The following is a 56775-nucleotide window of genomic DNA, read 5'->3' as shown; positions in this document are numbered from 1 at the left end:
AAAAGTGGAAGAATGGAATTTGTATTCCGGGTTGTCCCCCACCCGGGCCGAGCCACCTGAAAAGAAAGGGACTAATCACACATGTCTGATAACACGTCTTATATCCCCGACCGCAACCTAGCCATGGAGCTGGTGCGTGTCACCGAGGCGGCAGCGCTCGCCTCGGGTCGCTGGGTTGGCCGTGGACAGAAGAATGAGGGTGACGGCGCCGCGGTGGATGCTATGCGCAAGCTCATCAACTCCGTCGAGATGAACGGCGTCGTCGTCATCGGCGAGGGCGAGAAGGATGAAGCCCCCATGCTGTTCAACGGCGAGAAGGTCGGCACCGGCCAGGGCGCCGAGATGGACATCGCCGTCGACCCGGTTGACGGCACCCGTCTGATGGCTGAAGGCCGCCCGAACGCTATTTCTGTCATCGCTGCTGCCGAGCGCGGCACGATGTACGACCCGTCCGCTGTCTTCTACATGAAGAAGATTGCTGTCGGCCCCGAGGCAGTCGGTGCCATCGACCTCAACGAGTCGGTCGAATGGAACGTGAAGTCGGTGGCTAAGGCCAAGGGCATCAAGCCAGCTGACCTGACCGTCGTCGTTCTCGACCGTCCGCGCCACGATGACCTCATCCGTCAGATCCGCGAGGCCGGTGCCAAGGTTCGCCTCATCATGGACGGTGACGTCGCAGGCGCCATCGCCACCTGTCAGGACAGCAACTCCATCGACATCATGATGGGCATCGGCGGCACCCCAGAGGGCATCATCACCGCCTGCGCCATGAAGTGCATGGGCGGAGAAATTCAGGGCAAGCTGTGGCCCAAAGATGAGGAGGAAGCCGAGAAGGCTCGCAAGGCTGGCCACGACCTCGACCGCGTCCTCACCACCAACGACTTGGTCTCCTCTGAGAACTGCTACTTCGCCGCTACCGGCGTGACCAATGGCGATATGCTCCGCGGTGTCTCTTATCGCCCGAACGGTGCCACCACCCGCTCTCTGGTCATGCGCTCCAAGTCCGGCACCATCCGCTACGTCGACTCCATCCATAAGCTGGCTAAGCTGCAGGAATACTCCGTGGTGGACTACACCAACCCCCACGATAAGGAAAGCTAGTCCGCTTTCCTACGAAGAGTGCTACGGTAGCGGTCAATGCCGTGCCACGGCACACATAGCGAACCCCTCAAATCTCATCTCACAGAAAAGGTGACTTCATGACTGAATACCGCATCGAACACGACACCATGGGCGAAGTTAAGGTTCCGGTCGACGCCCTGTGGCGTGCCCAGACCCAGCGCGCTGTGGAGAACTTCCCGATCTCCGGCCGCGGTCTCGAAGATGCTCAGATTCGCGCTCTCGGCCTACTCAAGGCTGCCTGCGCTCAGGTGAACAAGGACTCCGGCAAGCTGGATGCAGAGAAGGCTGACGCCATCATCGCTGCCGCCACCGAGATTGCGGAGGGCAAGCACAACGATGCTTTCCCGATTGACGTCTTCCAGACCGGCTCCGGTACCTCCTCCAACATGAACACCAACGAGGTCATCGCTTCCATCGCCCACAAGAACGGCGTGGAGATTCACCCGAATGACCACGTGAACATGGGCCAGTCCTCCAACGACACCTTCCCCACTGCAACCCACGTTGCGGCAACCGAAGCTGCCGTTAATGACCTCATTCCGGGCCTCAAGGTCCTGCACGATTCCCTGCTGGCCAAGGCCAAGGAATTCGCTGATGTGGTCAAGTCCGGCCGTACCCACCTGATGGACGCCACCCCGGTCACCCTGGGCCAGGAGTTTGGCGGCTACGCTCGCCAAATCGAGCTTGGTATTGAGCGCGTCGAAGCTACCCTGCCGCGCTTGGGTGAACTGGCTATCGGCGGCACCGCTACCGGTACCGGCCTGAACACCGACGCTGAATTTGGCGGCAAGGTCACCGAGGAGCTCAAGAAGCTCACCGGCATCGATCAGCTCTCCGAGGCCAAGAACCACTTCGAGGCTCAGGCTGCACGCGATGCTCTCGTTGAGTTCTCCGGCGCCATGCGCACCGTGGCTATCTCCCTCAACAAGATTGCCAACGACATTCGCATGATGGGCTCCGGCCCGCTGACCGGCCTTGCGGAGATCCACCTCCCGGATCTGCAGCCGGGCTCCTCCATCATGCCGGGTAAGGTCAACCCGGTTCTGAGCGAGGCCGCCACCATGGTGGTCAGCCAGGTCATCGGCAACGACGCTGCTGTTGCTTTCGGCGGCTCCAACGGCCACTTCGAGCTCAACGTTTACATCCCGATGATGGCCCGCAATGTTCTCGAGTCCTCCCGCCTGCTGGCCAATGTTTCCCGCGTCTTCGCTGAGAAGTGCGTTGACGGCATCGAGGCCAACGAGGAGCGCATGAAGAAGTTTGCGGAGTCCTCCACCTCCATCGTGACCCCGCTGAACTCCAAGATTGGCTACGAGAACGCCGCCAAGGCAGCTAAGCACGCTCTGCACGAGAAGATTACTGTCCGCGAGGCAGTCATCGACCTCGGCTTCGTCGACGGCGAGAACCTCACCGAGGAGGAGCTCGATGAGCGCCTCAACGTTCTCACCATGACCAACCGCGACCGCGACAACTTCTAAGCTCGCTTTCGTCCACGCCGCCGCTCTCCTTCGGGAGGGCGGCTTCGCCGTTTTCCCATCCACCCCGCTGGGCCAACAACAGGGCGGGGTAGCCAAACTGCCCGATCTGCCAAAGTTATAGCCTCAAGATCTGGCAATAACTTCGTCAACTAGGGCAGTTTTGGGCTTGAGAGTTTCTTTCCTAGCCATCACTTCACGCCCTCCGCGCTCACGGCGAGCCTTAACCAGCCACAGCCCACGCTGCCGGTGGGCGCGAAGGTCGGATTGCTGTTCTTATCTCCTTTCCTGTGCGCCGCGCCATAAAAATCGTCCCACCATCATGAGAATCACCAGCTTTGCACTTGGTGCAAACTTGCACTGGGTGTAGCATTGCACTCCGTGCAAGAAGAACTGTCATTACGCGAGCAAAAACGCCTGAAAACTCGCCTACGCATAGAGGATGCTGCCACCCTCTTGGTAGACGAGCACGGCTTTGCTGCAGTTACGGTGGAGGAGATTTGTGAGAAGGCCGGGATTTCTCGGCGCACCTTCTTTAACTATTTCGATTCCAAGGACTCAGCCGTCTTGGGCAACCCCAGCCAAGAGTTCTCCCAGGAGCAGAAGAGCTACCTGCTCGAAACTCCCACGGAGAACCTCTTCAAGCTGGCCGTAGACCTCATCAAGGAACACCTCATTGGGCAGCACGCCAATAGGGACATTGCTGAGCGACGCCGCCGTATCTCCCGCGATGCGGACGCAGCGGCGGCGTCCTTAAGCAGAAAGCGTGCCAAATCCAACGAAGTCCTTGAGCTTCTCACCCAGCGGCTGGAGAAGGAACCAACGCTAAAGACCATGCCGGATGTCTCCCCGCACACGGAGGCACTCCTCATTGCTGCCACCATCCGTGAGGCTTTTTGGTTGGCCACCTCCTCGCCAGACTTCAGCTGCGCTATCCCCTTTGAGCAGCGCTTTGATTCCGCACTCACACTCATCAACAACTATTCGAAAGGACTTTCATGGTAGCTACCGCGAAACCGTCAGTGGCCCACACTGACAACGGCAAGCCGGAAAACAACCTTGCCCTCGTCTTCTCTGCCCTTGTGCTCACCATGTTGATGAGCTCTTTGGGGCAAATGATTTTCGCCTCCGCCCTCCCCACCATCGTCGGCGAGCTCGGTGGTGTCGACCACATGAGCTGGGTTATCTCCGCCTTCCTGGTCACCATGACCATTGCTATGCCTATCTCCGGCAAGCTCGGTGACATGATGGGCCGCAAGTGGCTCTACATCGGAGGTATTGCCACCTTCGTCATCGGCTCCACCGTGGGCGGCTTCGCCAATTCTATGAACCTGCTCATCATCGGCCGTGCCATTCAAGGCTTCGGCGCCGGATTCATGATGATCTCCTCCCAGTCCATCATCGCGGAGGTCACCACGGCACGTGAGCGCGGCAAGTTCATGGGCATCATGGGCGGCGTTTTCGGCCTGTCCTCCGTCCTCGGCCCAGTCCTTGGCGGCTGGTTCACTGATGGTCCAGGCTGGCGCTGGGGCCTGTGGATGAATATTCCCATTGGTCTGCTCGCCATGACTGTGTGCGTGCTCGTTCTGCACCTGCGCGTCGGCGATACTGATCTGCGCAAGTTTGATGCCTTGGGAGCCACCTTCATCGCTATCACTACCGCCTCGCTCATCCTCATGACCACCTGGGGCGGCACCCAGTATGAGTGGTCGGATCCCATCATTCTGACCTTGGCCGTGATCGTTGTGATTGGTGCTGTCATCACGGTCTTCGTCGAGAAGCGGGCCAAGGAACCCCTGATCCCAGTGCTGCTGTTTAAGAACCGCAACATGGTTCTCACGACGGCAGCTGGCATGGTGCTGGGCTTGGCTATGTTCGGCGTGCTGGGCTACATGCCGACTTACCTGCAGATGGTGCACACCCTAACGCCGACCAAGGCGGGTCTCATGATGATCCCGATGATGCTCGGCATGATCGGTACTTCCACCACCGTTGGGTTCGTCATCGCCCGCACCGGCCACTACAAGCGCTACCCCATCATTGGCCTCGCAATTACGGCAGGCGCTCTGTTCTGGATGTCGAAGCTGACTGTGGACACCTCCCTGACTCAGCTTGGAGCCGAGTTCCTCGTCTTCGGCATCGGCCTCGGCTTCGTCATGCAGGTGCTCGTTCTCATCGTTCAGAACTCTTTCCCCGTGGCGCTGGTGGGTACCGCAACGGCGGCTAACAGCTTTTTCCGCCAGATTGGTTCCGCCATGGGTGCGTCCTTGGTGGGCTCGCTGTTCATCCACAACATGAAGGATGAGTTGGCTGCCAATATGCCGGCTGCTATTGCCTCCATGGGCAATGCCGGTGCACCCTTTGCGGAAAAGTTCAGCGCCGAGGGCGGCGGTTCCTCTAGCCTGACCCCGTCGATGGTGGCACAGCTTCCTGACCCAATCCGCGACGTTATCCTCAATGCCTACAACGACGGACTCACCCCAGTCATCCTGCTTATGGTCCCGATGGCCATCATCGCTCTCCTGCTCATCCTGCCGATACGGGAGGAGCACCTCAAGGAGACCATCGATTAGAGCACTCCCCCAAGGTCTCAGCAACAAGAAATCCTCGCTACGAATACTCACGTAGCGAGGATTTTCTCGTAACACAGTGCCTAGCGCAGGATTCCTAGCTGGCGCGCCACCTGCGCGGCCACACCGATAAGTGGCCAGCAGGCCGGCAATGATGCCCACACTGGTCGCAGTGCCTCCGGACCACTCATAACGCGGGATAATTACTTTCTCTTCTGGTTGGCTTCTGCCTTCTTCTCTTCCGGCTTCGGAAGGAGCAGCTCATAGACATCGGTATCGCGCCACTGGCCGGCTAGCTCACCATAAGTCATCTTTGCCATGTGCGAGTAGGTACCCACCTTGACGAAGCCGCGGGACTTGTGGAGACCAGCGGAACCTTCGTTCTCCGGGAAAATCCACGAATGGATGGCCCACTTGTGCAGGTCACGGCAGACCTCGATGAGCTGATCCAGCAAAGCACCACCGATACCCCTGCCCTGGGCTTCCTTGCTCAGGTAGATGGAATCCTCCACCACTCCGTGGAACACGGTCCGAGTGGACGCCTGCGCAGCGCAGACCCAACCGAGAACCTTCGAGTCATCGTCTTCCTCAACAGCGACGAAGACGGACGACATAATCTTGACGTTCTTAAATTCCTCGAAGGTCAACGAGCGGGTCTCGTAGGTGGCGTGACCAGTGTTAAGGCCCTGCTCATAGATTTCCCGCATTTGCGGATAGTCCGCAGCGTTGAAGGGCCGGATGCGGAAATCCTTCTTCTTGTCTTTCGCGTTGTCGCTCATGGAACAATTATTACTGAGCGCACTGCGTTAATGCCAAGCTGAGAGCAGGCAGATCGCCATTCGCGAACGCGTTAATTCTCACCCTCCAACAAATCGGTGACGAGCTCTGCAATGGCAGAGCGCTCAGAGCGCTGCAGGGTCACATGCGCAAAGAGCTCATGCCCCTTGAGTTTCTCAATGACTGCCTGCACACCATCGTGGCGACCAACGCGCAAGTTATCGCGCTGGGCAACATCATGCGTGAGCACCACACGGGAGCCGCGGCCCAACCGCGACAGGACAGTCAGCAGCACATTGCGCTCGAGCGACTGGGCCTCGTCGACGATGACAAAGGAATCATGCAAGCTGCGGCCGCGGATATGGGTCAGCGGGAGAACTTCCAAGAGGCCGCGGTCTTGGACTTCCTCCATGACGTTGTCGGATACCAAGCCTTCCAGGGTGTCATACACGGCCTGCGCCCATGGGTTCATCTTCTCGCTCTCAGAGCCTGGCAGGTACCCCAAGGACTGCCCGCCCACCGCATACATCGGGCGGAACACCACGATGCGGCGGTGCTCGCCACGTTCCAGCACTGCTTCCAAGCCAGCACACAACGCCAGCGCGGACTTACCCGTGCCCGCTCGGCCGCCGATGGACATGATGCCCACGGAAGGATCTACTAAGAGATCCAACGCAACGCGCTGCTCGGCGGAACGGCCTTGCAGGCCGAAGACGTTGGTATCCCCGCGCACCAACCGCACGGTGCCCTCAGGCGTCATGCGTCCCAGTGCTGACTGCCCGCCTGCCTGCAGCGTCACGCCACAGTGCACCGGCAGGTCTTCGACGCGGGTGCCGGCGGTGGTCACGGAGCCGTCGATAAGCACCTCGCCCTCCCCGTAGAGTTTATCGATGACCTCGGAACTGGTGGGCACGGTGGCCATGCCGGTGTAGCCGGTGAGCACAACGTCCTGTGCATGGTACTCATCGGCCTGCAGGCCCACAGCGCCAGCCTTGACACGTAGCGGAACGTCCTTGGTCACCAGAACGGTGTCCTTCCCCTCGTGCTGGAGGTTGAGCGCGCACGCGAGGATTCGGTGGTCCCCCTCCGGCCCACGGAAGGCTACCGGCAGCAGGGATTGGTCCTGGTGGTTAAGCTCCACGCGCAGTGTTCCGCCCGCGGCATTGACGGGCAGCGGTTGGTCTAGAGCTTCATAAGTGGCGCGGAGGTCCTCCAAAAAGCGAAGAGCTTGGCGGGCGAACCAGCCAAGCTCCGGGTGATGACGTTTTCCTTCCAACTCAGAGATAACGACGATGGGCAGCACCACATCGTGCTCTGCGAATTTACGCAACGCCCAGGGGTCGGAGAGAAGGACGGAGGTATCGATGACATAGGTCTTGGTTGCCACAGCGGCCTCGTGCGGCTGCTCGGTCAGGACGGAAGGATTGGTCATAGCGGCAGGGTTCTCCCTTGTTATGCCCGCCCCAACTCATCGACCTGGGAGGGCATGGTGAAGCTGGTGATTGTCGGACTGCCCGGAGACTGCACTTAACCTCCGGACACCGTCCACGCTAGAGAGTGAAGGTTGAAATTACATGGGTGCAAGATGAACAGTATTAAAACGGCATTCACCGCAGTCACACCATTCCCACGAGTTGGGAGCCGTTTTTAGCGAAGCCGTGACCATGGAAAACAGAAACAGGCTCCGCACCGTTCTATCAGTGCGGAGCCTGTCTTAAAAGCTCAACGGGTGACTATTCCCGCTTTATAGCTCTGAGTCTTTAGTTGATCGTGGCCTCGTACTCGCCGGACTCACCCTGCAGCCAGGAGATAGTGCCGTTGGTGAACTCCTGTACCCAACCGTTGCCCTCGGCCTGCTCCGGGGCAGTCGGCAGGCCAACCTTGCTCTCAAGGCCGCCTTCCTCGGTCCAGGTCTCGGCGATCTTGCCAATAATCGGCTGGGTGCCTTCACCCTCAGCGAATGCCAGCAGCTTGTCCTTGGCAAAGGTCGCAACGCTGCCCTTGTCGGTGGTCTCGATGGACTCCGGGTCGCCCCACTCAGCAGCCTTCTCCTTGATGGCCTGAGCGAAGTCAGCAGGGACCTCTACATCACCATTGGCGGTGGATACGCTCTCCTTGTCACCCTCGGCGCCAGCCTCAGAGTCAGCGGAGTCTGATTCAGAGGAGTCAGCACCCTCAGCATCGGAAGGATCCGCGGACTCGGAGTCCTTCATGGAATCCTTGGCGTCCTGAGCGGCAGAGCCGGCAGCATCGGTAGCGTCGGACGCGGCGGACTGTGCGGCGTCGCCAGCCTCCTTAGCGGCATCCTCAGCATCCGAGCAAGCAACGACGCCTAGGGACAGGGTGGCGGCGGCGATACCAGCAGCGAAACGACGAGTCATCTTCTTCATTCTTAGGCCTTTCTCTTCTAGTTGAGCACTGTTCTAAGTACTTTTGTTGAGAACGAAGCCCACCGTAGGCATAGCCAGCACGTCTTGCCACCATCCAGCCTATGATTTGACAACAAAGAGGTTTCTTTATCTACGTTTCCGCTGTTGAGAACCCTTATATCTTTTCGGTAACGGTTTGAAAATCGAGCCCTTTTGAGACTTTCCTTGGGCCCTTCTGCGTTCTTGCTTAGCCTTTGCTTTATCGCGCGCACTGCGCTTCTCAGCAGTGTTGCGGGAGGAATTCCGCGTCCTTCCCTTGGCCACCCCGACGAAGTCCTGAATCTCGTCGCCATCGTCAGCCCGGCGCCACACCAAAGCGATCTCCGTGCGCGCAACGGAAGGGTCCTCCAGCCCAAGTGCGACTACCTGCTTCTTGCTCAGCACCTTCAGCAGGGGGCGAGGTGCGATGGCCACGCCCACGTTGGCTGCCACAATCTGGAGGGCGGTGCGCAGCGCGGGAACGTCGACGCTGCCGTCCTGCGCAATCCGGTAGTTCACGATCTCTTCGGCGACGTCCTCTGGTGAAATGTCCTCCCCCACCTCCGCGTAGACCGAGTCTTTCGGCACCGCAATACCAGGCGCCTCCTCATAAAGACGGACCACATGGAAGCTGTCATCAACCCGCGAATCTGGCAGGCGGGTCAGCGCGAGGTCTGCCTCATGCGCGAGAAGAACCGCCATCGCATCATCGGCGTCGACGGTCACCAGGGACTCGGGAGAATGCGAGTCACGGTAGCGGCGAAACCACTTACCGGGTTCTGTACCAGTGGAAAAGACAAGGCGGAGCATGCACCTCATACTACGGTGCTGCTAGCGTGGTGAGCGTGACTGATACCCCAAATAATGAAACCCCGACCACCGAAACCCAGCAGCCTTCCGGTACCGCCATGCGCGCGCAAACCGCGGCCAAGAAGCTGGGCATCTACCTGCCGGCCACCCCGGAGGAGTTTCAAGCCAACGCAGTAACCCACGCGCAACTGCGCGACTTGCAGGAGAATCCGCCGGAATGGCTCGCTAACCTGCGCCGAGAAGGCCCGCATCCGCGCCCAGTGGTGGCACAGAAGCTGGGGATCTCCGTGACCGCGCTGAAGAAGAACGAGATGGACCGCCCTCTCACCACCGCGGAAATTAAAGAACTCCTCAGCGCAATGCCCGAGTGGCTCGAGGCCGCCCGGAAAGCTCACGCTGAGGAGCGTTCGGAAGCTTAGACCAACTTCCAGTCTTCGAGGCCGTCGTAGAGCGGGAAGTCCGCGGCGACCTTCTCCACGCGGGCGCGCAGCTTGGCGACGTCCGCGTTCTTGCCGTTTGCCAGTGCGGTACCGATGACATCGGCTACCTCGGTGAAGGCCGCCGCGTCGAGGCCGCGGGTAGCCAAGGCCGGGGTACCGATGCGCAGGCCGGAGGTGACCATCGGCGGGCGCGGATCATTCGGAACCGCATTGCGGTTCACGGTGATGCCGACCTCGTGGAGAAGGTCCTCCGCCTGCTGGCCATCGAGCTCGGAGTTGCGCAGGTCCGCCAGGACGAGGTGCACGTCGGTGCCGCCGGTGAGGACTTCGACACCTGCCTTGGTGCAATCCTCAGCGGTCAGGCGCTCAGCCAGAATGCGAGCACCTTCCAGGGTGCGTTCCTGGCGCTCCTTGAACTCCTCGGTGGCCGCAATCTTGAGGGCGATAGCCTTTGCCGCGATGACGTGCATGAGCGGACCACCCTGCTGCCCCGGGAAGACGTTGGAGTTGATCTTCTTGGCAAAGTCCTGCTTGGCCAAGATAATTCCGGAGCGCGGGCCACCAAGCGTCTTGTGCACGGTGGAGGACACAACATCGGAGTGCGGCACCGGTGAAGGGTGCAGACCGGCTGCCACGAGGCCTGCGAAGTGCGCCATATCCGTCCACAGGTAGGCGCCGACCTCATCAGCGATGGAGCGGAAGGCCTCAAAGTCAATGGTGCGCGGGTAGGCGGACCAACCTGCAATGATTACCTGCGGCTTCTCAGCCAGAGCCTGCTCGCGCACCTTATCCATGTCGAGGCGCATGGTTTCCGGGTCAACCTCGTACGCGGCAACGTCGTAAAGCTTGCCGGAGAAGTTCAGCTTCATACCGTGGGTCAGGTGACCGCCATGCGCCAAGGACAGGCCCATGATCTTGTCACCTGGCTGGATCAGCGAGGCCAGCACAGCAGCGTTGGCCTGCGCACCGGAGTGCGGCTGGACGTTAGCAAAATCGGCGCCAAACAGCGCCTTGGCGCGATCGCGTGCCAGGTCCTCCACGACGTCGACGTGCTCGCAGCCGCCGTAGTAGCGGCGTCCCGGGTAGCCCTCTGCGTACTTGTTGGTGAGAACAGAGCCCTGTGCCTGCAGAACCGCGCGGGGGACGAAGTTCTCCGAAGCAATCATCTCGAGGGTATCGCGCTGACGAGCAATCTCACCGGAAATAGCATCGAAGACCTCGGGGTCAAGATCGCGCATCTCCTGGTAGCGCACGTCTGAATTGTTCGTAGTCGTCATGAAAGCGTGGTGTCCCTTCCTAAAGATGGTCAAGATCGCCAGCAGTGCCCGCTCGCAGCACAACACCACCGGCTTTAGAAATCGCCGAAGCTAGTTCTACATCCTAACGCCCGCATCCCCCGCGCGGGGGCCTCTAGGAATCTTTTCATTCGGGGCAATTGCACTAGGCGCCTGATGCAGTGCGACAATAGTCGACATGGCGCGAATGACCGATGCGAGCCCGTACCTCGATTTTGACCGTGATACGTGGCGTGCCCTGCGTAAATCCATGCCACAGGTGCTCACGGCAAACGAGGTGGAAAAACTCCGCGGCATCGGTGACCGCATCGACCTCACCGAGGTAGCAGAGGTTTACCTCCCTCTTTCGCGTCTCATTCATATGCAGGTGGAGGCCCGGCAAAAACTCACCGCGGCCACCGAAGCCTTCTTAGGTAATCCGCCGACGCACGTGCCCTTCGTCATCGGCGTCGCCGGCTCTGTTGCCGTGGGCAAATCCACGACAGCACGCCTGCTCCAAGTGCTCCTTGAGCGCTGGGAATCCCACCCGAAGGTCGACTTGGTGACCACGGACGGCTTCCTCTACCCCACCGCCTACCTCAAAGAACACGGTCTAATGCAGCGCAAGGGCTACCCGGAGTCCTATGACCGCCGCGCGCTGATGCGTTTTGTTACCGACGTTAAGTCTGGCAAACCTCTAGTCACGGCCCCGCTCTATTCGCACGTGTCCTATGACATCGTCCCCGGGGAATTCCAGGAAGTCCGGCAGCCGGACATCCTCATCTTGGAGGGCCTCAACGTGCTGCAAACCGGCCCGACCCTCATGGTCTCCGACCTGTTCGACTTCTCTGTTTATGTGGACGCCCGAGTCGACGACATTGAGAAGTGGTACATTGACCGCTTCCTCAAGCTCCGGCACACGGCTTTCCGCGAGCCAGGTGCGCACTTCGCCTCCTTCGCGGACATGACGGATGAGGAAGCCTACGTGCAGGCCCGTGAAATCTGGCAGTCCATCAACCTGCCCAACCTCATCGAGAATATTTTGCCCACCCGGGTGCGCGCTTCCTTGGTTCTGCGCAAAGGCTCACACCACTTGGTAGATCGGGTGCGGATGCGCAAGCTGTAGCCAGCGAACTGAAATTAGCGTCCGAAGCGGCGCGAACGCTGAGAATAATCGCGCAAGGCGCGTAGGAAATCTACCCGGCGGAAAGCAGGCCAATAGGTATCGGTAAACCAAATCTCTGAATAAGCAGCTTGCCACAGAAGGAAGCCGGAAAGGCGCTGTTCGCCGGAGGTGCGGATCACAAGATCGGGATCCGGCAAACCTTTGGTGTAGAGGTTGCCCGTGATGGCCTCCACCGTCACGTTCTCCGCTATTTCCTCCGCGCTCAATCCCTTTTCGGCTTCGCTGCGAATGAGGCTCTGCACGGCGTCGACGATTTCTTGACGCCCACCGTAGCCCACCGCGATGTTAACGATGACGCCCTGATGATCCTCCGTGGCTTCAGCAGCGCACTGCATTTTGGCGGTAACTTGTTCAGGAAGCAGATCCAGGTGCCCCACGAGACGAATTTGGCAATCCAGGTTCCCTTGGGAGAGGTGCGTGACAACATCGGAAATGATGTCAAAGAGCAGCTGCACTTCCTGCTCGCTGCGCTTCAAATTTTCCGTCGACAACAGGTAAATAGTGACGACCTCAATGTCGGTGCCTTGGCACCAAGAGATCATCTCACTAATTTTCCGCGCCCCCTGGCGGTGACCGTGGCTAATATCCGTAAAGCCCGCCTCGCGCGCCCAGCGGCGATTGCCATCCGCCATGATTGCCACGTGGCGCGGCTGCGGTTTGTTCTTAATCTCACGCGTTAGACGCGCCTCATACAGGGGGTATAGGAGCTGGCTTAGGAACTTCACGGTGGGGAAACGTCCTCTGCGTTAAAAGATGGACTTCTTACTGTTATCGAGGATGCCGGCTTCCTTCATTGCCGCATCGACCGCCTCATCGTCGAAAGGATCAATGCCGTGATCCTGAGCGAACATGGTGCGGCGACGGAAACGCGAGTAACGGCGGTGAAAATTCCAGCCTGCGAAGAGGACGGCAACGCCCATCAGGGCAAGGATGAGCAAACCGATAGGCGAGGCCTTACCGAACTCTGGTCCTACCGGCCCGCTTTGGCTCCCCTGGGCGAGCAGGGCGACGTCATGCGCCGCGAAGTACAAAGCGTTCATGTTTTAAGACTCCCCTACTTCCGGGATTCCCGCAAATAAATCATCCTCCGGCAGCGCCGTCGAAACGCGGGTCTTAGCCAACTCAAATTCCTCCGTGGGCCAATGCTCCTGTTGCACGGACACCGGCGTCGCAAGAAAGGCACCGGCCGGATCAATTTGGGTGGCGTGAGCGCGGAGAGCGTCCTCACGGTTTTGGAAGTAGTCCGCGCACTCTACCTGCGTGGTCACTCGCGCCATGATGTCACCGAAGGCGGTATCCCACCGCGCGAGCATTGGCTCATACGGGCTCACCTTTCCCTCTTCCACAAGGAGGTCGTGGAAAATCTTCATCCTTTGATACACAAAGCCGTGCGTGTAATAAAGCTTCAGCGGCTCCCACGGCTCCCCCAATTCTGGGTGGTACGCGGCATCGCCCGCTTTTTCCCACGCCAACATAGACGCCCGGTAGACCATGAGATGATCCGGGTGCGGGTAGCCGCCGTTCTCGTCATAAGTAATGATGACGTGAGGGCGGAACTCACGGATAATCTCCACCAGCTCTTGGGCTACCTCATCATCTTCCTTGAGAGCAAAGCAGCCCTCAGGAAGCAGGTCCTTAATATTAGGTGCGAGTGGGTTTCCGGGAAGGCCCGAGTCCACGTGCCCAAGCCAGCGGTGTTGCACGCCCAAAGCCGCGGCCGCTTCCGCCATTTCCTCTCGACGAATACTGCCCATGTTCTCAAGGACACCAGGGCGGTCCATGGCTGGGTTGATAATATCCCCACGCTCACCACCGGTGCAGGTGACGACGAGGACCTCCGCCCCTTCCGCAGCATACTTCGCGGTTGTCGCCGCACCCTTCGAGGATTCGTCGTCAGGGTGCGCGTGAATAGCCAAAAGGCGCTTCGTACTCACTGGGTGCTACATCTCCCTACATTGCTTCTTTAAACAGACGCCCAGTCTAGTGGATACTAACTTCGCGGCGACCGTTGGATAGAATCAAACTCATGTCTGACGCCCAACCTGCTTCTCGCTCCTCACGTTCACAGTCTCGCTACGGCTCCACGAACAGCTCTCCGCTCAAGGGAGGCTCGTGGACCAACCGGGCACTGGTATTGGCGTTTTTGGGGATGCTCGTCGCGGCCATCATCTTTGGCGTCCAGTACTTCCGCGGCCAGCAGAAGGTCAACGCAGATATATCCTATGTCACCCACGAGATTCTCTCCGATGACTCCATGCGCATTTGGGTAGACATCACGCGCAACCGCGTTGAAGAACCTGCTTATTGCATCGTGCAGGCTTTTGACTACTCCAAAGCGGAGGTCGGCCGCCGCGAATTTGCTGTGCCGGCCGGCGGCGAGTCTGCCCAGCGCGTCGCAGTGGACATCCCCACCAATCACCCGGCTGTCGCCGGTGGCGTCTACGGCTGTTCTGGAAATATTCCTTCTTATCTCGATACCAACACTATGGATACAGCGGGTGAGGCAACCGACAACTAAAAGCCCAGCTGTGCTAGTATGTTGAGCGTTCTGAATGGGCTGCGCCACCTGCACTTTTACGCCCGTTCTTTGAGAAATAAAAGTGATCATTAGAAACCGTATACGGAAGGTTGCACTATGGCTGAGCAGCAGAAGCAATACATCACCCCGGAAACCAAGGCCAAGCTCGAGGCCGAGCTGCAGGCCCTGATCGACCACCGCCCGGTCGTCGCCGCGGAAATTAATGAGCGCCGCGAGGAGGGTGACCTTAAGGAGAACGCGGGTTACGACGCCGCCCGCGAGATGCAGGACCAGGAAGAGGCCCGCATCAAGCAGATCTCCGAGGTTCTGGCTAACTCCACCACCGAGCGCACCGCCGTCCAGGAGGGCGTTGCCCACATCGGTTCGGTTGTCCACGTTTACTACAACGGTGACGAGGAGGACCGCGAGACCTTCCTCATTGGTACCCGTGCTGCTGCTTCCGACAATAAGGATCTCGAAACCTACTCTGAGCAGTCCCCGCTGGGCGCTGCCCTTCTGGGCGCCGCCGAAGGCGAGACCCGCGAGTACACCGCGCCGAACGGCAAGACCTTGTCGGTGACCGTAGTCTCCGCTGCGCCTTATGATTCCGCAAAGGCCGCAACTCCGCGCAAGTCCTAATTTATACTGCTCTTAGGTCACCGTTTTTCTGAGAAAGAGTTTTATCCCCATGAAGAAGTTCACTCGTTTCGCCGCCGCTGGTTTGGTTTTCTCCGCTGGCCTCACCCTCGCTGCCTGCCACCCTCCGAACCAACAGGATTCCACTGAGAAGGTAGACACCGGCGCCACCTTCACTGGTGAGGCCCCCGGCTCTGGTGCCGCCGCATCCTCCGAAGCAGCGGCTGAGACCGAGGTTGCTGAGACTGGAGTTGCTGGCACCGAGGTTGCTCCGGCCGGATACACCACTGCCCCGGTTCAGCAGTAGGCTCTGCGGAAACTTGAAGCGAAAGCGGCAACCCGAATATTCGGGTGCCGCTTTCAGCGTTTTGAGGGCAATCACCCTCAACCACATACCCCTAGTTTTCTTCGCGGGCCCAATCCCCAATGACTCCCGGCAGCACCGCAGGCGCTTCGCCGAGCAGGTCACGGCGGTTGGGGTCGCGCTCCACCTGCGTCGTGACGGATTTGATCCGACGCTCACCATCGCTCCCGCGTGCCATTCCGCCCATCAGGGGCATCATGCGCATCCCTGCACCACGGGCATTGCTAACACCCGACTTCGCGCCGTGCGCTCCGCCGGCAGCGCCCACGACACCACCGGCGCTGCCACCGGCACCAGCGCCACCAGGACCGGCCACGCCGCCCATGCCACCCACACCAACCGCACCACTGCCTGCACTACCGCCTAGGAGGCCACTGCCGCTTAGCGACGCCCGCCCCTCCCTCTGCTGACCAGCCCCTGTTACGGCCCCTGGAAGGCCACCGAGTACCGGATGCGTTCCGGTCTGCGGCCCGCCGAAGGAAGAATTCAAGCCGCCCAAGCCCGCTGCAGATGTGGTTGGATTCGCTGATGCCTCCGGCAAACGACCATTGAGTCCCGCAATTCCTCCGGGAAGCTGGTTGCCACGTCCATCAGCGAGACCGACTGATCCCAATCCGTTGAGACCACCTGCCGCATAGGGCGCACCGCCCGGGGCAGTCGTGGCTCCTGTCATCGTGCCGTGAACCGGGTTAAGAGCCCCGACTCCCGCACTAGCGGCCGACGTGTTTACCCCGGCTGCATCGATGGGCGCCAGCGCCTCACCAAAGCCAAGGTCGCTAAGAATATCGCGCCCACGGTTCTGCAATTCTCCATGAAACTTCGCGATGTCCTCAGCGCCCATCCCGACGCCACCAAGCCCTTGGATCTGGCCGTTTGCGACGTCAAAAGACCCAGGCCCCACAGCGCCACTCTGTATTGCTTCAGCAATCTTTTGGGGCCAGGCAACCCCATCTGTGTTGTACCGGTTTCCGTCGCCCGCGACGGCCCCAAAATGAGTGCTTGTATCCCCACCGCCACTGGGTGGTGCCGCATCCATGAGTGCATGCTGATACGGCATAGCCGAAATCACTTGCTGCTGCAGAACACCCTGCATATAGGTCAATGCTGCTTTTTCAGCGGCTGCGCGTGCAACAGGATCTGGAATCGCGGCCACCTCGAATGCCAGGGCAATGGCTTCGGGTTGAACGTTCACTAGCTGCGCTTGGAAGCCAAATAGCTTCTGCTGCATAACATTTGCATTAGCGATGAAGTGTGTTCCTGCCTGCGCGACCTCACGAATCTTGTGGGCCGCACGAGTAGTAGCTTCGCTGTCATTCTCCGATTCCAAGGATGCGGCTGAGTGCTCAAGTCCAGCGACGATATCGGCGACTTCCCCACTCAGTGCTCCCCACCGTGCGTTGGCTTCCGAAACGTCCCAGAAGCGAGTGCTGAACAAATTCGATGCCAGGCCCATAATGGATGCGCCGGGATCCACGATTGGAACAGTAAACCCAAACGGACTGTAGCCCGGGTCTGGTTGTGACACTATCGGCATCGACGACGCCCCGCCTCCCCCGCCAGCATCAGCGACATCCAGCCCCCGGCTGGTGAGTTCGTCTTGCGATTCGAAGCTTGCTAATTCAGTTTGAAGTGCCTCCCCGAGCCAAGATACCTGTCCCCTAAACCCCTCCAAAGAATTACGCGCCGACCCCGGATCCGTAGCCAGCACGCGCTGGTGAATTGCACCAACTTCACTTAGGCCGGTAACCGTGGAGAAGCCTCCATCTAGAGGACTATGCACGCCACTTGAAGCATGCCGAAGTCTCTTTCCCAGTTCCGATATGCGAGATACTTCTAATGCCAATGCGTTCTGATTGATGATCATTTCCCGAGCCCCTTTATTCAAACCAGTTCCAATAGTAGTTTTCTTGACTGTTCACATTTTTCCGCCATAGAAACCCCTGATGTCAGTTCCGTCCATGCAACCGAAACGACACCACGAGTGGTTTCAACATAAGAAGTGCAAGTAGTGCCCTTCATGAATGTGTCCTCTACGGTGTAGATTTCTTCCCCCGCTTTATCCATCGGCAAAAAAGGCGTGGGATATAGTGCGCGAATGCTCTCCATTTCCTCATGCTGAGCCCCAAGAGCTATGGCAGCTTCTCTGCCGTTGCCTAGGTCTTTGGAGAAGAAACAACTTCTGTACCCTGTCTCTCTTTCCGGTTCCGAAGTCATTTGCAGCCTCAGGTCAGATAGAGATTCATCGGGTATCTCAGTACATGGATCAAACACTTGAAATCCAGGCGCCGTACGATCAAATTCACCAAATGGCGGCAGAACCCCACCTCCCGCACGAGGCTCGTCGCGTGAAGCCTGAGCCTCTCGCGACCTCGTGGCGGTGGCATCAGCGACCCCCGAGTCCCCTGAGCCACCGCCGGTGCTATCGCCAGGAAAATTGTGAAAGTCCCCCGGATTATCACCATGGTCGCGAGCACCTAGACCTAGCGGAGATGCGCAGTTTGACAGCACCCCGATACAAACCGCCACCAGCACTAGGCCCCCGATTCGCTTCATGGTTTCCCTTCAACCAACTTTCCTGACTGTCAGAAGCCCCTCACTGAAGCTGATAGCTTCGAGCGGCTTCTGCGACCAGAATGCACGAGAACTATCAAGATGTCGCGTCAGACCCAAATAAGCTTCACGCAATATTTCCAGACAGGTCAATTATTAGACGCCATTAATAGCACTTTTATAAATAATCGCTGGTCGTAGCCTGCAAGAAACTTGGATGCCGGCAGGGAGCTACATGTGACCGAGCTGCCGATTATAACCAAATGGGGGTCCCCTAATTACAACACTGTTAACTTCCGGGTGTCGTTTTCCAGTAGAAAAGCAGAAAGCCAACCACCTCACATGATCCCACTCGACAACACCTCAAGCTCCACTTAAAAGCCCAGCTAGTTCAGCCGACCTGCAAGAGAATGACAACGGCATAGCAACGCATTACTGCGGCTTAGCAGCAGTCACATCAATACCGAAGGACTAGCAGTGACCCACTCGTCCCCCCGACTTCCGGCTTTCAACCTTCCATAAATCGAACATTTTGCCCATAACCATCAAGAGAACCTTTGGCTTCACAAGCATAACTAAGTGTGTGCTCATCCACGTCGTGCGGGGAAGATGACTATCTCACCGACCGGAATTGATACACAATCACGCGTGGGACTCCAGGAACATTCGTGCTAACTACTGGCTAGCTCCGACGGTTTAGCCCTGAGGTGACAGAAGTACGCTCCGCCTATAGCCTGCGCTGTGTCCAATAGGAGGTTCTCCGCTCACAAAAGAAACCGACGGCCGACATCACCAAAGTTTGTGATGTCGGCCGCCGGTTCGCAACAGCGCTATGAGACCAATTAGTCCCTGAAGTAGCTCAGCAGACGAAGAATCTCGGTGTAGAGCCAGACCAAGGTCACAGCCAGACCAAGAGCGATACCCCAGGCGTACTGAGCCGGAGCGCCCTGACGGATAAGTCGATCAGCTTGGTCGAAGTCCGTCATGAAGGACAGCGAGGCCAAGACGATGCAGACAAGGGAGAAGATGATGGCGAGCATGCCGCCGTCACGCAGCGGATTGAAACCGAAGAAAATAGCACCCAGCATGTTACCCAGCGCCAACACTGCCACACCAGCAATAAGGCCAAACATGATCTTGTTGAACTTCGGGGTGACCTTGACCGCACCGGTCTTGTAGACCATCAGCATGCCGATAAACACACCTACAGTGCCCATGATGGCCTGCCCAATGAGCGCCATGCCATCGGAGTTACCGAAGGAAACGCCGGCGAACATGAGCGAGAATCCGCCCACGAAAAGGCCCTCAAACACGGCGTAGATCAACGTCACCGCAGCAGAGCCAAACTTCTTTCCAAACGTTGAGACGAGGACAGTAATAAAACCGCCTAGCGCACCAACCAGGGTCAGGATCATCGCAATGCCCGGGTTAACCAACTCGCCGATGGCAAAGTTGAGCACAGCCATAACAATAATGACGCCAAGAGTAATACCAGTCTTGGTCACGACATCATCAACCGTCAGCGGACGATCGGCGCTACGGCTTCCCTGGTTGAACGGATTGTCGCTCTGACCGTAGGGGTTGACCTGGGTCTGGCTTTGGCTGGACGAGAGGGAACTCATGACGGGGTTGCTAGAACGCACGCGAATCCCGATTCCTTTCACAGTCGTTCTCTAAAATGCGGCCACTCGGGGCCGCCTTGTCTTTCACTTCACTAGGATCAACGCTCCCCATTGCTAGGAAGTTCCCAAAAATCTCAAAATTCGCAAAATTATCCCCGTTTAATAGGGACTCGTCGTCAAGCAGTGCCCCTCACCCGCAACGACTGGTTGATTAAACCAGCGTTTCCGCTGGTCATGGCACCCCAGTGGTGCCCCCAGTGGGACTCGAACCCACACTGAATCGATTTTAAGTCGACTGCCTCTGCCGATTGGGCTATGGGGGCCAAACCGTGCCCACTTATCTTAGGGCACGGATAGTCATGAGCTGAAAATAGGGTCGGCTTCTGCGCAACCTCCAGGCCTTAGCCCGCTAGTTTTGCTGCAAGGCCAGTAATGATGCCATCGAGGATGTCCTTCTCACTGATGAAGAAGGAACGCGCCTCACTATTGCGTTCAATCATCGTCATGATGCCCTCGACTGCCACGCATCCACCGCCGATGACATCCGCGCGTCCCGGGTGGATAACGGGATTGAGAGCGCGAACATCCGAAGGCAGACCGATCATCTGTCGGGTGAGCACCCGTAGAGCGTCGAAACGCAGCTCGGAGCCATGAATGGAATCGGCATCGTAGCGTTCCATCCCTTGGGCCAGTGCCGACAGAGTCGTAAACGTACCGGCGCAGCCAACGAAGGTCAGGGCTTTATCGATAGGAACGATCTTCTCAACTTCAGCCATGCGCTCAGCCACGTAATCCGTAGCGATCTCAATTTCCGCTTCGGTGGGCGGGTCATTGCGCATGATGCGCTCAGTAAGGCGCACACAGCCCATTTGTGCCGAGTGGGAGCCGAGAATCTCACCATCGATGGTGCCAACGACAAACTCCGTCGAACCACCGCCCAAATCGATAACGCAGTACGGGCCTTCCTCAGAATGCAGGTCCCCCACCGCGCCAGTAAAGGACAGCAGTGCTTCCTCTTCGCCGGAGATAACCTCCGCGCGAGCACCAGGCTGGACTTGACCGAGCAGTTCCTCAGTCATGTCAAAGAACTCGCGGTGATTCTTTGCATCGCGGGTGGCTGAGGTGGCCACCATGCGCACGCGCTCGACCTTCTCAAACTTCATCTGCTTGACATAGTTTTCGAGCGCCGCGCGGGTCCGCGCAAGGGCCTCTGGTTCAAACTCGCCGGCGGCGTCGACGCCCTGTCCGAGACGAACAATCTCCATGGTGCGGGAGATATCGCGGATCTTTCCATCTTCCTGAATCTCACTAATAAGCAGGCGGATGGAGTTGGTTCCGCAGTCGACAGCAGCGACGCGAGTCATAAGGCTAGCCTTTCTCTTAACCGGCGTTAGAAAAATCGAACTGGGCCATATCAATGCCCAAGTCCCCCACGGTGGGCCAATCCTCTGGGATGGCGCTTCCTCGAAGTTTACCGTGTTCTGCGGCCATCGCTACGGCTTCGGTGCCGAACCGTACGCGGCCTGGCCCCTCCGCCAGAGCATAAGCGATAAGAACGTGAAGGCACTTCACGCGCTCAGGCATGCCACCACCGGAAAAGTCAGTACCTAGGTCTTCCATGGCGTTGCGGGTTGCCAGGTAGTGTTCATGCGCGGCTTGGTAATCCTTCTGCAGGTCCTCATCCTCTGCCAGGCGCTGCTCCATCCATTTCATGACATGGGCAACCTCAAGGCGCGATGCTTCGGCGGTCAAGCGCGGGTCGGTGAGGTAATAAAGAGTGGGAAACGGGGTGCCGTCGGGAAGCTTAGGCGCGGTCTTAATCACCGCCGGGGCTCCGTCCGGAGTGCGGTAAGCAATGTCCACGACGCCGCGCGGGTTGCGGCCCAACTGTTCGCGGACGACTTCAAGGTCAGCATCGGTCACGGTCATAGGAACCATTGTGACATGGAGATATGGATGAGTCCTATTCAGCAGGTGTTTCCGGTAGGTTTTCGGCTTCTTCCGATACCGAATCCCACAAAACCGTGTACCACTCGCGGTCATCGGCTTCTTCACGACGCTCTGAGGTCACCGTGTCACCAGAGTCCATGCGCGGATCCATGATGCGAAAGGCCATCTCGCCTTCATCCATGACACCGAAGCGGCGACGTGCCTCTTGCTTGACGTACTCCTCCGAGTTGTATTTATCAATCTCGGTGAGGAGATCATCCTTGTGGGCCTGCTTGGCAGCAATAGAGCTTTCTAGGCGAGCAATTTCTGATTGGCCGTGGTAATAGTTGCGCAGCGGAACAGCAATGGATAGCAAAACTACGAGAACAACGGCAATAATCACGCCGACGCCCAGAATGTCCAGGCCCTTAGGCTGGACCGGGGTCTTCTTCCGCTTGGTGCGCTGCGCGTCGCGGGCACGCGTGTGTACCGGAACGGTGTTCCGGCGCTTCGTGCGGGGAGAAATAGTGCGTGCCATCGGGAAGCCATTGTATCCCGGACCGGCCCCAGTGCCGTGCGGCGCGCGTCGTGTCTCAGAAATAACACCTGTCACAGAAGTTCAGAGTCCGTTCCGGCACGTGCGCTGCGTCAGGTTGACCTCTACGGCTGCCCTCCCAACGCAAAAGGTGCCACAGCTTCCTGTGACACCTTCTGGATTAACACTAGCTCAGCGAGCAGTCCGAGAAGACTGCCACTAGAAGCTAGCGGGCGAACTTAACCCTGGAAGCGCGGGAATGCGGAGCGGCCGGCGTAAACAGCGGCATCGCCCAGCTCCTGCTCAATACGCAGCAGCTGATTGTACTTGGCCACGCGCTCAGAGCGGGCCGGAGCACCGGTCTTGATCTGGCCACAATTCAGGGCGACTGCGAGGTCAGCAATGGTGGTGTCCTCGGTCTCACCGGAGCGGTGGGACATCATGGTGCGGTAACCGTTGCGGTGAGCCAGCTCGACGGCGTCAAAGGTCTCGGTCAGGGTACCAATCTGGTTGACCTTGACCAGCAGAGCGTTGGCAGCCTTCTTGTCGATGCCCTCCTGGAGGCGGGCCGGGTTGGTGACGAAGAAGTCATCGCCGACGATCTGAACCTTGTCACCGATAGCCGCGGTGAGCTTGGTGTAGCCCTCCCAATCATCCTCCTGCAGCGGGTCCTCAATGGACACGATCGGGTACTTAGCAACGAGCTCCTCGTAGACCTTGGCCATCTCCTCAGCAGTGTGCTCGCCGCCCTCGAAGTGGTACTTGCCGTCCTTGAAGAACTCGGAGGAAGCAACGTCGAGCGCCAGAGCGACGTCCTTGCCCGGCTCGAAGCCTGCCTTCTTGATGGCCTCAATGATGAGATCCAGAGCAGCCTTGGTGGACTCAGCCTCCGGAGCGAAGCCGCCCTCGTCACCGAGGCCGGTGGACAGGCCCTTGGACTTAATAACGGACTTCAGTGCGTGGTAGACCTCTGCGCCGATACGCAGCGCCTCGGAGAAGGACTCCGCACCGATCGGCGCAATCATGAACTCTTGAACGTCAACGCCAGAGTCAGCGTGGGCACCACCGTTAACAATGTTCATCATCGGAACGGGCAGGACATGAGCGTTCGGGCCACCGACGTAACGGTAGAGCGGCAGGCCAGCGGACTCGGCAGCGGCCTTAGCGGCTGCGATGGAAACGCCCAGGATGGCGTTGGCGCCAAGGCGGGACTTGTTCTCAGTGCCGTCCAGCTTGATCAGGGCCTGGTCAATGAGGCGCTGGTCATCGGCCTCGAAGCCGGCAAGTTCATCAGCGATCTCTTCGTTGACGTTCTCAACGGCCTTAAGAACGCCCTTGCCCAAGTAGCGGTCACCACCGTCGCGCAACTCGTGAGCCTCGTGAACACCGGTGGAAGCGCCAGACGGAACGCCGGCGACACCGCGTGCGCCATCGTCGAGGAAGACTTCAGCCTCAACGGTGGGGTTGCCGCGGGAATCAAGAATTTCGCGTGCCATTACGTGGATGATGTCAGCCATGCTGCTTTCACTCCTATAGAGCCAAATTGATCTTGGTTTGTGTTCTGGGAGGTGCTCCCAAACCACCTGCAGCCAATTGTTCCAGAAAACTTCGGAACGTGTCGGGCTTAAACGGACAACGTGACAAAGATCTAGGAAGGGACTAGGACGTCGCAGGCTGTTCAATGGCGTAGGAGTTCGCCGCTGCCGCCACTTTACGCAGGTAGTCCTCTGATTGGTTGTAGTTGAGAACGGCTGAGCGCCAGCCTTCCGGCGTGGAAAGGTCCCTATCTCCAAAACACAACAATGCGGCGGCACCTAGCGCAGCATCGTCGATCTGGTTGGGATCAGCCACACCATCGCCACTGGCATCCCGACCTAAATGCTCCCAAGAAGAAGCGATAAACTGCATCGGCCCGACGGCGCGATCAAACTCGGTATCGCCGTCAATCACGCCTCCGTCACTATCCGGAACCATGGTGGTGTTATTCGTACCATCGAGAGGTATACCCACGATGGGTGGGTCGGGGTAGCCGTTCTCATCGAGTGAAGAACGGTGAAAGAGATTGCCGTTATAGGTCCCGTGACGGCTTTCAACCCAGCCGATCCCCGCAAGGGTATTCCAGCGCAAATTACAGTTCGGCCAGGACTCCCGCGCAATCAACTCCGCATTGCCATAGGCCCGCAAGGCCTGATCGGGGATGCTGGTGGCATCAGCAAGCTGGTCGGACCACCACGTCAATTTATCCGCCGTGCGCCCCGGACCTTCGACATCAATATTGGGCACTTCTGCCCCACCCACGGGAGGTAGATCCTCTGGGACGGGGGAAAGCTGCCGGAACGGGGATGGCCTATCTAGGAAGGAAAGGCTCCAGGCCACCAGGGAAATGATCAGAATGATAGCCAAGACAATGCCAAGGCCACAGCCCCCGATCCTCCTAAGCCCCTGCGTCATAAAGGTGAATACTACAGCCCGTTGCAGGAAGGGGGTCGAGCGACACAGAGGGCGCAACGAGGCGACTGCATAGACCAATCCTAGGAAGGTGCGAAGCAGAAGTTATGTCACAATGTTCCCATGCGTAACATTCTGCGCTACACTCCAGCCTTGAACAGAGAGCCGAGGCCCCGCTGGTGCTCCACGTTCTACCACCGTCCGTTCCAGAAACGTGCTTTCCCTTATTTAAGGAGTTCCATGCCCATCCGTCGTATCCTCGCCACTACTTCTACCGTCGTCGCCCTAGGTGCCATCGCACCCGCCACCGCCTCTGCCGCTTCCCTCACTGAACTGGGCGGCTTCCTTTCCCAGGGCATCCAGTCGGCTGACTGCAACACCCTGCGCAGCACCCTCACGCTTATCGATCGCAGCACCGAAGGCGAGCTCCTAACTCCGGACAGCACCCGCAACCAGCTTTCGAAGAACCTCACTGCACTGGGCAACTCCAAGGAGCTCGGCCCGCTGGCTTTCGCCGCTGTGAAGTACGCCGGCCAGACCGCTGACCGCGCCCTCGAGTGCAAGATTGTCAAGGAAGACACCATCGCCACCGGCGGCACGGGTCTATCCTCCAAGATCGCTGACTATGCTCCCCTGCTGTCCTCCATGATCCAGAAGGGCTAGTCCTTCTTTTCTCGGGCCTTACCTTCGGCCCACAGGCGCTCCTGCTCCTCTACCCCCACGATGTCCTCTGAGCCATCAAAAAGGTAGGGCGCGCGGGAGCGCATTTTGTTGACGAAAGACATCGCAACATCATCAAGGTTGAAGGCTCCACGGCGTGCCGCGATTTCGGCGTGGAAGAGGATCTGCAGGAAGACATCGCCCAATTCCTTCAGCAGCTCAGCATCTGAAGCGTGCTCCCGCACAGCCTCGGCAAACTCCGCGGACTCTTCCTCCAAATACGGCAGCAGAGTCTCGTGGGTTTGATCGCGCTCCCACTCCCCAATGCGCCGAGCACGCGTCATCACCTCGCGAGCCTGCCACATCGGCTCCTCCAAGGAGGGGGCAAGGATGAGCTCCGCGTGGGCGTCGATAAGCGCACGCACCTGCGGATGGGAAGGATCTGTGCTCACCACAACACCGTGGCCTGCAGGATCCTCACCGCACAATAACTGATCAAAGTCCCAGCGAACGTTCACAGGTACTTCATCAGTGAAAACAACAGGTCCCTGCAGCTTTCCAACGGCCTCCATGGGTATTAGGGTGGGCCAGCGCGGATCTAACAACAGGACAGTCATAAGCAACGAGTATAGGTCCCAGCCTCCATGAACTTTCGCTGCAGTTGCACAAAAGCCCGCCTAAAGGGGTATTTTTAACCAATGACCACTTCCAATCTCACCGAATCGCCGCGCACGCACTCCGTGACGCTGTGGACGCTCGTCGCGCTCATCATCGGTTCCACGGTGGGCGCCGGAATCTTCTCTCTACCGCAGAACATCGCCTCCGTGGCCGGCCCCGGCGCCATGCTCATCGGCTGGCTCATTGCTGGCGTGGGCATGCTCTCTGTCGCCTTCGTTTTCCAGATCCTGGCTCACCGCAAGCCACACCTCGACTCCGGCGTGTACTCCTATGTCCGTGCCGGCTTGGGTGATTTCATCGGCTTTACCTCTGGTTGGGGCTACTGGCTCGGCTCCGTGATGGCGCAGGTGGGCTACGCCACCCTGTTTTTCAACACCATCGGCCACTACGTCCCTTTCTTTGACGCCGACCACCGCTGGGTTTCCGCCATTGCGGTGTCGTTGCTGTCCTGGGGTATTTTTGCCGTGCTTGCCCGCGGTATTAAGCAAGCAGCCATCATGAACATGGTGACGTCCGTCGCCAAGATTGTGCCCATCCTGGCCTTCATCGTCATCCTCGCTTTCGTAGGCTTTAGCTGGGATAAGTTCACCCTGGATATCTGGGGCAAGGCTTCCGACAAGTCCCTCTTCGAACAGGTCCAGGGCATCATGCTCTTTACCGTGTGGGTCTTCATCGGCGTGGAGGGCGCATCCGTGTATTCGAAGCAGGCGCGCACCCGTTCCGACGTCGGTCGCGCCACCGTCATCGGCTTCATCAGCGTTTTGGCACTGCTGGTCTCCGTGTCCACGCTGAGCTTCGGCGTACTCACACAGGAAGAGCTTGCAGCACTGCCGGATAACTCGATGGCCTCCGTGCTCACCGCCGCCGTGGGTGAATGGGGTGGCGCGCTCATCTCCCTCGGCCTGTGCCTTTCCGTGCTCGGCGCCTACGTGTCCTGGCAGATGCTGTGCGCGGAGCCGATCGTCATGATGGCCGTCGATGGTCTTCTCCCCCGCAAGATCGGCACCGTGAACATCGCCGGCGCGCCGTGGGTAGCGCAGCTGATTTCCACGCTGACGATTCAGCTCTTCGTCATCGTCTTTTTCCTCAACGAGACCTCTTACAACGCCATGGTGCAGCTGGCCACCATCATGTACCTGCTGCCCTACATCTTCTCCTCGCTGTACCTGGTTCTTTTGGCCGTGCGCGGCAAGGGACTAACGCACCCGCATGCCGGGGTGCGTTTCGACATCTCGGGCCCAGAGGTGAGCCGTCGCGAGAACCGGCGCCATCTCTTCATCGGGCTCGTCGCCTTCATTTATTCCCTCTGGCTCATTTACGCCGCCGACCCAGTCTACGTGCTGCTTGGCGCACTGGCCGTGGTCCCCAGCATGATTCCTTACGTGGCCACCCGCCTGTACAAGAAGGAACGCGTGTTCAACACTTTTGAGTGGTTCGTGGTTGCTCTGGTGATTATCGGCGCGGTGGCCGCGGTGTGGGGCTTGGGCACCGGCCGGTTGGTGCTCTAGAAGGCCTCGGGCGCCGAGCGGTGCGATAACACCGCATACGCGATGCAGCTCACTAGCCACAGCACATGACCAATGGCGCTGACGACGAGGAAGATGCCACCAGTAATAGAGGCCGCTTCCTCGTTGCCAAACCACCACGTCGGCACGGTGGCTGGTCCGATGTCCCCAAAGTCCGGCAGGTTGGCGTTGCCCACGATAAAGCCGATGAACGCTAGGGCCATCGATGCCCATGCCCACTCCAAGCGGCTTGCGTAATCACTGCGGATGAACAGCGGGAGCAACCCGAGAAACACCCAAAAGCCAACCAGGAAGATCCCAAACATCACCAAAATGAAGGTGAGCCAGCCACCGTTCTCACCGCTGAACTTGATAACCAGGGAGACGGGGATACTGAACAACGCCGCGAACATCCACACCACCATCATGATGATTCGGGGATTAGCTCTACTAGGCCCAATGTGGTTGTTCGAGGCGTCCATTATTTTTCTCCTACGCTAATGACGTTCTTTTTAGTCTTAGCACCGCTGACGTCGACGCGCTCGAGTTCGAACATCGACGCCAAGAAATCCGCCATCCACTGCAGGAGTTCAATGTCTCGCAGCTTGGGGTCAGTGACATTGCGGCCAGCCTTGGGGAAGTTGAGCTGGATGGCCTTGGCCGCCGCGCGGTAATTCGAGCCCGGGAAGAGGCGCTTGAGGCGTACCTGTTTCGAATCCGCCAATTCCACCGGGTGGACCTTAATGCGCGTGCCCTGCACCGTAATATCGCTGACCCCGGCCCGGCGGGCCTGGTGGCGCAGGCGGGCCACTGCGAGAAGACGCTCCACCGGCTCCGGAACAGGGCCATAGCGGTCCTGCATTTCCTCCACCACGTGTGCCAGATCCGCATTCTCCTTGGAAGCTGCGAGCTTGCGGTAAACCTCCAGGCGGAGGCGTTCGGAGTTGATGTAGGACTCCGGGATATGAGCATCCACCGGCAGGTCGATGCGGATTTCCTTTGGCCCTTCGTCCGTGACCACGGGGGTCTCACCACGCGCGAGCGCCTTGAAGGTCTCCACTGCCTCACCGACAAGACGCACGTAGAGGTCAAAGCCCACACCGGCGATGTGGCCCGATTGCTCAGCACCCAGCACGTTGCCAGCACCGCGCATCTCAAGGTCCTTCATGGCCACGGCCATACCCGCACCCAGATCGTTGTTCTGGGCGATGGTGGCCAGGCGGTCATAGGAGGTTTCCGTCAGCGTGGCGCCCTTCGGGTACAGGAAGTAGGCATAGCCGCGCTCGCGGGAGCGGCCCACGCGCCCACGCAGCTGGTGCAGCTGGGACAGGCCCATGTGGTGGGCGTTCTCCACGATGAGGGTATTCGCATTAGCAATATCCAGGCCGGTTTCCACGATGGTGGTACACACCAGGACGTCGAATTCGCGGTCCCAGAAACCCTGGACGGTGCGCTCAAGCACGTCCTCGTTCATCTGGCCGTGCGCGACGACAATGCGCGCCTCCGGCACTAGGTCCCGCAGTTCGCGGGCCTTCTTCTCGATGTCAGCGACTTTGTTGTGAATGAAGAAGACCTGGCCGTCGCGCAGCAGCTCACGGCGGATGGCCGCGGCCACTTGCTTATCCTCATACGCACCCACATAGGTCAGGACCGGGTGACGGTCTTCCGGCGGGGTCAGGATGGTGGACATCTCGCGGATGCCCGCCATGGACATCTCCAAGGTGCGCGGAATCGGCGTCGCGGACATGGTGAGCACGTCCACGCTGGCCTTCAGTGCCTTGATGTGCTCCTTGTGCTCCACACCGAAACGCTGCTCCTCATCCACCACGATGAGGCCCAGGTTCTTCCACTGCACGCCAGTCTGCAACAAACGGTGGGTACCGATGACGATGTCCACGGAACCATCCGCCAAACCAGCCAGAATCTCCTTGGATTCCTTGGTCGAGGTAAAGCGCGAAAGCACCTCGATATCCACCGGGAATCCCTGCATGCGTTCGCGGAAAGTATCGGTGTGCTGCTGGGCCAGCAAAGTGGTGGGCACGAGGACCGCGACCTGCTTGCCGTCCTGTACGGCCTTGAAGGCTGCGCGCACCGCAACCTCGGTCTTGCCATAGCCCACATCGCCGACGACCACGCGGTCCATCGGCACCGTGGATTCCATATCCTGTTTGACGGCGTCGATGGCCAGCATTTGGTCCTCGGTCTCGACGAAGGGGAAATTATCCTCCATCTCGGCCTGCCACGGGGTGTCGGGGCCAAACTGGTGACCGGGTGCGGCCTGGCGCTTGGCATAGAGTTCCACCAGCTCACCGGCGATCTCGCGCACCGCGGCGCGAGCCTTCTTCTTGGTGTTCTTCCAGTCCGAGCCGCCCATCTTGGACAGCGTCGGCGCCTCACCGCCGGTGTACTTGCTCAGCAAATCTAGCGAGTCCATGGGCACCCACAGCTGGTCGGCCGGTTGGCCGCGCTTGGACGCCGCATACTCCAGCACGATGTACTCGCGGCGCGAAGTCTCGTCACCGGATTGAACGGTGCGCTCGGCCATCTTGAGGAACTTGCCGATGCCATGAGTCTCATGCACCACGTAGTCACCCTGCTTGAGTGCGAGAGGATCCACGCGGTTACGGCGCTTTGCTGGGCGACGCTTCGCCCCCGCAGTATCGCCCACACGGTTACCCGTCAGGTCAGTTTCCGTGATGACGACCAGCGGCAGCGCTTCAGCGTCCTTGAGCTTGCGTACCTTCGGGAACACCAGACCAGCATGGGACAAGGCCTGGTAAAGAGTGACTTCGCCGGGGCTCGGCTCCCAGCCAGGTGTGGCCACCTTCGTGGGAATCCCCTTTTCCGCGAAGCGCTCCACCATGCGCTTAATCGCGCCCTGTGCAGGGGCAATAAAGGCGGCACGCCCGCCGGCCGTGGTGTGCGCCAGAAGCTGCGCCATCATGGCATCGATCTCTGGAATATCACCGCGCGGGGTAGGTCCGGGCTCAAAGTCCAGCGGCAGAGTCTCCGATTCAGCCGCCGCAAACATCCCCGGCGGCGCAAAAGTCCACAGCGGGGCCTCGATATTCCGGCACGTCGCCTCCAAGGACTCATAGGAGCGATAACTCGACGCCGAGGTATCCAGGCCCTCGGCCGCCAACGGACCATCCGCGCCCATCGCGGCGGCCTCCCAGCCAGCAGCCAAGAACTCCGCATCGGTGGATTCCAGATCCGCAATGCGGGTGCGGATCTTCTCCGGCGCCACAAGCAGCACGTGCGTACCCGGGGCAAGGAGTTCGGGGAGGGTGACGAAGGGCTCGGCGGCAAGCACGGCCAGCACAGCTTCCATACCTTCAGCCGGGATGTGCTCCCCTACCTTGGTCAGAAGCTCTGCCAGCGCTGCGTTGCCCCCAAACTTCTGCGCCAGCTCGCGGGCGCGTGCGGCTACCTCATTGGTGATCGGCAGCTCGCGGGCGGGATAGATAGCGACCTCGCCGACCTCGATCTCCGGGATTGCGCGCTGGTCCGCCACAGAAAACTGACGGATATCCGTAATCTCATCACCCCAAAACTCGACGCGCACCGGGTAATCAGAGGTGGTGGGGAAAACATCGAGAATGCCGCCGCGCGTGGCATACTCACCGCGCTTAGCCACCATATCCACGTGCTTATAAGCGCGAAACTCCAGCTCCGACAGGATATGAGAAAGCTCGTGCTCATCTTCTTCCTTCAGGAAGATGGGCGCGCGACCCTCCACCTTGCTCAGGATGGGCTGGCAGTACCCGCGGGCAGAGGTCACCACGACCTGGGCTTTGCCCGCCCCCACCAGGTCAAGCACACGCGCGCGCTTGCCGACGATATCCGCCGCCGGCGACAGCCTCTCATGCGGAAGCGTCTCCCATGCCGGGAAATAAGCGACCTTATCCCCCAGCATGGCCGTCAGCTCCGCAGTGAGATCCTCCGCCTCACGCCCGGAGGCAGTCACCACCAGCACCGGCGCATGGTGCGCCAGCGTGCCGATGGCCCACGGGCGCGCCTGGTCAATGCCAGTAATGTGCAATGAGGCTTCCCCCACTTGGGAGGCGAGGCCTTTAAGTTTTGGATCTGAGGCGGCTACCTTGAGCAGCCCGCCCAGCATCGGCGTTGCCACCTACTTAGCTCCCTTCAACTTCGGTGCTGCTTCCATGCCGGAAAGACCATTCCAGCACAAGTTGACGATGTGCGCTGCGACGGTCTCCCGCGAGGGCTCGCGCACGTCCAACCACCACTGCGCAGTGGTGGCCACCATGCCGACGAGCGCTTGGCCGTAGAGCACCGACAGCTCGGGGTCGAGACCACGGTGTTCGAAGGCCTCACCGAGGATATGCGCAATCTGATTTACCGCCGTATTCAACAACGTGGAGAAGCTACGCTCCGCCCCTGGCTTGGAGTCACGCACGAGGATTAGGAAACCATCGGTCTCCTCCTCCACATAGGTCAGCAGGGCGACGACCCCCTGCTCGATGCGCTCGCGCCAAGAACCCGTCTGCAGCGATTCCGTCACGACCTTTTCCAAAGCCACGAGCTCGCGGTCAATGACGACGGCATAGAGGCCTTCCTTGCCGCCGAAGTGCTCATAGACCACCGGCTTGGACACACCAGCGCGTGCTGCAATGTCCTCCACGCTGGCGCCATCGAAGCCGCGTTCTGCGAAGGCTGCACGTCCTATGGAGATCAACTGCTCACGGCGCTCACGCCCGGTCATCCTTTGTCGAACCATGTCTTCTACTGTATCTCCCCCACTGGACATGGCCCGCACCAGCTAAAAGTCGGCCGTTAACCACGCGCCCGAAAGTCTCGGGCACCTGTTTAGGTTTGGCCCACACCTGTCATGTAATATGTCCTCCAGCGCTCATAATATGTGCGCAGTTTCCCCATGGTGTAATCGGCAACACTACGGTTTTTGGTACCGTCATTCTAGGTTCGAGTCCTGGTGGGGAAGCAAGCACAAACACCGCCTGGACTGCAATTATTCAGCGCTTGGCGGTGTTTGTTTTCTTTTCTTACGACCGCGCCTAAATCCCCTAATTTCAGCTTTCCGCGCAATCGACGCCACCTGCGCCGCGGTGTAGTTCAAGGGAGCAATACCAGCGCGCGGAAGCCCCCACCCGCGCCAATACGCCATAACCGCTAGGCCAAAGCCCACGAAGGGCGAGATGACCATGCCAAGGGCAAACTTGTCGAAGTGCGCGAAGGATGCCATCACGATTCCTGTAAGCACCGCCGGCACGGCGTAGAGCGGGCTTCCCCCAAAGACCGAGGGAATCTGGCCGGAAGCAACATCGCGCACCATTCCGCCACCCACTGCGGTCAAGACTCCCAAGAATACGCAGGCGATAAACGGCATTCCATGGGTCAGCGCCTTCACACATCCAGTCGTGCACCACACACCCAAGATGACAGCATCCGCGTGCTCGAGGAAGATTTCCCAGGCCTTGCCCTTCAGGTCCGTCAAAAAAGCAATGAGCGCGCCCACACACGCCAGCGTGAGATACAGCGGATCAGAGATAGCCGCTGCCGGACCGCTGGCGATCAGCATGTCACGAATCATGCCGCCCGCCAGCGCTGAAAAGAGCGCCAGAAAGACGAAACCGATAATGTCGAATTCCCTACGGCGTGCAATCGTGCCACCAATGATGCCGTTGAGCACCACACCGATGAGGTCAAAGACCTGGTACAGGGAATGGATGAGCGGGTCGACGTCCTGAATCACAGATACCGACCATAGCGCACTGCTCACATCATGATGGTGAATTTGCTTCAGTTCACACCATCGCTAGCCTCGCGTCGTCCCACAGCGTCTTACTCAAGCGCCTCCAACGGCCAACGCTTCCATAAGTACAGACCTGGAAGTGCAGACACGCAGGTGGGCGTCGTGAAGCGCAACGCACTGCTTGGCGACGCAGGAGGTCTGCACTTTCAGGTCTGCACTTTTGCAGATATCAAGCGCCTCCGCATCGGCACCCCGCTGGCACAGCTCGGCGCTAGCGGGCCGTGCCTACGAGAGCATCGTGAAGGGTTAGCCCTGCGCCTCCGGCGTCGCATAGGGGCTGCGGGAGGAGTCCACCACCTGGCCCGCGTGTGCGGAGTGCGTGGCGGCGGTTTGGTCGAAGACGAGTGCGGCGGGTTTGACGCGCACGTCGGGCTTCTCGCCCTTGTTGACCATGACGTACTGCCCCATCATTCCCTCGTCCTCATGCAGCAGCATGTGGCAGTGGTACATGTACGGAATGGTCTTATCCGGGAAGTGACCGAACTCCACGAGCAGGCGCGCGGTGGCCTTCGGCGGAAGGTTCACAATGTCCTTCCACCCAGAATTGAACACATTCATCTTCTCATCGCCGTCCCACTCCAGAACCTTGAAGCGGGCATTGTGGATGTGGAAGTTGTGCGGCCAATCAGAGTTCTCATTGGTCACGGTCCAGATCTCCGGGGCATCGTGGTCAATGACGGTATCCACCCGGGCCATGTCCATCTGCTCACCGTTGATCATGAAGGTGTTGAGCACGAACTCACGCTCTTCAAGGCCCTCCGTGGACGGGGTCTTCGCCGCGGCGGGGTCAAGCGTTGCAGGCAGAGCCGGTGGCTCCGGTGCGGACTCTTCCGGCCCGGAGATGGTGAGCAGGCCGAAGGAATCTTGGAAGCCGAAGTCGGCCGCATCCTTGTCCTTGGGCACCCCAAAGTTGTCTTTGCGCGGCACCGAGCGCAGCTGCACTTCCTTACCTGGCTCCAAATCCACGATGATTTCGGCGCGCTCGCCGGGGCCGAGGAAGAGGGAATCGACTTCCACGGGGGCGTCGAGAAGCCCCGTGTCCGTGGCGATGACGTGGAAGGGGCCGTTGCTGAGCTCCAGGGTGTAGAAGCGCATGGAGGCGCCGTTGAGCAGGCGCAGGCGGACCCGGCGCGTGGTGGCGTCGAAGCGCGCATTCGTGATGCCGTTGACCAGAGGCGTGGTGCCCAGAAGCCCCAGTGTGTTATCGCTCTTTTCGTCAATCTGACCGTCTTCGGTGAACTTGGCATCCATGATGACTACCGGGATATCATCCACACCGTAGTCCTGCGGCAGGTCCAGCCCATCGGCCACGTCATCGTCGATGAGGAACATGCCCGCCAGCCCGCGGTAGGCATGCGTGGCCGTGGCCATGTGCGGGTGCGGGTGGTACCACAGCGTGGCCGCGGGCTGAATGATCTCCCACTCGGGTTTCCAGGTCTTGCCCACCTCAATCGGCGAGTGCGGGCCGCCATCCGAATAGGCCGGCAGTTTCATGCCATGCCAGTGCACCGTAGTCATCTCGATGAGGTCGTTGGTGATCTCCGCGCGGACTTTCTCACCGCGCCGAGCACGCAGTGTGGGGCCTAAGAAGGCGCCGTTGAAGCCCCACGTCCGCGTGCGGTCGTTGCCGGGGAGGATCTCCGAGTAGCCGTCTTGAGCGGTGAGTTTGAATACGCGTGTGCCGTCGACGACCTCTCCTTCCTCCACGGGCGGGATAGGCAGGGCTCGCGGCTCGCTGTCGTAGCCCAGTGGCTCCGGCTGATTCTTCGACCCCGAGGTGGAGCAGGCGCTCAATCCCATCACGGCGGCACCGGCAAGAGTCAGCACGGAACCTTGGACGAACATACGGCGAGACACTATAGGGCGAGCGGAGATAGACATGCCTCCCAGGATAGAGATCAGGTGAACCTTAAGGCCCGGATAAGGCCGAGCCGGGCTTAAGATCACAGTCATGGCTTCGCGTTCTGCATCTTCCCAAGACTCCTCACCCTCCAACGAGTCCGCCAATGCCCGCCGCTTCGTGTGGTCGAATGGCCTGCAGGGCGTGGGCGATCAATTGCTCTCCGGTAAGACGGTTCTACCCTGGCTGTTTAGCGTAGCCGGGGTCCCAAGTTTCTTCACTGGCCTGCTGGTCCCCTTGCGTGAGTCCGGCTCCATGCTCCCGCAGGCGGCACTCACCCCATGGGTGGTGTCCCATCCAGCACGCAAACGCCTGTGGGTGCTGGGCTCGGTGGGACAGGGTCTGTGCGCAGCGATTATCGCAGCAGCCGCCGTGCTTGTTGACGGCCCCCTTCTCGGCCTCATCATCTGCCTCGCGCTTGCCGCGCTTGCCGTGCTGCGCGCGCTGTGTTCGCTGACCGGAAAGGACGTGCAAGGCCGCACCATCTCCAAGGGCCACCGCGGAGTGGTGACTGGTCGTGCTACACAGCTCGGCGGCGCGGTCACCTTGATTACCGGTGGCATCCTCGCCCTTCTCGGTGAGCTCCCGCGCTGGAGTTTAGCAGTGATGCTCGCTATCGGCGCAGCCACGTGGTTCCTGGCGGCAGCGGTCTTCCGCACAATCGAGGAGCCGGTACCAGAGCACTCCGGGCAGAAGGGCATGAACCGCAGCTGGTGGACAGATACCTGGCAGCTGTATACCCAGGATGCCCGCTTCCGTGGCTTCGTCAACGTCCGTGCCCTGCTGTTGGTGTCTGCCCTGTCCACTTCTTTCATCGTGGTGCTTTCGCAGAGTATCGGCTCGCAGGCACTCAGTGGGCTCGGCGGCTTCGTCCTGGCATCGGGTTTGGCCAGTCTCGTCGGCGGCCGGGTTTCCGGTGTGTTGTCGGATAAGTCCTCCCGCTTGGTTATGTCCTGGGCTGCGGGTGCCGCGGCGATCATCTTGCTGGCCATCGTGGCCTGTGCCGCGTGGGCGCCGACAGCGGTGAGCATGTGGGCCCTTCCCCTCGGCTTCTTCTTGGTCAACCTGGCGCACGCCGCAATTCGCGTGGCGCGCAAGACTTATGTGGTGGACATGGCTGGTGAGGATAAGCGCACCCGCTACGTCGGGGCCGCAAACACCATGATGGGCGTCATCCTCCTCGTCGTCGGCGGCATCTCCGCCGTCATTGCACTCGCGGGCCCCTCGGCAGCCATTCTGTTCTTAGCGTGCATCGGTCTGATTGGCGCATGGCGTGCCCGAGCGCTCCCGGAAGTGTCACACGGGAAGTAGGCAGCACGCGTTATGATGAAACACAGTAAGTCCTGACCCCCAATCACAGGAGAAGCACACACTCGTGGCTGAAGTAACTGACTGCGCCGCCATTGTCCTGGCAGCAGGCGCAGGTACCCGCATGAAATCCTCAACCCAAAAGACGTTGCATGAGATTGGCGGGAGGTCACTTCTCGGCCACGCCCTCCACGCAGCCGCTGGTCTAAACCCGGAGCACCTCGTGGTCGTCGTGGGCCACCAGCGTGATCAGGTCTCCCCTGCTGTCGATGCTATCGCCGAAGAACTGGATTGCGCAGTATCCCAGGCCGTTCAGGAGGAGCAGAACGGTACCGGCCACGCCGTGCAGTGTGGCTTGAGCGCTCTGCCGGACTTTAACGGCACCGTCATCGTGACTAACGGTGACGTTCCACTTCTACGCCCGGAGACTTTGCGCCAGCTGCAGGAGGCTCACACCGGGGAGGGCAACGCTGTGACCGTGCTATCCATGACGCTGGAGGATCCCACCGGTTACGGCCGCGTGCTGCGCGCCGAGGATGGATCCGTCACCGCCATCGTGGAGCAGAAGGACGCCTCCGAGGAGCAGCGCACGGTGCACGAGGTCAACTCCGGTGTCTTTGCATTCGACGGTGCCGTGCTTCGCGACGCCCTGACGAAGCTCAACTCCGATAACGCCCAGGGTGAGCTCTACATCACCGATGTTTTGGAGATTGCCCGCGAGGCTGGACACCGCGTCGGCGCGCACGTCGCTGCCGATCCGGATGAGCTCTCCGGTGTCAACGACCGCGTGCAATTGGCCGCAGCCGGCCGCCTTCTCAACCGCCGCATGGTCGAGGAAGCCATGCGCGGCGGCGCCACCATCGTTGATCCCGATACCACCTGGATCGGCGTCAACGTGACAATTGGCCAGGACGTCACCATTCACCCCAACACCCAGCTGTGGGGTGCCACGACCATCGCCGATGGCGCCGAGGTTGGCCCCGACACCACCCTGACCAACATGCAGGTTGGTGAAGGTGCACATGTGGTGCGCACGCACGGCTTCGACTCCGTCATTGGCAGCAACGCGCAGATTGGCCCGTTTACCTACATCCGCCCCGGCGTCATCGTGGGTGAAGAAGGCAAGCTGGGCGGCTTCGTCGAGGCAAAGAAGGCACAGATCGGCCGCGGCACCAAGGTGCCTCACCTGACGTATATCGGTGATGCCACCGTGGGTGATTACTCCAACATTGGTGCTTCCTCCGTCTTCGTCAACTACGACGGCGTCAACAAGCACCACACCACCATCGGCAGCCACGTGCGCACCGGCTCGGACACCATGTTTATCGCTCCCGTCACCGTCGGTGATGGCGCATACTCTGGTGCGGGTACAGTAATTAAGGACGACGTTCCCGCGGGAGCGCTCGCGGTCTCCGGCGGCAAGCAGCGCAACATCGAAGGTTGGGTGCAAAAGAAGCGTCCGGGCACGCCGGCAGCGGAAGCCGCCGGCAAGGCACAGGACACCGAGGCTGACGACCAGACCACTAACTAACGACAAGTAAAGGGATATCTACTGATGACTGGCAAGGTTACCGGCAGCAGCAAGAACATGATGCTCTTCACCGGGCGTGCTCACCCGGCGTTGGCTGAGGCTGTGGCCAAGGAGCTCAAGACTGATCTGGTTCCGACCACCGCCCGCGATTTCGCCAACGGTGAGATCTTCATTCGCTTCGAGGAGTCCGTCCGTGGTGCCGACTGCTTCGTGATGCAGTCCCACACCCAGCCGCTCAACAAGTGGCTGGTGGAGCAGCTCATCATGATTGATGCGCTCAAGCGCGGCTCCGCCAAGCGCATCACCGCCATCCTGCCCTTCTACCCATACGCACGCCAGGACAAGAAGCACCTCGGCCGCGAGCCTATTTCTGCCCGCCTGGTGGCAGACCTGCTGGCCGCTGCCGGCGCCGACCGCATCGTATCCGTAGATCTGCACACCGACCAGATTCAGGGCTTCTTCGATGGCCCGGTCGACCACATGCACGCCATGCCGATCCTGACGGACTACATCAAGTCCAAGTACCCGATGGACAATTTGGCTGTGGTCTCCCCCGATGCTGGCCGCGTGAAGGTGGCTGAGAAGTGGGCACACGAGCTTGGTGACGCCCCACTCTCCTTCGTCCACAAGACCCGCTCAACCACCGAGGCCAACAAGACGGTGTCCAACCGCGTCGTCGGTGACGTCGAGGGCAAGGACTGCATCCTGCTCGATGACATGATTGATACCGGCGGCACCATCGCAGGCGCAGTCCGAGTGCTCAAGGAAGCCGGCGCCAAGTCCGTGGTTATTGCGTGTACCCACGGTGTCTTCTCCGACCCAGCCCGCGAGCGCCTGTCCGAATGCGGTGCTGTCGAGGTCATCACCACCGATACCCTGCCGCAGTCCACCGAGGGCTGGGACAACCTCACGGTCCTGTCCATCGCCCCGCTGCTGGCTCGCACCATCCACGAGATTTTCGAGAACGGTTCTGTGACCACGCTATTTGAGACTCACTAGATTTGATTCTGCGACAACGCTGCTGCTAAAATTTTGTGCGTCTCGGCGAGGGAGAAATCCGTTATCGACGCGATAGCACAAGTTAAGCAGTGAATCTTGTATTAAGCCTGCGATGACTCGTCCAAGACGTCCATCGGCAGGCTTTTGTCGTATCTACATGGTCCTACAACAGCCCTTGCCGCACAACGATACTTTAAGGAGATTTACTTATGGCTTCTGAGCGCCCCGTATTGAAGGCTGAAGTCCGTTCCGAGTTCGGCAAGGGCTTCGCTCGCCGTCTGCGCGCTGCAGGCAAGATCCCGGGCGTCGTCTACGGCCACGCCGTCGACGTCCTGCACTTCGCCGTTGACCGCCTGGAGATGACCGCACTGGTCCGTAACCACGGCGTCAACGCCGTGTTCGAGCTGGAGCTCGAGGGCGAGCAGCACCTGGTCATGGTCAAGCACATTGACCAGAACGTCCTGACCTTCAACATCGACCACATCGACCTGCTCTCCATTAAGCGCGGCGAGAAGGTTGAGGTCGAGGTTCCGGTTGTCCTCGAGGGCGAGCCGGCTCCGGGCCTCATGTCCATCCAGGATGCCGACGTCCTCCTCGTCGAGGCAGACGTGCTCAACATTCCGGAAGAGATCGTCGTGTCCATCGAGGGCCTCGAGGACGGCACCGTGGTCACCGCCGGCGAGGTTTCCCTGCCGGAGGGCACCACCCTTGCTGCCGAGGAAGACACCGTCATCGTCTCCATCTCCGAGCCGGAGGTTGATGAGGACGTCGAGGCTGCCGCTGAGGCTGCTGAGGAAGGTGGCGCTGAGGCTGGCGCCGAGTCTGCTTCCGAGGAGAAGAAGGACGAGGAGTAAACTTCCCCTCACCTATCTAACGAACCGCGCCTGCCCCCAGCTTTCTGGGGACGGGCGCGGTTCGCCGTTTTTCGCCCCTACGCTGTTTAGAATGGGCAGCGTGACTTCTTCTCCCTTTCTCGTCGTTGGTCTAGGAAACCCCGGCCCGAAGTACGCTGGTACCCGCCACAACATCGGCTTTGACGTGGCTGATGAGCTAGCCCGCGAGCTGTTTGCTTCCTTCTCAGTTCACAAGAAGACGAACACCGATATCGCCGAAGCGCGGCGCGGGGACACCAAGATGATCGTCGCCAAGCCGCGCAGCTTCATGAACCTATCCGGCGGCCCCATCAAAGCCCTCGCCCAATACTTCAACATTCCGCATGACCACATCATCGTTGTCCACGATGAGCTGGAGCTTGGCTTCGCCACCATCAAGCGACGCCTCGGCGGCGGAGACCATGGGCACAATGGCCTGCGCTCCACCACAAAATCCCTGGGAACGAAGGACTATCAGCGACTTTCGGTGGGCATCGGCCGCCCACCTGGCCGCATGGATCCGGCTGCATTTGTGCTCAAACCGTGGAACAAACAAGAGGCCCAGGAGGTTCCCATCATCTGTGCTGATGCGGTCGATGAGATTCTTCGCGCGTTAGACTAGCCGGCATGAAGCTCGCTACTCTTCGCACCAGTTTTGGCACCTGCGCTATCCGCATCGATGGACCCAACGTGGGCACGGAGCTGGATTATGAAGATGTAGGAGAATTACTTAGTAGTCCCGACTGGCGCAAGGCCGCACAGCTTTCTGGCGAGCCCGTAGTTTTCGACGATACCGACTTGGCTCCCGTCGTCCCGAACCCGGGCAAGATTATCTGCGTCGGTGTTAACTACGCCAAGCATGCCCGTGAGATGGGCCGCGAGCTGCCTACACAGCCCACGCTCTTCATCAAGTTCCCGGAGGCTCTGACCGGGCCCTTCGACGATGTCTATGTGCCGGACTATGCCACGAAGAAGCTGGACTATGAAGGAGAGCTCGCCGTGGTCATTGGGCGCCGTGCGCACCGCATTCCGGTAGCGGAGGCACTCGGGCATGTGGCGGGCTATGCCATCATGAATGACTACACTTTGCGCGATTATCAGCGTGCCACCACGCAGTTCCACGCCGGTAAATCCTTCTACCGCACCGCCGGCTTCGGGCCCTGGTTGACCACGACTGATGAATGGACCCCGGGCAAGGCCGCGCGACTGGTCACGACCGTCGATGGTGAAGTCCGACAGGACGATAACACCGATGACCTCATCTTCTCCGTGGCCGAGCTCATCGCCTTCTGTTCCTCCCTCTACCCCCTGAATCCAGGCGATGTTATTGCCACCGGCACCCCGGAAGGCGTGGGCTTCGCGCGCGGTGAGGAAGCACTGCTTGGCGACGGCTCCCGCACCCGCATCAGCATCGAAGGGCTCGGGGCAATTGAGAACACCACGCGCTTCGGCGAACCGCCCGCTGCCGGGGGCTGCGGCGAAGGCTGTACCTGTCACGGCCGTTAATATTCAGCCGCATCCAGGATCTTCAGCGAAACCTGACAGGCTTCGTTAGGGTGGGGCACCACACGTGCCCGACCGACCAAGAAGGATGAGCCTCAATGACTCTTCGTTCCCGCTTCACCGCCGCCGGCCTTGCACTCTGCACCAGTACCGCGCTGGTTGCCTGTTCTTCGGATAAAGAGGCCGATCCCGCCCCGACGCCGACTCCCGCGACTGTGGAAACCGTGACGGAAACAGCCGTTGCAACTGGCGCGGACCAGGGCGATGATGATGACGACGATGACCGCGATGACGACGCCCAACAGCCTGCAGCCACGGCTGCTGCCAGGGACGCCGGAAATGCAGAGAATTCTGGGAAGCTCACCGGTGATGAAGCATTCGAGAAAGCTTTATCCCACGCCGGTGTTGATGCCCAGACCGTCACAGAAAAAGAGGTCGACTACGACGATGGTGACGACGGCAAGGGCCCACACTGGGAGATTGAATTCAAGGCTAATGGCCAGGAACATGAACTCGACGTCGACGCCGCCAGCGGCGCGGTGACGCAACACGAGGTTGACTAAATACCTGCCAATTCGCCCCGCCTACCTAACTCTCGCGGTTAGGTATTTACCCAGCTAAGCGGTAAATTTAGAGGTATGAGTTCACAGTCTAAGAAGTCTGCCACCAAGCCGCCGAAGCTAGACAAGCAAGCCTATGAGGACGAGCTCAAGCGCCTCCAAGCAGAGCTCGTCGAGATGCAGCAGTGGGTCGTTGAGACCGGCGCCCGCGTGGTCATCATCATGGAGGGCCGCGACGCCGCCGGCAAGGGTTCCGCCATCAAGCGCATTACGCAATACCTGAACCCGCGTACCTGCCGCATCGAGGCGCTGCCGAAGCCCACCGACCGTGAGGCGGGCCAGTGGTATTTCCAGCGCTACATTGAGAAGCTGCCCACCGCCGGCGAGATCGTCATCTTCGACCGTTCCTGGTACAACCGCGCCGGCGTGGAGCGTGTCATGGGCTTCTGTTCCCAGCAAGAATACGTGCGCTTCCTTCACCAGGCTCCGCTGCTGGAGCACATGCTCATCGAGGATGGTGTCATCCTTCTTAAGTACTGGTTCTCCGTTTCTGATGAGGAGCAGCTCGCACGCTTTAAGTCCCGCCGCAACGATCCGCTGCGCCGCTGGAAGCTCTCCCCCATGGACTTGCAGTCCATTACCCGTTGGGAAGACTACTCGCGTGCCAAGGATGAAATGTTCGTCCACACCGATACCCCGTCCTCCCCGTGGTACACCGTGGAATCCGAGGACAAGAAGCGCTCGCGCATCAACGTGATCAACCACATCCTCAAGATGGTTCCGTACCAGCACGTAGAGCAGGATGTTCCTGAGATCCCGGATCGCCCCGAGCTCGAGGCCGAATACGTACGCCCGCCGCGCAATGAATTTGCCTACGTCCCGGATGTCGCCGCCGAGTTGGAGCGTGAGAAGGTCAACGGCTCCGGCTCCGGCAAGAAGCAAGGAAAGAAAAAGAAGGGCAAGAAGGACAAGAAAAAGAAGTAGTACTTTCGGCATGTACTACCATGGCCGTCTATGAGCTCTTCCCGCACCGCGCGTACCTTCCTGTCCTCGGTGCATTTGGGGGACGCGCTACTCGCAGGAGTCGCGGGGCTCGTAGCGGCCTTTTATTGTGCCTTGGCGTTTTCCTCTTCCGGAACGGTGGAAGTACTCGAGGCTCTCTTGTCGCTGCTGTTCATACCGTTCTTCCTCGTGTGGCGCTCGAGGCCAATCGTGAGCGCAACAGGATTCCTAGTTCTGCTCCTGGCCTGGGCTGTCATATGGATGAACCAGCTCCCCACCAATAGCGGCCTCACCCCGTGGGCGCTGACCGCCCCCATGGCCGTGTACACCACCTCGCGGTACATCACCCAGAGGCTGGTTCCGCGGGTGGTCCTCCTCATCACCGCACTCGGTACCTTTATCTCCCCCTTCATGTGGCGCATCGACACTGAGACTTACCTTCTGCGCTATGAGGTAGACACACCCTTCCTTGCCATGGTGGTGGCCCATTGGGCAGTGCTGGGCAGCACGTATTTCATCGCTGCCCGGTATTTTGACCGTGATCGCCAACGGGAGATACTAGCCCGCGAGCGCTTCCACCAGGCACAAGAAGAAGAACGCCTCCTCATTGCACGGGAACTGCACGATGTCCTTGCCCATTCCCTCACCCTGATTAAGGTTCAGGCTAATGCAGGCATCGTTGCAGCGAATACGGACTCCGGCGCGGCTGAAGAAGCACTTCTTTCGATCCGCGATAATGCGGATACCGCCTTGGGCGAGGTTCGCGGAATCGTCGCTGCCTTGCGCTCACCCGGCCCCACGGCTCTAGAGCCTGCTCAACAACTTGAGCACATCGAAGGAATCCTCGAAGGCTTCCGCGCTGCCGGGCTGAAAGTCGACGCAAACCTCCCAGCTGAATACGCCGTGCCGTCGTTGGTGCAGATGGCATTGGTGCGCATTACCACGGAGGGCTTGACGAATGCTCTGCGCCATCAGGGCGTCGGCACGCATGTCGTGGTTGAGCTTGTACTTGATGACGCCGCCGCGCTCACCCTCATCTCCACCAATCCTCATCCCACGCCAAGCAACGTCGCGGGCAGCGGCGTGGGCTTAGTCGGAGTGGCGGAACGAGCTCGTTCGCTTGGCGGTCGCCTCGACTATTCCGGCGATGCTCATTCCTTTTCCTTGCACGCACAGATACCGATGAAGGAGACAATGGATGCAACCCAGCAGCTCTAGAATCCGCGTCTTGTTGGCCGATGATCAAGCAATGCTGCTCTCAGCACTGTCTACCATCCTCACTGCGCAAGAAGACATCGAGGTCGTGGCCACCGCGGCCACGGGGGCGGATGCCGTGGCAGCAGCAATAAGCCACCACATTGATGTGGCTATCCTCGACATTCGCATGCCTGGCATGGACGGCATTGCAGCGGCGCAAGCCATACTCGAGCGCAAGCCCGAGTGCCGCATCATCATGCTCACCACATTCAATGATGAAGAGCTCGTGGCGCGGTCCATCTCCGCTGGCGCCCACGGCTTCCTGCTGAAGGATGCCGACCCAGAGGTTCTTGTGACCGCCGTTCGCAACGTGGCGCAAGGAGAATCGGTGCTGGCCGCCGAGGTAACCGGCCCAGTGCTGGAGGCTTATCGCTCGGCGCTGACGCGCGAAAACCTCAGCGCCCAGGAACGCCAAGGACTCAGTCTTGTAACGCGCCGCGAGATGGAAGTGCTTTCGCTCATCGCGCGTGGTGCTACAAATGCGGAGATAGCCGCCGACATGGTCATCGCAGAAACCACGGTGAAAACTCACGTCTCCGCGCTCATGTCTAAACTCGCCGCACGTGACCGAGTGGCCCTCGTTCTCTTAGCGCAGCGTGCTGGGGTTGCCTAAGCTCCTACCACGGTAGGAGGTCTGCTCGCTGAAGACCATCATGCAGGCGGATTCCTTTATGATGAGCCCCGGCGATACTGCATTTTATGAATTGCGATATCTCTTTTGAGCACATCTCGAAGTCTTTTGGTCGGCAACGAGTCCTCGATGATGTTTCCTTCCACATCTCCCCTGGCCGCGTGCATGCGCTCCTCGGGCGCAACGGGGCAGGAAAATCAACAATCTTCTCCATCCTCTTAGGCCTCCTGCCTCCTGACTCGGGCTCCATCAGCGTGGCGGGCCAACCTTGGAACCGCAATGTGCTTCGCCGCATTGGTGCCTCAGTGAACGGGCCAGCCTTTTATGGTCATCTGTCTGCCGCGGCGAATCTTCGCGTTCACGCTCGACTTCTGGGGCTTCCCGACTCTGAGATTGACCGGGTTCTCTCCATCGCTGGGCTCAGCGGCGTTGGCTCCAAGAAGGCGAAATCCTTTTCCACTGGTATGAAGGCCCGCCTAGCGTTAGCGCAAGCTCTCCTCGGCGATCCAGAGGTTCTTGTTCTTGATGAGCCCCAGAATGGCCTCGATCCCCAAGGAATCATGGAATTGCGAGAGCTACTACAACAACTAGCCGCGGCTGGGCACACCGTTATCGTCAGCTCCCACCAGCTTGGAGAGGTCCTGCACCTTGCCCATGACATCACCGTCTTGGCCGAGGGTACGATTCGCTATTCCGGTTCCCTGCACGAGCTAGCTCCACGTGGTCAGTTGGAGGAAGAATTCTTCCGACTTACCTCACCGAGCCACCCCTCCCAAGCGCCTACCAACCGGGAAGGAGAGTCACGTGCCTAAGCACACTACTGCCCCTCGCCCGAGTTACCTTTCAGCAGAACTACTGCGCAGCCGTGGAAGCGCCTTACAGTGGTTGCCTTTGCTGGCGCTACCGCTGGTCATCATGACAATCATTTTCTCCTCAATGGCCTCAGCACGCACTGATGCCACGGGCGTCTTGGCTTGGCAATCCTTGTTTGTTACCGGCATGTATTCCCCTCTTACTGGGCTGTTCGCTGCCATTCCAGAACGCCGCGAGACCATCACTCGCAGCGGCGGAACGCAATGGAGAAACCTCAACCCGCGTCTCGAGAATGCTGCCCGCTTTATCGTTGTCATTGTCAGCCTTGCGGTCTTCCATATTCTGAACTTTGGTGTTTCTTGGTTCGTTGTCGCTGCCCAGGGGCGGGAGAATCATGAACTTATCCTCGTAGCTGGGCTCTACTCCTTCCTTGGCGCGCTTGGCATTGCCGGGCTTTCCGCTGCCTGTGCCCGCCGACTGGGCTTCGGCTTAACGCTGGTAGCCGCGGCCCTATGGCAAATAATCAGCATCCTTCCGTGCACTGTCGAATCAGGCAGGTGGTGGGCCTTTCCCCCAGCATGGCCGCAACGATTGCTTCTGCGCGCATTGCGTATTCACCAGAACTCGGTGCCTCTTGAACCACAAGACCCACTTCTCACCAGCAGTCCACTACCGGCTTTCATATTGTGCGTCATCCTCGCCGTTCTCGGAGCATTAGCCGCAGTCTACACGCCGCGACGATACCGGCCAATGTTCTCGCTGCGACACCGTTTCGCGCGTTCCACAACGGCCCAGACTGATGCCGACGTTGCTAATACCACCATGGAAGAAGCCCAAGTATGGCAGCCAACGAGACACCCCCGTGCGGCGGCACAGTCCTCGCTGTGGTCCACGTTGCTAGGACTCCACCGTGCAGCTTTTAGCCCAGCGGTGTTCTCTTGCTTGATGCTCAGCATTCTGGCGCTAGGCTTTGTCGCCCTGCAATATCCCGCTAACTACGTCGAAGGTTTCTTTCACTACTTTCTGCTTCCGGTCGGCGCAGGTATCTTGCCGGTCCTCGTTTGGCCCCGTGTAGCTGATTCATGGCCGTTGGTCCATATGGAAACACGGTTCGGCACATCCGGGATTCTCCTCTGGTTCCTGTGTGTCATCCTGGCGGTATGCGCTGCCGCATACCTGGCCAGTGCGCTCGCAGGTGGCGATGTCGCGGCCCAGCTTCCGGCATTTCCCCTTACGGTTGGGGTGGGCTTTGCCATCGCGGCAGTATCACTCATCCTGGTGGTTCGCCTCGGCATTGTAAGCGCTATCGCCCTCAGCATCGTGGGGACTATCGTCTCCGTCACCTTAGGCGGCGACGTCTTGGCAGATACCGGTCTGTGGATACTCGCCTTCCCTGCTTGGCCCTTAGTTGCGTACTCGTCTCTGCGCTACGCCATCGCCATGACGCTGACTGTGGTGCTCTGTGCGGCTGCCGCGTTGCTCGCACGGCGTCTGCTCCACACGCGTGCGCTGTCTCCCCGCTAAAACTGACGAATCTGACAAAAGCAGTCTAGATTTTTCGGGCCCGTACTTTTGGCAGATCGGGCAGTTGCGCGTTTGAAGCATCCTGGCAAAGCTAGGTCGCAGACCGAGCAGGAGCCTAAAACAGCGAAACACCGCCCACGCCATGCAGCGAGGGCGGTGTTAGGTTTCCTAGCTCTTAGAGCTCAGAGACGTCAACGCGCTTCGGGTACACCACCGGGCGAGCGCCGGCGATTTCCTCGACGATGCGGATGACCTGGTTGGAGTAGCCGAACTCGTTGTCGTACCACACGTAGAGCACGAGGTGCTTGCCGGAGGAGATGGTGGCGAGGCCATCGACGACACCAGCGTGGGTAGAGCCCACGAAGTCAGAGGACACAACCTCCGGGGAGGCGATGTAGGAGATCTGCTGGCGCAGGTCGGAATGCAGGGAGACGTTGCGCAGGAAGTCGTTGACCTCGTCGCGGTCAGCTTCCTTCTCCAGCTCGAGGTTGAGCACGGCCATGGAAACGTCCGGGGTGGGAACGCGGATGGCGTTACCGGTGAGCTTGCCCTCAAACTCCGGCAGAGCCTTGGACACGGCCTTGGCTGCACCGGTCTCCGTGAGCACCATGTTCAGGCCGGCTGCGCGGCCGCGGCGGTCACCCTTGTGGAAGTTATCGATGAGGTTCTGGTCATTGGTGAAGGAGTGCGCGGTCTCCACGTGGCCGTGAACCACGCCGTAGCGGTCGTTGATAACCTTGAGCACCGGGGTGATGCCGTTGGTGGTGCAGGATGCGGCGGAGAGAATCTGGTCGGAATCCTCGATGTCACCGTGGTTGATGCCGTAGACGATGTTCTTCAGGTCGCCCTTGCCCGGAGCGGTGAGCAGCACGCGAGCCACGCCCTTGGACTGCAGGTGCTGGGACAGGCCCTCGCGGTCGCGCCACACACCGGTGTTGTCCACGACGATGGCGTTGTCGATGCCGTACTGGGTGTAGTCGATCTCCGCCGGGTCGTTAGCGTAAATCATCTGAATCTTGGTGCCGTTGGCCCAGATGACCTCGTTCTCCTCGTCGACGGCGATGGTGCCGTTGAAGGCACCGTGGACGGAGTCGCGGCGCAAGAGGGAGGCGCGCTTGAAGATGTCCATGTCACCCTTCTTGCGCACGACGATGGCGCGCAGGCGCACGCCGCCGTAAGCAGCCTCGCGGGCGATGAGGATGCGGGCTAGCAGACGGCCGATGCGACCGAATCCGTAGAGGACGACGTCGGTGGATTCCTTATCCACAGCAGCGCCGACGAGATCCACGAGGGTCTCCTCGAGGTAGTTGCGCAGGTTATCGGAGCCGGACTCCTGGAAGCCAGTGGCCAGGCGGCCCAAGTCGATGGAAGCGGTGCCCAGGTTCATCGAGCACAGTTCCTTGAGGATGGGCAGGGTCTCTGCGGTGGAAAGCTCACGCTCAGCGATGCGGCGGGCGTAGCGGTGTGCCTTGATGATGTCGATATCGGTCACACCGATGAGCAGGCGGCCGTAGATAGAGGTGACAACGTTGTTATTGCGGTGCAGCTGGTGGATGAGCGGGATCATCTCTTGGGCCAGCTCCAGGCGCTCGTTCCAATCCTCGTGCCCAATGTGCGCGTTCGAAGTCACGTGCTTTGTATCCTTTACTCGTCAAAAAGGGTGTAAAACTATGTCCATCCGTAAATATTAACCCTTATTCATGCCCGTTTGGGTGTAGTTGAGCGAGGATCTCCGCCACACTACCCCCGCGAAGTTTCATTACATCGACACCTACGAGGCAATAGTCCACGTCGGCGTCGAGCTGCGCACGACGCGGTTTCAGCAACGCGTTGAGATAGGGGTAGACCAAAGGCAGGTCCGGGTGTGCCCGTGTGTAGGCGGTCTCCAGCCCGCGGGCGTAGCGCCCGGAGAACGCGCGGGTCGACACCGTCCTGCCGCCACGGCGCAGAAGGTCACGGTTGTGCTCACTCGTTCCGGCTTCTTCGGACAGCAAGAAGGCAGAGCCACAGTTGACTGCCTCTACCCCCGGCCACGCCAGGGCCTCGGCGACATCCTCCCGAGTTCGCAGCCCACCCGCGGCAATGAGCGGAAGGTCCGTGACCTGATGGACCGCCGCGACAAGTTCTTTAAGCGGGCGTTGGTCGGGTTCCGCACTCGGGTCCCACACTCCGCGGTGCCCGCCGGCCTCAGGCCCCTGCACGCACAACACATCGACGCCTCGCGCGGTGGCAGTCTGCGCCTCCTCGGGGGTGGTGACCGTGGTCCACGCCTCTGCCCCAGCGGCATGGATGCGCGCGACTTCTTCCTCGTTAAAGACGCCGAACATCGACCAGAGCACCGCTGCCCCACCCTCCAGCGCTGCGTCGAGCTTGTCCTGCCAGCCGAAGTTTAGGGGGACGTCGCCAAGCACGGCGTCCTCTTCCGCGGCGAGGGACCGTGCAGCTGCGAGCTCCGTTTCAGTCAGCGCGCGCTGCGGGTGAAAGATATTGACCCCGAATCGCGTGCCCGCACACGCAGCGATGGCCTCCCGCGCGGCGTCTACTGAAGAGCTCCCCAGGCCCAGCGCGCCAAAAGAACCGGCGGACTCAGCGGCGGCAACCAGTTCAGGCGTGGTGGGCCCACCGGCCATCGGGGCAGGTAGGACGGGACAGGTGATAGCCTCAAGAAGTTGACTCATGGTCCCCCAGCCTAAAGAAAATCCATCAAGGGAGTTGTTGTGTCCGCCATCCGTGACTTTTTCACCCGCCTCTTTGGCAGCGCTGAGGCTGCGCCGAAGAAGACGAAAAAGGCAGTCAACCCTGGACTAAGTCCAGCCGATTTAAGCGCTAAGTGGCTCATCGTAGGCTTAGGCAATCCCGGCGCGAAATACGCCGCGACCCGTCACAATGTGGGGTACATGGCGGTGGATGATCTCCTCGCCGAAGCTGGCGACATGCTTGAACCCGTCACCGGGCACCAGCTCAGCGCCGCACAGCTCGAGCTCGGGGGCACGAAGGTCGTGGCTTTGCGTTCACACACCTACATGAATCTCTCCGGCGATCCCATCGCACCCTTGGCCGCGCAGCTGGGGGTTGCGGCAGAAAACATCATCGTCATCCATGACGAGCTCGACCTACCCGCCGGCAAGGTGCGCATTAAAAAGGGCGGCAACGAGAATGGCCATAACGGCTTGAAGTCGCTGAGCGAGCGCTTGGGCACGCGCGATTACCTGCGTGTGCGCGTGGGTATCGGGCGCCCGCCCAAGGGTGGCTCCATCCCGGACTGGGTGCTCGCGCCTGTCGACGCCAGCGCTGAGCTCGATTCCACCATCGCCACCGCCGCCGAGGCCGCCCGCCTCATCGTGACAGAGGGACTCAGCAAGGCCCAGCAGGAGATCCATTCCCGGGCGAAATAAACCCCGGCGCAGCGGCGCTCAACGCCCTACACTGTCCAAGTATGAGCCGCGCGAGCAAGAACCTGCCTTCTAGTCATGACCCTCGAACAATTGTCATTACCGGTGCTTCGAGCGGGGTGGGCGCGGCCGCTGCCCGCATCCTTCACCAGCGCCGCCCGCAGGATTCGCTCGTGCTCGTGGGCCGGAACCCGGAAAAGACGCAGGCCGTAGCCGAAGAAATTGGTGCGGCCTTTCACGTGGCCAACTACGAGTCTTTGGGCCAAGTTCGCCGTCTCGCGGAAGAGCTAAGCCAGTACTCGCAGATCGATGCCTTGGGCAATAACGCCGGCGGCATGTTCGACGGCCCCTTCGCCACCGCCGATGGCTTCGAGCGCACGTGGCAGATCAACGTTGTGGCGCCTTTTCTTCTGACCTCTTTATTGCGCGATACCCTGCGGGCCAGCGATGCCACCGTGGTGCAGACCGCCTCTTTGGCCAACGTCCTGTATTCCGCTTTCGATCCCGGTGACCCAAACACCTTTGAAAAATTCACCGCGGAGCGCGCTTACGGCAACGCCAAGTTGGGCGATATTCTTCTGACCCGCTACCTCGACTCGCATGGTCTGACCTCCGTGGCCTTCCACCCGGGCATTTTGAATACTGGCTTCGGGCATAACTCAACGAGTAGGACAAGCAAGCTCTATTCGACCACTGCGGCTCAATACGTCTTAGGCAAGGCGGACAAGGGCGGGGAGAACTTGGCCTACTTCCTCAGCGGCACCCCAGGCATCCATTTCGAATCCGGCGAGTACTACAACCAGAAGCGCAAGCCAGGCCTGCAGCGGCCGATTGCGAAGAAGCTCTCCGTGGCCCGGCGCGTCTTTGATGATCTGGGCCGCCAGCTCAATGTGGAGTGGTAGCAGCCAGCGGCTAAACTAGCCCGCATGAGTATTGCCTCCGAAGCTTCCCGCCGCCGCACATTCGCCGTCATCGCCCACCCGGATGCTGGTAAGTCCACGCTAACGGAGGCGCTGGCGCTGCATGCGCACGTCATCAACGAAGCTGGCGCGGTGCATGGCAAGGGCAACCGCAAGTCCACGGTCTCTGACTGGATGGAGATGGAGAAGGAGCGCGGCATTTCCGTGGCCTCCTCGGCCCTGCAGTTCGAGTACGCGCCCGAGGGTCACGAGGGCGAGCCCTACATGATCAACTTGGTGGACACCCCGGGCCACGCGGACTTTTCGGAGGATACCTACCGCGTGCTCACGGCGGTGGACGCCGCCGTCATGCTTATCGACGCCGCCAAGGGCCTCGAGCCCCAGACCCTCAAGCTGTTTCGAGTGTGTAAGGCCCGCGGCCTGCCTATCATCACGGTGATCAACAAGTGGGACCGCGTGGGCCGGGAGCCGCTGGAGCTTGTCGACGAAATCGTCAACGAAATCCAGCTGCAGCCCACCCCGCTGTACTGGCCGGTGGGTATTGCCGGCGACTTCCGCGGCTTGGCCCACATCAACGATGACGGCGAGGCCGACGAGTACGTGCACTTCCTGCGCACCGCCGGTGGTTCCACCATCGCCCCGGAGGAGCACTACGCGCCTGAGGATGCAGCCGCGAAGGAAGAGGACGCCTGGGAGACGGCTGTGGAGGAAGCAGAGCTGCTGGCAGCCGACGGCGCCCTGCACGACCAAGAGCTCTTCGAGCAGTGCGTGACTTCCCCGCTCATCTTCGCCTCCGCGATGCTGAACTTCGGCGTGCACCAGATTCTGGATACGCTGTGCGCCATCGCCCCGGCTCCGCGCTCGCGTGAGTCGGATCCGCAGGCCATCGAGGCCGCTACCTCCGCCATCGATGAGGTACGTGAGGTCACCGATGACTTCGCGGGCGTCATCTTCAAGGTGCAGGCGGGCATGGACCGCAAGCACCGCGATAACTTGGCCTTCATGCGCGTGGTCTCGGGTGAGTTTGAGCGCGGCATGCAGGTCAACCACGCACAGTCTGGGCGCAGCTTCTCCACTAAGTACGCCCTGACGGTCTTTGGCCGCACGCGTGACACCGTGGATACGGCTTACCCGGGTGACATTGTGGGCTTGGTCAATGCCGGTTCCTTGGCACCGGGTGACACGATTTACACGGGCAAGAAGGTACAGTTCCAGCCCATGCCGCAGTTCGCGCCTGAGGCTTTCCGCATCCTGCGCGCGAAGTCTTTGGGCGATTACAAAGCCTTCCGCAAGGGCTTGGACCAGCTGGCTGCGGAAGGCGTGGTCCAGATTCTGCGCAACGATACGCGTGGCGATGCCGCCCCGGTCATGGCCGCGGTGGGCCCCATGCAGTTCGAGGTCATGCAGGCTCGCATGGAGGTCGAATACAACGTGGAGACCATCACCGAGCCCATCCCCTACTCGGTGGCGCGGCGCACGGACGCCGAGTCTGCGCCCGAGCTGGGCCGTCAGCGCGGCGTGGAGATCTTCACCCGCACCGATGGCGAACTCATCGCTCTGTTTGGTGATAAGTGGAAGCTGGCCTTCATTGAGAAGGAGCACCCGGAACTGACCATCGAAACGCTCGTGGCGGATTAGAACGTGAGCATCAGCGGAATGACCACAATTTTGACTATCTGCGCCACCACAATGGTGGCCGCATAGCCGGTCATGATGCGCGAATCCGTGCTCATTCCCGTGGCGTAGTTGACCACGGCAGGCTGGCCGAAGATGCCGGAGATACCGCCGGCGGTGCGGGTCTCCGACTGGCCGAGGAACCTGTTGGCAACAGCGAAGATAGCGACGGCAACCACGGTAATGATGGCGGCCAAGATCATGGACTTCAAGCCCATCCAGGAGAAGGCCGTGGACTGGAAAGCCTCACTCGAGGCGAGGCCCACCGACGCCAAGAAGATGACTAGACCCCACTGCTGAAGAGCCATGTTGATAGAGGCCGGGACCTTCCACGGCACGCGGCGAGTGCGGTGGAGAGCACCAAGGACAAGTCCGGTAATCAGCGGCCCCAGCGCGAAGCCCAGCTCAAAGGACGTGCCACCCGGCAACGGCACCACGATGAGCGCAATGAGGTAGCCCAAGAACAGGCCGCCACCCACGGCGATCCAGTTCAGCTGCGAGTAGCCCTGAACCGAGTCACCGAAGTAATCGCGAATATCGCCCATACGGTCCTGATCCACAATCACCGTCACTCGGTCACCGGCATCGAGGTGCGTATCGAAGCTGGCGAGGAACTCCTCATCGCCGCGCTCCACGTGGATAATGCGGCCGCCATAGCGCTGGAAAAGGTTGAGCTCTTCCACGGTTCGACCGGCGATGTCGGTGTTCGAGACCACCACGTTTTCAATGACCAAGCGCTTGTCCACGAAGGGCACTTGGGGCTGACGCTTACCCAAAGCGGCTGTAATCTCATGCCGCTTAGCCTTCGTCACGAGCACGCGCAGGATGTCTCCCTTGCGAATCTCTGGATGGTCTCCCGCCACGGTGCGGGTATTCCCGCGGCGAATCGTGGCGATGACAAATTGGTCCTCGAAGCGCTCCACGAGCTCCTCGTAGGTGATGTCCTTGGTCACCCGAATGGTGCGGGAGCGGAAAACTTCTTCTGCAGAATTGTCTTTGTCCTTAGAACCCGGCCAGGACTGCTTGAGCAGAAAAGCCACGAGCAGAATGGCAACGGCTACGCCCACCGGGTAGCCCAAGGAATAACCCACGGCGGGCAGTTCCTCGCCGGTCTGTTGTTGGGCAACCGCAAGCGACGCCGTCGAGGTCGTCGCACCGGAGAATACACCCACGGAAAGCAACGGCGACAGGCCCAGCCATCCGCCCGCGAGAAGCGCCACTGCAGCAGCACCCACCACCGCGATAGCGGCAGTGATCATATGTTTTAACTGCTCAGAGAATCCTTTGAAGAAGCGTTCACCGGCAGACAAGCCTTGCATATAGATGAAGAGGCCAAGGCCCATCTCTTGCAGGCTGCTCAAAATCGTGCCATCGAGATCGATAAAGGCGCCAATGGCCAAGCCCACGAACAAAGTACCGGCCGCGCCGAAGCGCAACGGGCCGAAGGGGATCATGCCAAACAACGTGCCGAGCAAGGCAACAAAGAAAATGCTCAGCCAAATATTTCCATCAAATAGAGCCAACACGAAACGTCATTGTAGGAAAGCAAGAGCAAAACACCACGTCCAAGAGCGCTTTTCTGCGCCAAGGGTGCTTGGTCTCACGTCCTAGGCATCAAGGTGAGCTAAGTACGCACCCACCGTGTTGGCGGGCTAGCTACCGAGGAATTCCTTCCATGCCGGCCATTCCGCATAGGTCTGCGCGCGTCCGGCTTCATAGTTGGCGCGAAGCTTAGTCACCGAGCGCTCGGTCGAAGCCACCTGCATATCCTCCGGAAAGAAGAGCTGAGCGCGCCCTTCCTTTTCCAGCTCCAAAAGCCAGTCCTTGGAGGCGTTGTAGCGTGGCGGGCGCGCAATCATCGCCTCTGCCACAGCCGGGTATTTGCGGAAAACCCGCCGCAGCGCCGCCGGCCGCCCCACCTCAGGGCGCACGTAGCCGCGCGGTTTCGAGCCGAGGAATAAGAACTTCTCAAACCCGGCCTTCTCCGCCTGCTCGATGAGAATGCCACCGGACTCGCCCATGGCACCGTCGACATAAGGCACACCATCGATAACGCGCATCGGCATGATCAGCGGCAACGTCGAAGAGGCCCGGACGCGCACCATCAGGTCCTCTTGGGTCTTTATGTCTTCGCGCCCCCAGTACACGCTTTCCCCGGTATCGGCGCGCGCGGCGGAAATGCACACCTGCGCCGGATTAGCGTCAAAGGCTTCCCAGTCAAAGGGCATGTCCTGGTCCGCAGCCTTCTCGTAGATGAACTCCGCATTGAAGTAGCCGCTACCGCGCAACAGTGAGCCCAGGCCGCCGAAGCTGGGGTTCTTGGCAAAGTCCACGAAGGATTCCTCGGAGCGAACCACATCGCGGGAAAGGAAGTTCACGGTGTGCGAGGAGCCCGCGGAAACGCCTCCGACCCAGCCGAATTCCACCTCCTCCTTTAAGAGTTTGACGATGCACGCGGCAGTATAGGAATTGCGCATACCGCCGCCTTCAATGACGAGTGCTGTATCTTTCGCGTCAATCACACTGCACGATGGTACCCCCGCGCTAGGATCGCGCCATGAGTTTGTTTTCTGCGGTAAAGGATATCGTCGATAAGCTCGGTGGCTCCTCCACCGTCCGCTTAGCTTCCCCGGATCCCCACGCCGTCGAGATCTCTGTAGATCACCTGTCCGTCCACACGGCCGGCAGCCTCATCATCTTGGTTACCTCCCCAGCCGGCGCACAAGTACTCAGTGAGGTGGCGCGCTCCGGCGAGCCCGCGCGCTTAAGTGGCTCTAAGACCACAGTGCACCTCTCCCCCACAACGAAGACTCAGCGCCCAGTCCATGATCCCAAGCGGGGCTGGGCCATCCCGCTATCCCCTGCGGAACGGGACACGCTGGCCCAGCTTCACGCCGACCCCGGCGATTATGAGGTCTCCGAGTCGCTTGCGGTCTCCATCGAAACCACCCCTGAAGAAAGCTAGCCTGCCATGCTCATCCTTCCCTTCCAAGGACGCACGCCCCGCATCCACCGCAGCGCCTGGATCGCACCAAACGCCACCATCATCGGTGACGTCACCATCGGCCCGGATTCCTCCGTGTTTTATGGCTCCGTGCTGCGCGGGGACGTTGGTTCCATCCGTCTTGGGGCGCGCGCCAATATCCAGGACAACTGCGTCATCCACGTTGAAGCCACCGAGCCTTGTGTGCTGGAGGATGACGTCACCGTGGGCCACATGGCCATGCTCCACGGCACGCGAGTGGGCGCGGGCACGCTAGTCGGAATGAAAGCCACCCTGCTTTCGGGCTCCACCGTGGGCCCTGGCTCTCTCATCGCCGCCGGCGCGGTGGTGCTCGAAGGCCAGGACATTCCCGCCGGCGCCCTAGCCGCCGGGGTTCCAGCCAAGGTGCGGCGCGAGCTGAGCCAGGAGGAATCCGCCGCCTTCATCCCGCACGCCGCGCGCTACGTCGAGATTGCTAAAAATCAGGCGCTGCTTAGCGACGCCCTCCCCCTCGACGAAGTCCTCTACGACTAGTCCCGCAACTGCCGTTGTTGCCAAAACTCCTGAACTCGCCGCAGGCGGTTTCAAGCGGTGGATGCATCACT

General features: G+C 60.0%; 54 protein-coding genes and 1 tRNA gene. 28 read left to right on the top strand and 27 right to left on the bottom strand.

What is annotated here, in order from left to right:
* Window positions 1-81 precede the first annotated feature (81 nt).
* The 4 genes from glpX to HMPREF2743_RS03030 all read left to right on the top strand — a co-directional run bounded on the left by glpX (window position 82) and on the right by HMPREF2743_RS03030 (window position 5170).
* Window positions 82-1101, top strand: coding sequence for a class II fructose-bisphosphatase (gene glpX, locus HMPREF2743_RS03045; RefSeq protein WP_010187336.1), 1020 nt, complete (start codon window positions 82-84; stop codon window positions 1099-1101).
* Between the two features lie 98 nt (window positions 1102-1199).
* Window positions 1200-2600 carry a class II fumarate hydratase gene (locus HMPREF2743_RS03040; RefSeq protein ID WP_070529108.1) on the top strand — a complete coding sequence of 467 codons (1401 nt, stop codon included), beginning with the start codon at window positions 1200-1202 and terminating at the stop codon, window positions 2598-2600.
* Between the two features lie 378 nt (window positions 2601-2978).
* Window positions 2979-3602: a TetR/AcrR family transcriptional regulator gene (locus tag HMPREF2743_RS03035; protein WP_070745686.1), complete on the top strand. Its 624-nt coding sequence runs from the start codon at window positions 2979-2981 to the stop codon at window positions 3600-3602.
* Window positions 3596-5170, top strand: a complete 1575-nt coding sequence (locus tag HMPREF2743_RS03030) for an MDR family MFS transporter (RefSeq protein WP_070818145.1) — start codon at window positions 3596-3598, stop codon at window positions 5168-5170. The genes HMPREF2743_RS03035 and HMPREF2743_RS03030 overlap by 7 nt, the downstream gene beginning before the upstream one ends.
* A 200-nt stretch (window positions 5171-5370) precedes the next feature.
* Here HMPREF2743_RS03030 and HMPREF2743_RS03025 read toward each other — a convergent pair whose 3' ends face one another.
* From HMPREF2743_RS03025 to HMPREF2743_RS03010, 4 genes are all read right to left on the bottom strand, one after another.
* On the bottom strand, window positions 5371-5946 hold the full coding sequence (locus tag HMPREF2743_RS03025) for a GNAT family N-acetyltransferase (RefSeq protein ID WP_010187346.1): 576 nt from the start codon (window positions 5944-5946) through the stop codon (window positions 5371-5373).
* Window positions 5947-6017: 71 nt separating this feature from the next.
* Window positions 6018-7376: a PhoH family protein gene (locus HMPREF2743_RS03020; RefSeq protein ID WP_070529116.1), complete on the bottom strand. Its 1359-nt coding sequence runs from the start codon at window positions 7374-7376 to the stop codon at window positions 6018-6020.
* 328 nt (window positions 7377-7704) lie between these two features.
* The gene (locus HMPREF2743_RS03015) at window positions 7705-8325 is read right to left on the bottom strand and encodes an LGFP repeat-containing protein (RefSeq protein ID WP_246818776.1); all 621 of its coding nucleotides are present in this window, start codon (window positions 8323-8325) and stop codon (window positions 7705-7707) included.
* A 135-nt stretch (window positions 8326-8460) separates the two neighbouring features.
* Complete coding sequence (locus tag HMPREF2743_RS03010; RefSeq protein ID WP_070529121.1) at window positions 8461-9162, bottom strand: LysR family transcriptional regulator substrate-binding protein; 702 nt, start codon at window positions 9160-9162, stop codon at window positions 8461-8463.
* Window positions 9163-9260: 98 nt separating this feature from the next.
* Here HMPREF2743_RS03010 and HMPREF2743_RS03005 point away from each other — a divergent pair, with 98 nt between their 5' ends.
* The gene (locus HMPREF2743_RS03005) at window positions 9261-9581 is read left to right on the top strand and encodes a DUF5997 family protein (RefSeq protein ID WP_210383661.1); all 321 of its coding nucleotides are present in this window, start codon (window positions 9261-9263) and stop codon (window positions 9579-9581) included.
* Here HMPREF2743_RS03005 and glyA read toward each other — a convergent pair.
* On the bottom strand, window positions 9578-10879 hold the full coding sequence (gene glyA / locus HMPREF2743_RS03000) for a serine hydroxymethyltransferase (protein WP_070818144.1): 1302 nt from the start codon (window positions 10877-10879) through the stop codon (window positions 9578-9580). The genes HMPREF2743_RS03005 and glyA overlap by 4 nt on opposite strands.
* Before the next feature lie 196 nt (window positions 10880-11075).
* Here glyA and coaA point away from each other — a divergent pair, with 196 nt between their 5' ends.
* The gene (coaA, locus tag HMPREF2743_RS02995; protein ID WP_010187363.1) at window positions 11076-12002 is read left to right on the top strand and encodes a type I pantothenate kinase; all 927 of its coding nucleotides are present in this window, start codon (window positions 11076-11078) and stop codon (window positions 12000-12002) included.
* A 14-nt stretch (window positions 12003-12016) separates the two neighbouring features.
* Here the strand turns inward: coaA and HMPREF2743_RS02990 are convergent, their stop codons facing one another.
* The 3 genes from HMPREF2743_RS02990 to mca are packed head-to-tail and all read right to left on the bottom strand — an operon-like array spanning window position 12017 to window position 13996.
* Window positions 12017-12787, bottom strand: coding sequence for an isoprenyl transferase (locus tag HMPREF2743_RS02990; RefSeq protein WP_070818143.1), 771 nt, complete (start codon window positions 12785-12787; stop codon window positions 12017-12019).
* 21 nt (window positions 12788-12808) lie between these two features.
* Window positions 12809-13102: a hypothetical protein gene (locus HMPREF2743_RS02985; protein ID WP_010187365.1), complete on the bottom strand. Its 294-nt coding sequence runs from the start codon at window positions 13100-13102 to the stop codon at window positions 12809-12811.
* A 3-nt stretch (window positions 13103-13105) separates the two neighbouring features.
* Window positions 13106-13996 (bottom strand): mycothiol conjugate amidase Mca, encoded by an 891-nt coding sequence (gene mca, locus HMPREF2743_RS02980; protein ID WP_070529140.1) that lies wholly within the window; start codon window positions 13994-13996, stop codon window positions 13106-13108.
* A gap of 92 nt (window positions 13997-14088) precedes the next feature.
* On the opposite strand from mca, the gene HMPREF2743_RS02975 reads away from it, so the two are divergent.
* The 3 genes from HMPREF2743_RS02975 to HMPREF2743_RS02965 all read left to right on the top strand — a co-directional run bounded on the left by HMPREF2743_RS02975 (window position 14089) and on the right by HMPREF2743_RS02965 (window position 15523).
* Window positions 14089-14580 carry a DUF4307 domain-containing protein gene (locus tag HMPREF2743_RS02975; protein ID WP_070529142.1) on the top strand — a complete coding sequence of 164 codons (492 nt, stop codon included), beginning with the start codon at window positions 14089-14091 and terminating at the stop codon, window positions 14578-14580.
* Between the two features lie 117 nt (window positions 14581-14697).
* On the top strand, window positions 14698-15219 hold the full coding sequence (gene greA / locus HMPREF2743_RS02970) for a transcription elongation factor GreA (RefSeq protein ID WP_010187368.1): 522 nt from the start codon (window positions 14698-14700) through the stop codon (window positions 15217-15219).
* A gap of 49 nt (window positions 15220-15268) precedes the next feature.
* Entirely contained in the window at window positions 15269-15523 is a 255-nt protein-coding gene (locus tag HMPREF2743_RS02965; RefSeq protein ID WP_070529145.1) for a hypothetical protein, read from the top strand.
* 91 nt (window positions 15524-15614) lie between these two features.
* Here the strand turns inward: HMPREF2743_RS02965 and HMPREF2743_RS02960 are convergent, their stop codons facing one another.
* The 9 genes from HMPREF2743_RS02960 to HMPREF2743_RS02920 all read right to left on the bottom strand — a co-directional run bounded on the left by HMPREF2743_RS02960 (window position 15615) and on the right by HMPREF2743_RS02920 (window position 24667).
* Window positions 15615-17054, bottom strand: a complete 1440-nt coding sequence (locus tag HMPREF2743_RS02960) for a hypothetical protein (RefSeq protein ID WP_246818777.1) — start codon at window positions 17052-17054, stop codon at window positions 15615-15617.
* A gap of 407 nt (window positions 17055-17461) precedes the next feature.
* Entirely contained in the window at window positions 17462-18133 is a 672-nt protein-coding gene (locus HMPREF2743_RS12335) for a DUF3558 family protein (protein WP_083316545.1), read from the bottom strand.
* Between the two features lie 839 nt (window positions 18134-18972).
* Complete coding sequence (locus HMPREF2743_RS02950; protein ID WP_070529157.1) at window positions 18973-19773, bottom strand: Bax inhibitor-1/YccA family protein; 801 nt, start codon at window positions 19771-19773, stop codon at window positions 18973-18975.
* A gap of 225 nt (window positions 19774-19998) precedes the next feature.
* Window positions 19999-20075: transfer RNA gene (locus HMPREF2743_RS02945), tRNA-Leu, on the bottom strand.
* A 78-nt stretch (window positions 20076-20153) separates the two neighbouring features.
* Entirely contained in the window at window positions 20154-21116 is a 963-nt protein-coding gene (locus HMPREF2743_RS02940; protein ID WP_070818142.1) for a Ppx/GppA phosphatase family protein, read from the bottom strand.
* Window positions 21117-21132: 16 nt separating this feature from the next.
* The gene (locus tag HMPREF2743_RS02935) at window positions 21133-21681 is read right to left on the bottom strand and encodes a DUF501 domain-containing protein (RefSeq protein ID WP_070818141.1); all 549 of its coding nucleotides are present in this window, start codon (window positions 21679-21681) and stop codon (window positions 21133-21135) included.
* Between the two features lie 34 nt (window positions 21682-21715).
* Window positions 21716-22219, bottom strand: a complete 504-nt coding sequence (locus tag HMPREF2743_RS02930; protein WP_070529164.1) for a septum formation initiator family protein — start codon at window positions 22217-22219, stop codon at window positions 21716-21718.
* A 236-nt stretch (window positions 22220-22455) separates the two neighbouring features.
* Window positions 22456-23733: a phosphopyruvate hydratase gene (gene eno / locus HMPREF2743_RS02925; protein WP_070529165.1), complete on the bottom strand. Its 1278-nt coding sequence runs from the start codon at window positions 23731-23733 to the stop codon at window positions 22456-22458.
* Between the two features lie 142 nt (window positions 23734-23875).
* Window positions 23876-24667, bottom strand: coding sequence for a lysozyme family protein (locus tag HMPREF2743_RS02920; protein ID WP_070745705.1), 792 nt, complete (start codon window positions 24665-24667; stop codon window positions 23876-23878).
* A gap of 237 nt (window positions 24668-24904) precedes the next feature.
* On the opposite strand from HMPREF2743_RS02920, the gene HMPREF2743_RS02915 reads away from it, so the two are divergent.
* Window positions 24905-25327 carry a hypothetical protein gene (locus tag HMPREF2743_RS02915; RefSeq protein ID WP_070745707.1) on the top strand — a complete coding sequence of 141 codons (423 nt, stop codon included), beginning with the start codon at window positions 24905-24907 and terminating at the stop codon, window positions 25325-25327.
* On the opposite strand, the gene HMPREF2743_RS02910 is transcribed toward HMPREF2743_RS02915, so the two are convergent.
* Window positions 25324-25941, bottom strand: coding sequence for a MazG nucleotide pyrophosphohydrolase domain-containing protein (locus tag HMPREF2743_RS02910; RefSeq protein ID WP_070745709.1), 618 nt, complete (start codon window positions 25939-25941; stop codon window positions 25324-25326). The genes HMPREF2743_RS02915 and HMPREF2743_RS02910 overlap by 4 nt on opposite strands.
* An 81-nt stretch (window positions 25942-26022) precedes the next feature.
* Here HMPREF2743_RS02910 and HMPREF2743_RS02905 point away from each other — a divergent pair, with 81 nt between their 5' ends.
* A complete protein-coding gene (locus tag HMPREF2743_RS02905; RefSeq protein ID WP_070745712.1) occupies window positions 26023-27510 on the top strand; it encodes an amino acid permease in 1488 nt (495 codons plus the stop codon).
* Here HMPREF2743_RS02905 and HMPREF2743_RS02900 read toward each other — a convergent pair.
* The 5 genes from HMPREF2743_RS02900 to HMPREF2743_RS02875 form a co-directional block, all read right to left on the bottom strand.
* Window positions 27507-27989, bottom strand: coding sequence for a hypothetical protein (locus tag HMPREF2743_RS02900; protein WP_070529180.1), 483 nt, complete (start codon window positions 27987-27989; stop codon window positions 27507-27509). The genes HMPREF2743_RS02905 and HMPREF2743_RS02900 overlap by 4 nt on opposite strands.
* On the bottom strand, window positions 27989-31627 hold the full coding sequence (mfd, locus tag HMPREF2743_RS02895; RefSeq protein ID WP_070818152.1) for a transcription-repair coupling factor: 3639 nt from the start codon (window positions 31625-31627) through the stop codon (window positions 27989-27991). The genes HMPREF2743_RS02900 and mfd overlap by 1 nt, the downstream gene beginning before the upstream one ends.
* 12 nt (window positions 31628-31639) lie before the next feature.
* Complete coding sequence (locus HMPREF2743_RS02890) at window positions 31640-32248, bottom strand: TetR/AcrR family transcriptional regulator (RefSeq protein WP_070818140.1); 609 nt, start codon at window positions 32246-32248, stop codon at window positions 31640-31642.
* Window positions 32249-32497: 249 nt separating this feature from the next.
* Window positions 32498-33238, bottom strand: a complete 741-nt coding sequence (locus HMPREF2743_RS02880; protein ID WP_246824452.1) for a trimeric intracellular cation channel family protein — start codon at window positions 33236-33238, stop codon at window positions 32498-32500.
* Window positions 33239-33547: 309 nt separating this feature from the next.
* Window positions 33548-35182 carry a multicopper oxidase family protein gene (locus HMPREF2743_RS02875; protein WP_070818151.1) on the bottom strand — a complete coding sequence of 545 codons (1635 nt, stop codon included), beginning with the start codon at window positions 35180-35182 and terminating at the stop codon, window positions 33548-33550.
* A 70-nt stretch (window positions 35183-35252) separates the two neighbouring features.
* Here HMPREF2743_RS02875 and HMPREF2743_RS02870 point away from each other — a divergent pair, with 70 nt between their 5' ends.
* The 12 genes from HMPREF2743_RS02870 (at window position 35253) to HMPREF2743_RS02815 (ending at window position 47201) form a co-directional block, all read left to right on the top strand.
* Window positions 35253-36512 (top strand): MFS transporter, encoded by a 1260-nt coding sequence (locus HMPREF2743_RS02870; RefSeq protein WP_046646916.1) that lies wholly within the window; start codon window positions 35253-35255, stop codon window positions 36510-36512.
* Between the two features lie 64 nt (window positions 36513-36576).
* The gene (glmU, locus tag HMPREF2743_RS02865) at window positions 36577-38040 is read left to right on the top strand and encodes a bifunctional UDP-N-acetylglucosamine diphosphorylase/glucosamine-1-phosphate N-acetyltransferase GlmU (RefSeq protein WP_070818138.1); all 1464 of its coding nucleotides are present in this window, start codon (window positions 36577-36579) and stop codon (window positions 38038-38040) included.
* 24 nt (window positions 38041-38064) lie between these two features.
* Window positions 38065-39039: a ribose-phosphate diphosphokinase gene (locus HMPREF2743_RS02860; protein ID WP_070529220.1), complete on the top strand. Its 975-nt coding sequence runs from the start codon at window positions 38065-38067 to the stop codon at window positions 39037-39039.
* Between the two features lie 209 nt (window positions 39040-39248).
* Entirely contained in the window at window positions 39249-39893 is a 645-nt protein-coding gene (locus tag HMPREF2743_RS02855; RefSeq protein ID WP_070818137.1) for a 50S ribosomal protein L25/general stress protein Ctc, read from the top strand.
* Window positions 39894-39984: 91 nt separating this feature from the next.
* Window positions 39985-40533: an aminoacyl-tRNA hydrolase gene (gene pth, locus HMPREF2743_RS02850; protein WP_070818136.1), complete on the top strand. Its 549-nt coding sequence runs from the start codon at window positions 39985-39987 to the stop codon at window positions 40531-40533.
* Between the two features lie 5 nt (window positions 40534-40538).
* The gene (locus HMPREF2743_RS02845) at window positions 40539-41417 is read left to right on the top strand and encodes a fumarylacetoacetate hydrolase family protein (RefSeq protein WP_070818135.1); all 879 of its coding nucleotides are present in this window, start codon (window positions 40539-40541) and stop codon (window positions 41415-41417) included.
* Window positions 41418-41512: 95 nt separating this feature from the next.
* Window positions 41513-41977 carry a PepSY domain-containing protein gene (locus HMPREF2743_RS02840; protein ID WP_246818779.1) on the top strand — a complete coding sequence of 155 codons (465 nt, stop codon included), beginning with the start codon at window positions 41513-41515 and terminating at the stop codon, window positions 41975-41977.
* A gap of 75 nt (window positions 41978-42052) precedes the next feature.
* On the top strand, window positions 42053-42958 hold the full coding sequence (ppk2, locus tag HMPREF2743_RS02835; protein ID WP_070818134.1) for a polyphosphate kinase 2: 906 nt from the start codon (window positions 42053-42055) through the stop codon (window positions 42956-42958).
* Window positions 42959-42988: 30 nt separating this feature from the next.
* On the top strand, window positions 42989-44194 hold the full coding sequence (locus tag HMPREF2743_RS02830) for a sensor histidine kinase (protein WP_070447110.1): 1206 nt from the start codon (window positions 42989-42991) through the stop codon (window positions 44192-44194).
* Window positions 44175-44846 (top strand): response regulator, encoded by a 672-nt coding sequence (locus tag HMPREF2743_RS02825; RefSeq protein ID WP_070447113.1) that lies wholly within the window; start codon window positions 44175-44177, stop codon window positions 44844-44846. Before HMPREF2743_RS02830 ends, HMPREF2743_RS02825 begins: the two co-directional genes overlap by 20 nt.
* Window positions 44847-44932: 86 nt before the next feature.
* Window positions 44933-45676 (top strand): ATP-binding cassette domain-containing protein, encoded by a 744-nt coding sequence (locus tag HMPREF2743_RS02820; RefSeq protein ID WP_070447115.1) that lies wholly within the window; start codon window positions 44933-44935, stop codon window positions 45674-45676.
* On the top strand, window positions 45669-47201 hold the full coding sequence (locus tag HMPREF2743_RS02815) for an ABC-2 family transporter permease (RefSeq protein WP_083276486.1): 1533 nt from the start codon (window positions 45669-45671) through the stop codon (window positions 47199-47201). Before HMPREF2743_RS02820 ends, HMPREF2743_RS02815 begins: the two co-directional genes overlap by 8 nt.
* Before the next feature lie 175 nt (window positions 47202-47376).
* On the opposite strand, the gene HMPREF2743_RS02810 is transcribed toward HMPREF2743_RS02815, so the two are convergent.
* Both HMPREF2743_RS02810 and HMPREF2743_RS02805 read right to left on the bottom strand, forming a co-directional pair.
* Window positions 47377-48831 carry a glyceraldehyde-3-phosphate dehydrogenase gene (locus HMPREF2743_RS02810; protein ID WP_070529231.1) on the bottom strand — a complete coding sequence of 485 codons (1455 nt, stop codon included), beginning with the start codon at window positions 48829-48831 and terminating at the stop codon, window positions 47377-47379.
* 64 nt (window positions 48832-48895) lie between these two features.
* Entirely contained in the window at window positions 48896-49879 is a 984-nt protein-coding gene (locus tag HMPREF2743_RS02805; RefSeq protein WP_070515898.1) for a nitronate monooxygenase, read from the bottom strand.
* Window positions 49880-49918: 39 nt separating this feature from the next.
* Here HMPREF2743_RS02805 and pth (HMPREF2743_RS02800) point away from each other — a divergent pair, with 39 nt between their 5' ends.
* The 3 genes from pth (HMPREF2743_RS02800) to HMPREF2743_RS02790 are packed head-to-tail and all read left to right on the top strand — an operon-like array spanning window position 49919 to window position 53151.
* A complete protein-coding gene (pth, locus tag HMPREF2743_RS02800) occupies window positions 49919-50596 on the top strand; it encodes an aminoacyl-tRNA hydrolase (RefSeq protein WP_070529233.1) in 678 nt (225 codons plus the stop codon).
* Between the two features lie 41 nt (window positions 50597-50637).
* Entirely contained in the window at window positions 50638-51495 is an 858-nt protein-coding gene (locus HMPREF2743_RS02795; RefSeq protein WP_070818133.1) for an SDR family NAD(P)-dependent oxidoreductase, read from the top strand.
* 24 nt (window positions 51496-51519) lie between these two features.
* Complete coding sequence (locus HMPREF2743_RS02790; protein WP_070818132.1) at window positions 51520-53151, top strand: peptide chain release factor 3; 1632 nt, start codon at window positions 51520-51522, stop codon at window positions 53149-53151.
* Here HMPREF2743_RS02790 and HMPREF2743_RS02785 read toward each other — a convergent pair.
* Window positions 53148-54713 (bottom strand): aspartate-alanine antiporter-like transporter, encoded by a 1566-nt coding sequence (locus tag HMPREF2743_RS02785; RefSeq protein ID WP_070818131.1) that lies wholly within the window; start codon window positions 54711-54713, stop codon window positions 53148-53150. The two genes, HMPREF2743_RS02790 and HMPREF2743_RS02785, sit on opposite strands and share 4 nt — an antisense overlap.
* Window positions 54714-54839: 126 nt before the next feature.
* Complete coding sequence (locus tag HMPREF2743_RS02780; protein ID WP_070818130.1) at window positions 54840-55709, bottom strand: patatin-like phospholipase family protein; 870 nt, start codon at window positions 55707-55709, stop codon at window positions 54840-54842.
* Window positions 55710-55744: 35 nt separating this feature from the next.
* Between HMPREF2743_RS02780 and HMPREF2743_RS02775 the strand changes: the two genes are divergently transcribed.
* Together HMPREF2743_RS02775 and HMPREF2743_RS02770 are read left to right on the top strand one after the other, a co-directional pair.
* Window positions 55745-56152, top strand: a complete 408-nt coding sequence (locus HMPREF2743_RS02775; RefSeq protein ID WP_083321594.1) for a hypothetical protein — start codon at window positions 55745-55747, stop codon at window positions 56150-56152.
* Between the two features lie 6 nt (window positions 56153-56158).
* Window positions 56159-56704 carry a gamma carbonic anhydrase family protein gene (locus HMPREF2743_RS02770; RefSeq protein ID WP_070529278.1) on the top strand — a complete coding sequence of 182 codons (546 nt, stop codon included), beginning with the start codon at window positions 56159-56161 and terminating at the stop codon, window positions 56702-56704.
* Window positions 56705-56775: the final 71 nt, after the last annotated feature.

This window comes from Corynebacterium sp. HMSC036D02 (assembly GCF_001836165.1).
Classification (GTDB): Bacteria; Actinomycetota; Actinomycetes; order Mycobacteriales; family Mycobacteriaceae; genus Corynebacterium.
Note: the sequence above shows the minus strand (reverse complement) of the source record. Positions and strands in the feature narration are given on the sequence as shown.

What these genes read in the sequence shown, in the direction of transcription:
- eno (WP_070529165.1), bottom strand. Translation starts at nt 23,733, where the DNA reads ATGGCTGACATCATCCACGTAATGGCACGCGAAATTCTTGATTCCCGC.
- HMPREF2743_RS03030 (WP_070818145.1), top strand. Translation starts at nt 3,596, where the DNA reads ATGGTAGCTACCGCGAAACCGTCAGTGGCCCACACTGACAACGGCAAG.
- HMPREF2743_RS02915 (WP_070745707.1), top strand. Translation starts at nt 24,905, where the DNA reads ATGCCCATCCGTCGTATCCTCGCCACTACTTCTACCGTCGTCGCCCTA.
- HMPREF2743_RS02830 (WP_070447110.1), top strand. Translation starts at nt 42,989, where the DNA reads ATGAGCTCTTCCCGCACCGCGCGTACCTTCCTGTCCTCGGTGCATTTG.
- HMPREF2743_RS02805 (WP_070515898.1), bottom strand. Translation starts at nt 49,879, where the DNA reads ATGAGTCAACTTCTTGAGGCTATCACCTGTCCCGTCCTACCTGCCCCG.
- HMPREF2743_RS03020 (WP_070529116.1), bottom strand. Translation starts at nt 7,376, where the DNA reads ATGACCAATCCTTCCGTCCTGACCGAGCAGCCGCACGAGGCCGCTGTG.
- HMPREF2743_RS02930 (WP_070529164.1), bottom strand. Translation starts at nt 22,219, where the DNA reads ATGGCACGCACTATTTCTCCCCGCACGAAGCGCCGGAACACCGTTCCG.
- HMPREF2743_RS02845 (WP_070818135.1), top strand. Translation starts at nt 40,539, where the DNA reads ATGAAGCTCGCTACTCTTCGCACCAGTTTTGGCACCTGCGCTATCCGC.
- pth (WP_070818136.1), top strand. Translation starts at nt 39,985, where the DNA reads ATGGGCAGCGTGACTTCTTCTCCCTTTCTCGTCGTTGGTCTAGGAAAC.
- HMPREF2743_RS02940 (WP_070818142.1), bottom strand. Translation starts at nt 21,116, where the DNA reads ATGACTCGCGTCGCTGCTGTCGACTGCGGAACCAACTCCATCCGCCTG.
- HMPREF2743_RS02795 (WP_070818133.1), top strand. Translation starts at nt 50,638, where the DNA reads ATGAGCCGCGCGAGCAAGAACCTGCCTTCTAGTCATGACCCTCGAACA.
- coaA (WP_010187363.1), top strand. Translation starts at nt 11,076, where the DNA reads ATGGCGCGAATGACCGATGCGAGCCCGTACCTCGATTTTGACCGTGAT.
- HMPREF2743_RS02870 (WP_046646916.1), top strand. Translation starts at nt 35,253, where the DNA reads ATGGCTTCGCGTTCTGCATCTTCCCAAGACTCCTCACCCTCCAACGAG.
- HMPREF2743_RS02790 (WP_070818132.1), top strand. Translation starts at nt 51,520, where the DNA reads ATGAGTATTGCCTCCGAAGCTTCCCGCCGCCGCACATTCGCCGTCATC.
- HMPREF2743_RS02935 (WP_070818141.1), bottom strand. Translation starts at nt 21,681, where the DNA reads ATGACCGTGACCGATGCTGACCTTGAAGTCGTCCGCGAACAGTTGGGC.
- glpX (WP_010187336.1), top strand. Translation starts at nt 82, where the DNA reads ATGTCTGATAACACGTCTTATATCCCCGACCGCAACCTAGCCATGGAG.
- HMPREF2743_RS02910 (WP_070745709.1), bottom strand. Translation starts at nt 25,941, where the DNA reads ATGACTGTCCTGTTGTTAGATCCGCGCTGGCCCACCCTAATACCCATG.
- HMPREF2743_RS02875 (WP_070818151.1), bottom strand. Translation starts at nt 35,182, where the DNA reads ATGTCTATCTCCGCTCGCCCTATAGTGTCTCGCCGTATGTTCGTCCAA.
- HMPREF2743_RS12335 (WP_083316545.1), bottom strand. Translation starts at nt 18,133, where the DNA reads ATGAAGCGAATCGGGGGCCTAGTGCTGGTGGCGGTTTGTATCGGGGTG.
- HMPREF2743_RS02775 (WP_083321594.1), top strand. Translation starts at nt 55,745, where the DNA reads ATGAGTTTGTTTTCTGCGGTAAAGGATATCGTCGATAAGCTCGGTGGC.
- HMPREF2743_RS03015 (WP_246818776.1), bottom strand. Translation starts at nt 8,325, where the DNA reads ATGACTCGTCGTTTCGCTGCTGGTATCGCCGCCGCCACCCTGTCCCTA.
- glyA (WP_070818144.1), bottom strand. Translation starts at nt 10,879, where the DNA reads ATGACGACTACGAACAATTCAGACGTGCGCTACCAGGAGATGCGCGAT.
- HMPREF2743_RS02825 (WP_070447113.1), top strand. Translation starts at nt 44,175, where the DNA reads ATGCAACCCAGCAGCTCTAGAATCCGCGTCTTGTTGGCCGATGATCAA.
- HMPREF2743_RS02860 (WP_070529220.1), top strand. Translation starts at nt 38,065, where the DNA reads ATGACTGGCAAGGTTACCGGCAGCAGCAAGAACATGATGCTCTTCACC.
- HMPREF2743_RS03040 (WP_070529108.1), top strand. Translation starts at nt 1,200, where the DNA reads ATGACTGAATACCGCATCGAACACGACACCATGGGCGAAGTTAAGGTT.
- HMPREF2743_RS02975 (WP_070529142.1), top strand. Translation starts at nt 14,089, where the DNA reads ATGTCTGACGCCCAACCTGCTTCTCGCTCCTCACGTTCACAGTCTCGC.
- ppk2 (WP_070818134.1), top strand. Translation starts at nt 42,053, where the DNA reads ATGAGTTCACAGTCTAAGAAGTCTGCCACCAAGCCGCCGAAGCTAGAC.
- HMPREF2743_RS02920 (WP_070745705.1), bottom strand. Translation starts at nt 24,667, where the DNA reads ATGACGCAGGGGCTTAGGAGGATCGGGGGCTGTGGCCTTGGCATTGTC.
- HMPREF2743_RS02965 (WP_070529145.1), top strand. Translation starts at nt 15,269, where the DNA reads ATGAAGAAGTTCACTCGTTTCGCCGCCGCTGGTTTGGTTTTCTCCGCT.
- mfd (WP_070818152.1), bottom strand. Translation starts at nt 31,627, where the DNA reads ATGCTGGGCGGGCTGCTCAAGGTAGCCGCCTCAGATCCAAAACTTAAA.
- greA (WP_010187368.1), top strand. Translation starts at nt 14,698, where the DNA reads ATGGCTGAGCAGCAGAAGCAATACATCACCCCGGAAACCAAGGCCAAG.
- HMPREF2743_RS02820 (WP_070447115.1), top strand. Translation starts at nt 44,933, where the DNA reads ATGAATTGCGATATCTCTTTTGAGCACATCTCGAAGTCTTTTGGTCGG.
- HMPREF2743_RS02855 (WP_070818137.1), top strand. Translation starts at nt 39,249, where the DNA reads ATGGCTTCTGAGCGCCCCGTATTGAAGGCTGAAGTCCGTTCCGAGTTC.
- HMPREF2743_RS02770 (WP_070529278.1), top strand. Translation starts at nt 56,159, where the DNA reads ATGCTCATCCTTCCCTTCCAAGGACGCACGCCCCGCATCCACCGCAGC.
- HMPREF2743_RS03005 (WP_210383661.1), top strand. Translation starts at nt 9,261, where the DNA reads ATGCGCGCGCAAACCGCGGCCAAGAAGCTGGGCATCTACCTGCCGGCC.
- HMPREF2743_RS02900 (WP_070529180.1), bottom strand. Translation starts at nt 27,989, where the DNA reads ATGGACGCCTCGAACAACCACATTGGGCCTAGTAGAGCTAATCCCCGA.
- HMPREF2743_RS03025 (WP_010187346.1), bottom strand. Translation starts at nt 5,946, where the DNA reads ATGAGCGACAACGCGAAAGACAAGAAGAAGGATTTCCGCATCCGGCCC.
- HMPREF2743_RS02840 (WP_246818779.1), top strand. Translation starts at nt 41,513, where the DNA reads ATGACTCTTCGTTCCCGCTTCACCGCCGCCGGCCTTGCACTCTGCACC.
- HMPREF2743_RS02890 (WP_070818140.1), bottom strand. Translation starts at nt 32,248, where the DNA reads ATGGTTCGACAAAGGATGACCGGGCGTGAGCGCCGTGAGCAGTTGATC.
- HMPREF2743_RS03010 (WP_070529121.1), bottom strand. Translation starts at nt 9,162, where the DNA reads ATGCTCCGCCTTGTCTTTTCCACTGGTACAGAACCCGGTAAGTGGTTT.
- HMPREF2743_RS02985 (WP_010187365.1), bottom strand. Translation starts at nt 13,102, where the DNA reads ATGAACGCTTTGTACTTCGCGGCGCATGACGTCGCCCTGCTCGCCCAG.
- HMPREF2743_RS02905 (WP_070745712.1), top strand. Translation starts at nt 26,023, where the DNA reads ATGACCACTTCCAATCTCACCGAATCGCCGCGCACGCACTCCGTGACG.